The organism is Microbacterium oleivorans, from assembly GCF_001644225.1.
Taxonomy (GTDB): Bacteria; Actinomycetota; Actinomycetes; order Actinomycetales; family Microbacteriaceae; genus Microbacterium; species Microbacterium gawkjiense.
On the sequence record NZ_LSTV01000002.1, the window covers coordinates 170688 to 224706 of the forward strand.

The following is a 54019-nucleotide window of genomic DNA, read 5'->3' on the forward strand; positions in this document are numbered from 1 at the left end:
TCGCTCGGTCCGGGTCGTCGACCGGCACGCCGCGAAGCTCGGCCATGCACAGCGCGAACAGCGCGGTGGTCTCGTAGAAGAAGATGAGGTCGCCGACTCCGAGCCCGATGGCGATAGGAACACCCACGGCGGGGATGGAGGCCGAAGCGCCGATCGCTGCACTCGCGGCCGTCGTGGTCGCGACGTACTGCGACTCGATCGTCTTCATAACCTCGGCGGGTGTCGCGCTCGGCTTCTTGCGCCGAATCTCCTTGATGTACGCCGTCGCTGCCGGCCGCTGCACAGCGATCGCCTTGAACACGCGATCCTGGAAGTCGTCGGGCAGGGCGATGGCCGGTGCGGCGGTGATCACCGCGTCCTTCTTGGGGCTCATGTGGTGTCTCCCGGGGTCACTCGGTGAACTGGAACTCGACGGTGATCGCGGGGTCGATGGCCTGCACGATCTTGGAATAGAACAGCTTCGCCTGCTCCATGAGGACGGGCCGGAACCCGTCGATGTGCTGCTCCACCACCTGGGCCGACAGCAGCTCCTCGAACACCTCGGTCGTGTCGATCTCGGGGGTGGTCCAGCTCAGGAGCCCGTTCTCCTCGTCCGCGATGCTCAGGTCAGGGTTGGCGTAGCCGAGGTAGATGAACTTCGGGATCGTGATGAGGTACGCGTTGTCCCCCATCTGGCTGATCTCGACGTCCTTGCCTTCGATGCCGAACTTCGCGTCGTACTCATAACGCACCAGCACGGAGCGATCACTGCCGGGAAGGGTGAAGAGGTCCCAGTCACCGATCGCGAAGTTCAGACCATCCTCACGCTTCTCCTCCACGTCGGTCATGCCGGCCGTGACGAGGATCACCTGCTCCTCGCCCTTGATCGACCGGATCACCTGGGTGTCACGAGACTCGTTCGCACCGAAGATCTTGCCGACGTTGAAGCTCACGAGCGCGGCCGCGACGATCACCGCGAGAATGACGAAGACGAGCAGGATTTTCGCCCAGATGGGCGTCTTCCTGACCGGCTTCGGTGGGATCGCCGTGGGAGGCGTGGCGGTAGCGGTCATGCGGTGGATCTCCCCAGATGGATGCGGCGGTGCATTCGTACTTCGAACCTAAAGGCTGTGCAGGCGTGCTCGTTCACACGCCCGCCTGAACAATCAGATCCTCTGCGTCGCGGACGCGGAGCTTGCCCGACATGAGCTGAGGTAGAAGCGCGTCGCGCGTCGCGGCGAGGATGCGATTCTCGGCAATTGCAGCCACGGTCGATTCGCGGACAGCATCAAGTCGATCAGTGAGACGTTCGACCTCGATTGCATCCGGCCACCAGATCTCGACGGCAGCAAGGTCCTTCCAACTCGTGCGCGGCATCCGGGTGCCCTCGCTCGCCGAAACCACCTGTTCGATGACGGCGTCGCTGGTCAAGGCCGCGAGCAGCACACTTGCGAGCTGAGGATCCTTGGAACGGACGACCAAAATGTCGGTGGAACAGATTCCGCTTCCCGGGGCCCAGACCACCTTATGGAAGTAGGGGCGGAGCTTGCCGAAGAGGACGTCCCCGGCCTCGAATCTGGACTTCGTGCTGGTCACCTCAGCAGCTTCGCCGCCGTCCGTCAGCCACATGTGCCGTCGCCCGATGTGCTCGAGTCCAACGTAGAGATCGTGGGGTGCCACACGAGAAGGATCCACTCCTGAACGAGGTGAGCTAGCGACCTCCGAGACCCGAACGCGACGGCGGCCCAATGACGCGTATTCAGCGCGTATCAGCGCATCGGCGGTGGCGGCGAGGGCGGTGTTGGCGGCGATCTTGTCGTCGAGGGCGCCCAGCACCTCGGCGATCGCCTGCTGCTCGACCCGCGGGGGAACCGGGACGCGATGACGAAGAATTTGGTCCCGCGACAGGTTAGGGAAAACGGAGCCAGAAACGCCAGCGAGAAGGTCCGGCAGAGAGGCGTCCAGCGCGTATTTGACGATCCGGCTGTCGACACCATCGCGCGCACGGAGGGCCGCGATTCCGCGGCCAATTGCGTAGTCCTGATCCGCACGATTCATTCGTCCCGTAGTTGACCCACGGACGCAGAAGAGGACATCGCCAGCACGCGCAAACCGGACACCGGCATCCGTCCACTGCGCCGGGACCGGATGTTGCTGGCCGAACTCTGTCGGACCGTTCAAGAGCGGTAGCCCCGTAGGAGTGCGGCGCACCGTATCGCCTTTCGGCGACTGACCCATCTCAATGCTCGCGAGGTCCTCAATGGTTCCGATCGAGTACCTCATGAGAGCCTCGCCAACTGCTCACGAACCACCTCGGTCAGCTTTGCAGATACGGTGAACTGCGCCTCAAGCTCCGACCGCAGTCGAGCAAGCTTGTCGTCGAGCGGCTCGCCGTCATCCTCCGCTTCAGCGGCACCGACGTACCGCCCGGGTGTGAGCGCGTAGTCCGCGGCCTTGATCTCAGCGAGTGGCGCGGAGTAGCAGAATCCCGGAATGTCCGTGTATTCAGCTGGAGAGGCATCTTGCTCAACGCCACGCCATGCGTGGAACGTACCGGCGATGCGGGCGATGTCCTCATCCGAGAGCGCACGTTCGGCGCGATCGACCATGTGGCCGAGGCTCCGGGCGTCGATGAAGAGCACCTCGCCCGCACGCGCACCCTTGTCCTTCGCGAAGAACCAGACACACACGGGGATCGGCGTCGAACGGAACAACTGGGTCGGCAGCGCGACCATGCACGAGACGAGGTCGGCTTCAACGATCTCAGCGCGGATCTGGCCCTCGCCGCCGGAGTTCGATGACATCGACCCGTTTGCCATGACGACGCCGGCCTGTCCGCCGGGAGCGAGCTTGGAGAGGATGTGCTGGATCCACGCGTAGTTCGCGTTTCCCGCCGGGGGCACGCCGAATCGCCAGCGCGGGTCGGACTCGTTGCGCGCCCAGTCCTTGATGTTGAACGGCGGGTTCGCCATGACGAAGTCGGCCTGCAGCTCGGGGTGCAGGTCGCGGGCGAACGTGTCGCCCCAGCGCGGCCCGAGGTTGCCGGTGAGCCCGTGAATGGCGAGGTTCATCTTCGCCATACGCCACGTGCGCTCGTTGAGCTCCTGTCCGTAGACGGAGATGTCGGAGCCTTCGCCGTGGTGGGCGTCGATGAACTTCTCGGCCTGTACGAACATGCCGCCCGATCCGCACGCCGGGTCGTAGACGCGCCCGTGCGTAGGTTGGAGCATCTCGACGAGCACGCGCACGACACCGGCGGGCGTGTAGAACTCGCCGCCCCGCTTGCCCTCGGCGGCGGCGAACTTCTCGAGGAAGTATTCGTACACCTCGCCGAGCAGGTCGCGCGCGCGGCGCCCGTCCGAGCCGCCCTGCCCCTGCGTCGCGAACCGCGCCGAGTTGAACAGGTCGATCAGCTCGCCGAGGCGCCGCTGGTCGACGTTGTCGCGGTTGAAGATGCGCGGCAGCGTGCCCGACAGCTGCGGGTTCGCCTGCATCACGGCATCCATCGCCTCATCGATGAGCAGGCCGATCGACTTGTCGACGCCGTCGACCGATCCGCCCTTCGCGTGCTCGGCGAGGAAGCCCCATCGCGCGTTCGCGGGGACCCAGAAGACTCCGCGGCCGGTGTACTCGTCGGTGTCGTCGATGAGCTCGTCGATCTGGTCGTCGTCGTACCCGTCGGCGGCGAGTTCGGTACGGATGCCGGCGCGACGCTCGTCGAACGCGTCGGAGACGTACTTGAGGAACACGAGGCCGAGGATGACGTCCTTGTACTGGGAGGCATCCATCGAGCCGCGGAGCTTGTCGGCCGCCTTCCAGAGCGTGTCCTTCAGCTCTTTCATGGTCGACGGCGCCGCGGGTGCGGCTTTTGGTGTGCGGGGCATGGGTGTTCCTTACTGCGTCTCTGCCGCGTCCGCGGCGTGGTCCAGGTCGATCATGGTCACCGCACCTGATGTCGCACCGGCGACCATCAAGTTGGCATAGTCAGTGAGGCGCGCGGCACGGGCCTCGAGGCCTCGGCGGGCGGCCGCGATGTCGGCGATTGCCTGTCGGAGCGGCGCCATCGTGCGCGTGGCGACGCGACGCAGCGTCCATCGCTTCCACGCACCAGGCCCGGCAGGCGCACCTGTGATGTCTGCGGCGATGATCTCGGGCACGAGACCGCCGGGATCAGCGGCCGTAATGCGCAGCACGCGGGCCGGGTAGGCGACGACTTTCGAGCCGTCGGGGTCGACCCAGGCGGCTGCGGTGGGGCTGGTGCGGAAGATCACGTCGCCGGGGCGTGTCAGCTGTGCGGACGGATGCTGGGTCGCGAACGCGAACTGGTCGACGCGCGTACGGCCGATCGACGCGGGCTCGTCGAGGTCGGATGCGGTCACGACGACGAGTCCTTCCGAGCCCAGCAGGTCAGGATGGAGGCGGGTGCCCTGGATCCTCCTCACGTGTCCGTCCCTGATCAACTCCGCTACGGAAGCAGCGCGCGGGACATCGTGCGGCTCCGGGGCGATCTCGATCGGGGCGAGGTCGGCACGGACTGCCTCGGCCGCGATGTCGAGGAGGGCGGGAAGTTCTGCCGCCTCCTCGGTCGTGGCCGCGGGTTTCCGCGTCACCGATGCCACCAGTGATCCGCTCCGTGCCTGGAGCGAGGCCGTACGCACGAATGCCGCGAACCGGAACTGGTGGGCACGCAGATCGTGAGCGGTTCCCATGCCCGCCATCAGGTCCGAGATCAGGTCGGCGCGCGTCGCGGGAGTGAGCTGCACGCCGGTGAGATCTGCGACGGCGGTGATTCGCTGCGCGGGTGCGACCTCGAATGTCGGCTCGCCGAGAATCCAGAGCGCGAGCGATTCGCGGACCGCGCTGTCGACGAGACCGGTGGACAGGCGCGCGATTCCTCTGACGCGGCCGGAGCGAAGGATGTCAGTGCGCGCCCGCTCGTCAGTGGGGGTCAGCGGGTCTACGAGTGCCCGCGCGGGGCCGATCACGACCCCCGCGTCCGAATCCCGTAGCGACAGGGAGACCTCGTCGAGTGCTCGCAGGATCCCGGCGACATCTGCGCCCGCAACGGACGGGACACGGGCGACAACGACCGAGCCTGTCGCCGGGTCCGCTGCTTCGTCGATCCAATGCCCCTCGACGAGCAGATGCCGGCGGACCCGGCGGGAGTCTGCGCCGGCGGGCAGAACGATGTTCACACTGGCGCCGAGTCTGCTCGCGACTGTCGAGGACAACGCGGCGTCGCCGGCATCCAGCGTCACCGTGGCGTCGCCGCCGGCGAGGGCGACCGCAGCGTCGACGACCAGGTCGATCGCGTCGGCAACGAGAGGTCCAGCAGAGCCCGCGGCGCGGTTCGACGCTGCGTGGCGGCGGGCGATGAGCGCCAGCGCCGCCGCCGGCGAGTATGCGGCGTCGACCAGGCAGGTCGCGTAGGTGACCCACCGCGCACCGCGGTCCAGGTGTGCAGCGATCTCGCGCCGGAGCACCAGATCGAGCGGGTCGACGTTAGCGGCCGCCTCTTCGATCTGTGAAGGCGTGAGTTCGTCGAGGTCCTCGACCTGCGCGTGCAGGGCAACGAGCGCCTGCAGTTCGGCGACCGCGCCCGCGTCGGAGAACGAGAAGTCCGAGGGAGCTGCAGCCGCGGCAGCATCCCCACGTGCCTCCGGGTTGTTCCCGTGCCCGGTGCGTACGAGCCAGTCGGCGACCTGCTCCGCCTCGAAGCGCGGCCGACCGCTCCCATCGGCGACGGGTGCCGGGAACGGATCCACCGTCGACGCGAACCTCGAACGCCACATCGATGCCACGGGTCGCCGCACGCCGGCCAGCCGGGCGACGCCGGTCAGGTCGAGGAGGAGCGCGGGCGTTGTGGACATGAGGCAAACGTACTCGGAACGATCGACGTTCGACCGCTGTAGCTGATAAGGCGTCTTATCAGCCAACTGTGCCTAAAGCAACGCGAGTTCGTCCACGATCTGTTCGGCGGCATCACGTCGCTGTCGCAGGCGGGGCGTTGCTGGGGGCCGCCCCGCCTGCGGGATCCGCTCCCCGCCCCTTCGGAGAAACCCATGACCCACATCACACCTAGCACCGCTGCGAACGAGATCAAGTGCCCGCACTGCGGCACCCTCTTCACCATCGACGAGGCGCAGTACGCCGACATCGTGCAGCAGGTGCGCACCACGGAGTTCGAGCACGAACTTCACGCACGTCTCGCGGAAGCCGAGAAGACCAAGGCCACCGAGATCGCCCTCGCTGTCGCCAACGCAACACAGCAGGCGCACAAGGTGAGCGCCGCCAAGGACACCGAGATCCAGCAGCTCACCTCCGCGCTCACGTCGGCGGCGACCGAGCAGGAGCTTGCCGTCGCGAAGGCGGTCGCGGCGGCGGAGAAGGACCTCAACGAGGCAAAGAGCAAGCTCAACCTCCAGGCGGCCGAGCAGAAGGTCAAGGACGCTGCGCTCAGGGAGTCGCACACCAAAGAGCTCGCTCTCAAGGATGAGCTCATCGCCCGCTACAAGGACATGAAGGCGAAGCTCTCGGTGAAGCTCCTCGGCGAGACCCTCGAACAGCACTGCGAGATCGAGTTCAACCGCATGCGGTCCCTCGCCTTCCCCGACGCCACGTTCGGGAAGGACAACGACACATCCGCCGGCACGAAGGGGGACTACGTCTTCCGGGATTTCAGCGACGACAACGTGGAGTACGTCTCGATCATGTTCGAGATGAAGAACGAGTCGGACGTCACCGCCACGAAAAAGAAGAACAGCGACTTCTTCGCCAAGCTCGACAAGGACCGCAACGACAAGGGCTGCGAGTACGCAGTGCTCGTCTCGATGCTCGAAGAGGACTCCGAGCTCTACGCCGGCATCACCGACGTCTCGCACGAGTACCCGAAGATGTTCGTCGTCCGGCCGCAGTTCTTCCTGGCGATCATCGCCCTGCTGCGCAACGCGGCACAGGACACCATCGTGGTCAAGGCCGAGCTCGAACAGATCAAGAAGCAGAACATCGACATCACCGACTTCGAGTCGGAGCTCGAGGGCTTCAAGTCGGCGTTCGGTCGCAACTATCAGCTTGCCAAGGGCAAGTTCGATACCGCGATCAAGGAGATCGACAACGCGATCGATCGACTCCAGAAGGTCAAGGACAACCTCCTCGGATCCGAGAACAACCTCCGCCTCGCGAACGACAAGGCGACGGCACTCACGGTCAAGAAGCTGACCCGCGGGAACCCGACCATGGCGGCCAAGTTCGCCGAGCTGGAAACGACCGACGAACAGGACGCTGCGTAGCACTTCGCGGGGGGAGCTCTCCGTCCATGAGGGCTCTCCGCCGCGGCGTCGCCCACCGGCGGCTCAGTAACGATCGATTCGAAGGAGGGAAGCTGATGACACGGCTGAGAACACGTACCTGGAGGAAGGTCCGCTTCCGCGATCACCGCGAAGCAGTCACCGCGCTACATACCGTCGTGATGCTCCGACAGCGAGCAGAAGAGGCGGCACTGCCCACACGGAGGCGCGAGGTGCGCAGCTACCAATGCGAGGCCTGTCGCGGATTCCATCTCACGAGCCTGGTGGCGTAGCTGACAAGGTCGGCGCGTCGCCGTGCATGTGTAGGACATGGGACGCACCAAGACACCCGCTGAACGATTCGCGACGATGCCCGCCGACAAGCACGGCGTGCGCAGCGGCTACACCTATTGGGGTTGCCGGTGCGATGCGTGCACCCGAGCCGACCTCGCGTACCGGCGCCCCACTACCGACCGAGGGCCGATCCCGGACACGGCGCACGCAACGGCCGCGGGCTAACGATACTGGGGATGCCGCTGCGACGCTTGTGCCTTCGCCAACCGGACAGTGGCACGCCAACGACGCGACGCGCGACGCGGCCCGGCACCCGAAGGACCCACGGTCACGCGCCGCTACCAGTACAGGATCGACGCGACGCCCGCGGTGCGCACCGCACTCATGCGGGTTTTCGGCGGGTGCCGCTTCATCCACAACGCGTACATCGCGATGGCCCGCGACGCATTCACCAACGGCGATGCCCACCCCACCCTCGGTGAGGCCACGAAGACCCTCATCACCCAGGGCCGAGCCAACCCCGACACTCCTTGGCTCAAAGCGCTGCCCACCATCGCCCTGCGCGGAGCGCTGAAAGACGCAGTCCAGGCGTACGAGAACTTCTTCTCGAGCGTGACCGGAACCCGACAGGGCGCTCGGTCGGACGTCCCGTCTTCCAGCGCCGTCGCGCGCGCCAAACCGCACGCTTCTACGAAGCCGGATTCCGCATTCGTGGCGGATGGCAGAACACGAAGCGCGGCGGCGGCCGCCTCTACCTCTCCAAAGTCGGGACCGTCTCGGTCAACTGGCACCGACCTCTGCCCAGCCATCCCTCCAGCGTCACCATCATCAAAGCCGCTGACGGAACGTGGTGGGCCTCGTTCGTCGTCACCGTGCCTGTGCCCGCACCCATCGCACCGACCCACCCCGACCGGGTTGCAGGGATCGATCTCGGACTCACCGACCTCGCGACCATCGCCTACAGCGACGGCACACGCGAGAAGATAGCGGCCCCCAAGCACTACCGCGCCGCCGAGCGGAAGCTCGCGCGCGCTCAGAAGAAGCTTTCTCGCGCCCAGCGCGGGAGTAAGAACCGGGAGAAACTGCGCGTCGAGGTGGCGCGCATCCACGCCCGCACCGCCAACCTGCGACGCGACCACGCCCGCCAACTTATCTCCAGACTGATCCGTGAGAACCAAACGATCAGTCTCGAGACGTTGAGGGTCAGCGCCATGGTTCGGGGCAGGTACGGCAAGTCCATCACCGACGCCGGGTGGAGTCAGTTCGTCACGGAACTCGAAGCCAAAGCCGCAACCCACGGTCGCACCGTCGTCCGAGCAGACAGGTTCTTCCCGTCGACTCGACTGTGCGCCATCTGCAACACCAAGTCCGGCCCGAGCAGCACCGACGTGCGCCAATGGACCTGCACCTGCGGAATCCACCTCGACCGCGACTACAACGCCGCGACGAACCTCTTGGTTCTCGCCCTCGCCCCAGGAAAGGTGGAGAGGCTAAACGCCTGTGGACGAGACATCAGACTCCGGCTCGCCGGAGCAGTCTCGAACGAAGCAGGAACCCGCCGGAACGAGGTCACGTCGTGAACGGACCCGTAGACGGAACGCCCGCAACCGCGGGCGTGGATAGTGTTCGTCGCGCCTCAGAGGGTCCGAGAGGATTTTCTCGAGGATGCGAGAGGATCGGGTCTTTTCGGGGCCTCGAAGAACCGCGGAAATACGCGGGTTCTCGCACTAAAGCGAACACCCCTCCACTCATTCCTCCTCTCCGGCTCGGCCGGAACCTCGATCGAGGTGCCCTTCTCAGCGACGCCAGCCGCTCGCCCGCGCATGGCATGATGCGGCTGTGGAACGAGAACAGGGGACCCGGGTCCCCGCGCGAACGAAGCGCCTCCTCGAATGATGGGTGGCGGAGTTCATGACCGAGAACGCCGCCGATCTCGTGCACGTCAAGGTGGCCGTCCAGGACGGGTCCGACGGTCGTGACACCGGCCTCGTCGTCGTGAACCTCGGTAACGCAGGCGCGGAGATCTATATGCAACCGACCGCGCTCGACAGCACGAGGTGGGAGACCACCCTCACCGCGCGGCCCGAGGATATGACGATCTCTCCGTACAAGCTCGCCGCTCTCGCCGCCGAGGTCACCCTCGCGAGCAGCCTCTGCACCTTCCTGCAGTTCAAGTCCCTCGAATGGGACCGGATGAGCGGTATGCACGACGGGCAGTGACCCGTCATCCGATGACCGTCAGGTCGTCGTCGAAGCGGATCGACGACTCTGACGTCAAGCCCCTCCTGCAGCCCCGCACTCGCCGGTGACCCTGCGGAGGTGGGACGCATAACGATCGGCAAGGCCTCCGTGAAACTCGACGATCGGTCGATCGCTCACCTCGAGCTGGTGATCGTCGCGAAACTGCGCCGGCGCGAGTCGTTCGTGTTCACGTGGCGGCACGATGTGAGCCTGGGCGGCGGTCGCGAATCGAAGTGGGTGTCCCCGGAGTCCGACATCGACTTCCGGTTCGACAGTCGCGCACGGACGATGATCAACCCCGCCTGGGTCGAGGCGCTGATGTCGTCGGCGAACTCGCCGGCGGGACTGTGGATCGTGCCCGAGCCCGACCCCGCGACCGAGCTCGACCCGATCGCCGCCGCGATGTGGCCGACATCCTCGATCTGACGTCCCCTCCCGCCGACTACCCGCCCTCCGCCGCCCGCCGGCGGGGAGCCGCCGCGGCGGCCCGGCGCACCAGGCCGTCGAGTAAGTCGTCGCATGACGTCCCGGCGGCGGCGACGAGCCGCGGGAAGTGCGACTCGCGCCGGACCGGTTCATCCCGGTCTCGACCTCGATCTCACCTCGGCGACGGCGCCCACCCGCGCCGCCGCCCTCTGAATGAGGCGCAGATGCCGCAGCGAGGACGGGACCAGACGCACCCCCACGCGATCGCCTCGTCGAGCGGGGCGTCGGCGTGCAGCATCAACGCGAGGACGGGCACCTCGATGCCCGCCCGGCGCAGCTCGATCGCCTCGTCGCACGTGGCGACCCCCAGTTCGTCCGCGCCGCCGGCGAGGGCGGCGCGAGCAGCGCGCTCCGCGCCGAGCCCGAATCCCCCCGCCTTGACGACGGCCATGACCGGGATGCCGGGCCGCTGCATCCACTCGGGGAGGTATCCGCGTCACCCGCGCGGATGATCCCGCGAGGTGGCGGCCTCAGCCGGTGGGGGCGGCCTCGTTGTGCGCGACCGAGCGCACCTCGAGGTAGCCGCAGAGTTCGGCGGCGGTTGCCAGCTCGGCGACGAGGGCAGCCGTCTCCTCTGCGGTGAGGGCGACCTCGTCGAGCTGCGGCTCGAACACCACGCGCCAGCGTGGATCCTCGCCCATCGGCGGACGCACGTAGACGGTCGTCGACGCGTTCCGCAAGGGCACGACGACCAGCCCACCGTCGTCCCCCCACGAGTCGTGCTGGATGACGACCTTGATCAGGTCGCCGTCCTCGCGCGCGGACACGAAATCCTCGAGCCACTGCTGCAGGGTGGCGTGACTGCGGTACGGCATGTCTCCGTCTCTCCGTGGGCGACGGTACCGGTAGACCCGGCGGGGGAGGTCGCGCACTAGCGCGAGAGTAACACCCTCAGGTGACCAGATCCCGCCGGGTTTTCAGACTCAGTCCTTCAACGTCTCGATGTCGATGACGAAGCGGTAGCGGACGTCCGATCGCAGCACCCGCTCGTACGCCTCATTGACCCCGTCGACGCCGATCAGTTCGGTCTCGGGGACGATGCCGTGGGCGGCGCAGAACTCGAGCATCTCCTGTGTCTCGCCGATGGATCCGATGCTGGACCCGGCGAACGTACGCCGGTTGCCGAACAGCGTGAACACCCGCAGCGGCAGCGGCTCGGGCGGGGCGCCGACGTTGACCATGGTGCCGTCCAGGCGCAGCATCCGCAGGTAGGAGTCGAGCTTCAGGGGCGCGCTCACCGTGTTGAGGATGAGGTCGAACGTGTTGGCGAGGGTCCGGAAGGTGGCGTCGTCGCTCGTCGCGAAGTAGCGCGACGCACCGAAGCGCAGGCCGTCCTCCTGCTTCGCCAGGGTCTGCGACAGCACGGTCACCTCGGCACCCATCGCGGCCGCGATCTTGACCGCGAGGTGCCCGAGCCCGCCCATGCCGACGACGGCGACCTTCGAGCCGGGGCCGACCTTCCAGTGCGCGAGCGGGGAGTACGTCGTGATGCCGGCGCACAGCAGGGGTGCGACCGACTCGTACGGGAGCGCCTCGGGGATGCGGAGCACGAAGTCCTGGTCGACGACGACGTGGGTCGAGTAGCCGCCCTGCGTGATCGTGCCGTCGCGGTCGACCGACGCGTACGTCTGCGTGTTGCCCTTCAGGCAGTAGTTCTCCATGCCGGCGCGGCAGTTCTCGCACTCGCGGCACGAGTTCACCATGCAGCCGACGCCCACGCGGTCGCCGACCGCGAAGCCGGCCACCTCGGACCCGACCTCGACGACCTCGCCGGCGATCTCGTGCCCCACGACCTGCGGGTAGGTCACCGGGCCCCAGTCGCCCCGGACGGTGTGGATGTCGGAGTGGCAGATCCCCGCGTACCGGATGGCGATGAGCACATCGCGCGGTCCCGTCTCGCGACGCTCGATCGTCGTACGGATGAGGGGGTCGGTTGCCGAAGGGGCTGCGTACGCGGCGACGGTGGGCATGGGTTCTCCTTGCTGATCGATCGACGGATGCCGCGGGTCGGGGCATCCGTCGGTTCACACGCTACGCGCGTCGCGGCGCGGAATGTTCATGCGCGCACATGGTTGTAGCCACAGGCGCACCTCTCGCCGCGAAGGTCACGGTGACGCGCGCGAAGGAGGAGACCATGGCTCGGTTCGATGGGAAGACGGCTCTCGTCACGGGAGCAGGCAGCGGCATCGGCGCGGAGATCGCTCGGGAGCTCGCGGCCGAGGGCGCGTCGGTTGTCGTGACGGACATCAAGCAGGAGGCCGCCGAGGCTGTCGTGCAGCAGATCACGGATGCCGGGGGCACCGCATCCGCCTTCGTGCAGAACACCGCGAAGTGGCAGGACGCCGAGGCGGCCGTGCGCTTCGCCCAGGAGACCTACGGTGGTCTCCACCTCGCCGTGAACAACGCCGGCATCGGCGCCCCGCCGCAGAACATCGGCGACTACGACGTCGAGGCCTGGGATCGCGTGCGAGCGGTGGATCTCGATGGCGTCTTCTACGGGCTGAAGTTCCAGCTGCCCGCCATCGTCGCTGCCGGCGGCGGGGCCGTCGTCAACATGGCGTCGGTCCTCGGCTCGGTCGGCATCGCCCAGAACGCGGCCTACGTGGCCAGCAAACACGCCCTCGTCGGGCTGACCAAGGTCGCCGCGCTCGAGTACACCGCGGAGGGCGTCCGCACGAACGCGGTCGGTCCCGGCTTCGTCGACACGCCCCTCGTGCGCGCGAGCCTCTCCGGAGATGCCCTCGCGGCGCTGGAGAAGGAGCACGCGGCGGGACGCCTGGGAACGGATGCCGAGGTGGCGGCGCTCACGCTCTTCCTGCTGAGCGACGCGGCATCCTTCATCTCCGGCAGCTACCACCTCGTCGACGGCGGCTACTCCGCGCACTGACGCGACGCCGGGAGGCCCCGATGGAGACCCTGTCCCCCACACCTGTCATCCTCGGCGCCTCGCGCCTGGGTGAGCGGCCCGGCGCCGACGACCTGGCGGATGCCCTGATCAGCTCTCGGCTCGGCTATGTCGACACGAGCAACAACTAAGCCGGCGGGCGCAGCGAGCAGGCTCTCGGCGACGCCGTCCGCCGCGCCGGCGGGCTGCCCGGCCACACGCGGATCTACTCGAAGGCCGACAGCGACCCGGAGACCGGGGAGTTCGACGGCGAGCGGGTGAAGCGTTCGCTCGACGAGTCGCTGAGTCGGCTCGGACTCGACAGCCTTCCGCTCTATCAACTGCACGACCCCTACGGTCTGACCGTCGCCGAGGCCATGGGTCCGGGCGGCGCCGTTCCGGCCCTGATCGACCTGCGCGACCAGGGTGTCATCGGCGCGATCGGCATCGCCTCGGGCACCCTTGCGCAAGTCCGCGAGTACGTCGACACCGGCGCCTTCGACGTCGTCCTGTCCCACAACCGCTACACGCTCGCGACCCGCACCGCCGGACCCCTCTTCGAGGCCGCTCATGCGCTGGGCATGACCGTGCTCAACGCGGCGCCGTTCGGGGGCGGCACGCTCGCCAACGGCGACGGCTCGTTCGGCTATCGGCCGATGCCCGCCGACTTCGCCGCCCACGTCGAGAGGGTCCGCGGCCTCGCCGACCTGCACGGTGTCGACCTCGCCGCCGCCGCGCTCCACTTCTCGCTGCGCAGCCCGCTCGTCGATGCGACCGTCGTGGGCATCACCTCGACCGCGCGGCTCGACGCCCTCGGTCCCCTCATCGACGCTGACGTCCCCGACGCGTTCTTCGACGCGGTCGAGTCGCTGGGCACACCACCGCCGGGCGTCGAGGACTGAACGCTCGCGTCAGGCGCGGCCGAATCCGTCGAGATCGGGGTCCCAGTAGGCCTCCGGCCCCTCGTCGTACACGCCGTCCCCCGAGCCGGCGTCGTCGCGGGGGAAATGCGGGTGTCGGCGCAGCTGCGCGGCGGCGAACGAGAAGTCGGGCTCGGGACGGTCCCAGTCGGTCGCGACCGAGAGCACGTCGTTGCCGACACCGATGACGAGGGATGCTTCGCCGATCTCACCGTTCTTCTCGAACACGATCGGGATCGTGACGGCGTCGGCCCGGCCCAGTTCGGCGACGGCAGCCGTCAACGTGACGAGAGCCTCCGCGACGTCATCGGTCGTGACCACGGTCTCGCCGGCGTACGTGATGCATCTCATACGCCCACTATGGGCGTCGGAACGGAATCACGGGAACGGTTGCTTTCCCGCTCCACGCCGGGTACAGCGGATGCCGCGGTCAGGCCTCTGCGGCCACCGGCTCGACACCGTCGACGGCATCGGTCATCTGTTGCAGGAAGGCGACGACGTGCTCCTGCTCCTCGGGGCTCATCTTGACGGCCACGTCGTACATGAGCCCGTGCATGCGACCGAGGGTCTCGCGGACCTCTTCGTTCGCGTGCGGCGTCGCTCGCACGAAGATGCTGCGTCGATCGGTCGGGTTCGCGATCCGCTCGACGCGGCCGGTCTTCTCGAGCCGGTCGAGCATCGTCGTGATCGAGGCCGACGTGACCCCGAGGTATTTGACGAGCTCGGCGGGACGGGCGGAGTGGTCGGGCTGACGCAGGAGGTAGCGAAGCGCGAGAAGCTCGTTCTCACCCATCGCCATCGAGTCCCGGGTGCGGCGACGCATGGCGGCCTCGGCGGCACGATAGGTGCGCAGGGCCTCCAGGACACGACGCGCACGATCCCGCTCGCCGGGGGCTTCGTCATACCAGTAGCCGGCCTTGTCCTCGCCGTCCGCCACATCCACTCCCTACCGGTCGCGCCGAAATGCGACGACTTCGTCGAGAATAGGTGATGGGAGCGGGCGGACAGCCGCCAGTAGCCACGTGTCCCCGGATCCGCTACTCTCCCGCAACCGCGAGAGGGGAAGCCCATGCCGTTCCGAAGCAAAGAGACCCTCGAACGCTGGGTCGACGAGTTCCACGAGGCCCGCGGCGCCGGCGAGCGCATCAAGGTCATCGTGCAGGACGGCACCGACGGCGCCGACACCGGCCTTGTGGTCGTCCCCCTCGAGAACGCGACCGTCACGATCTTCATGCAACCGGCCGAGGTCGGGGCAGCGTCGTGGCGCGTGACCATCGAGCCGCAGCCCGACACGACGATCCTCAACAGCCACCAATTACACGCGATGGCCGTCGAGCTGTCCGTCGCCGCGGAACTCTGCGCCTACCTCGAAGCCCGCTCCGTCGGCCACGAGGAGACTGCCGTCGACTGACCTCCGGCAGCGGTCTTCAGCCGGCCCGTGTGCCCGCCTCCGGCTCGCTGAGCGCCGGATGCAGGTGAGGCGACGCGAGGGCGACCGCAGCCTGTCGCGCGCCGGCCTCGAGGCTCGCCTCGACGTCCGAACCCGCACCATGCGCAGCGAGGAATCCCGCGAAGAAGGCATCGCCGGCCCCGTTGCTGTCGACGACGTCGACGTCCGCTGCGGCGACCGCGTACCGACGACGGGCGGCGTCCATCGCGATCGCCCCTGACGCTCCGCGCGTGCACACCGCGAGACGGGGCCCGCGCTCCAGGCACGACTCCAGAAGTTGCCACGGGTCATCGACGGCATCGTCGTTCATGAACACGACGTCCGCGGCGCGCAGGAACGACTCATGGAATGCGGCCTTCCCGTCGTAGTCGTGGAGGTCCGTCCAGACCGGGGCGTCGATGCCGCGCGCCACGAGCTCGGCCCCGAGCGCGCTGAGGTCCACGACCGCGACAGCGGCGGAGTCCAGATCATCACCGATCTCCGCGACGACCGCCGGATCCGCCGCCGAGGGCGTCGCGACGTACAGGGAGACCCGCTCGCCCGCCCGAGTCATCAGATTGACATGCTGCTCCGTGGCGTCGGACGCGTGGCGCACCAGACGAACGCCCGCACGCGCGAGCCCGCTCGCGACGGCGGCACCCTCGGCATCCGCTCCGAGGAGCGCGTGCAATCTCACGTCCAGGCCGAGCTCCGCAAGGTGGACCGCTTTGCCCGACGATGTGCCGCCGACCGTCCGCACCGATCCGTTGGCGAACTGCATGTGGGGTGCCGGCTCGGGGAGCCGATCGAGTTCGATCAGGTGGTTCCAGGTGGCGGGCCCGCACACGACGACGGTCATGCGCTCAGTCAACCATCGGTCTCTGCTCCGGAGGCCGACGACCGGACGCATCCGATCTCACATCGCGCCTCCCTCCGAAGAGAGGAAGAGGTAACCAAAGCGGTCGACCCCGGTGCGGTCGGGGGAAACACCCGCCCTTTAGCGTCGAGCCTCACACCCGGCTCCACGACTGAAAGGGATCTGCGATGACGTACGTCAAGCCCACCGAGCTCGTCCAGACCGTGATCGACGCCGGCGCGTCGAAGGTCATGCTCTCCACCCGTGACACCCTCGTCCGCTCCATCATGGGCGGCGCGCTGCTCACGCTCGCGGCGGCGTTCGCCGTCACGGTCAGCGTCACCACCGGCATGCCGCTGCTGGGCGCCGTGCTCTTCCCCATCGGGTTCGTGATGCTCTACCTGCTCGGCTACGACCTGCTCACCGGCGTGTTCGTGCTCGCACCGCTCGCGTGGCTGGACAAGCGCCCGGGCGTCACGCTCGGCGGCATCCTGCGCAACTGGGGACTCGTCTTCCTCGGCAACTTCATCGGCGCGTTCTCGATCGCGCTGCTCATGGCGATCGTCTTCACGAACGGCTTCTCGACCCCGCCGAACGAGGTCGGTCAAGCGATCGGCCACATCGGCGAGGGCCGCACGGTCGGCTACGCCGAACACGGTGGCAACGGGATGCTGACCCTCTTCGTCCGCGCCGTGCTCTGCAACGCCATGGTCGCCACCGGAGTCGTCCTCGCGATGGTGTCGAAGGACGTCATCGGCAAGATCGTCGCGATGTGGATGCCGATCATGCTGTTCTTCTTCATGGGTTTCGAGCACTCCATCGTGAACATGTTCCTGTTCCCGTCGGGGCTGCTCCTGGGCGGCGACTTCACGATCGGCGACTACCTCATCTGGAACGAGATCCCGACGGTGCTCGGCAACCTCGTGGGCGGACTGCTCTTCGTCGGCCTGCCGCTGTACGTGACCTACGGGCGCCCCGCCGCCCCCCGCCGCGTGCGCCCGTCGCGTCGCGAAGCCGCCGCTGCCCGCGCCGTCGCCGCGGACTCGGCCGTTCCCACCCGGTGACCGACGTGGCCGGCATCGTAAAGAGACCGCAACACGACGTGACCACGCAGGCAACCTCGCCCGCATACCGTCACGACATGAGCTCCACCGGCCCCACCCCGTCCCACGTGGTCGTGGTCGGTGCCGGGATGGTCGCACACCGCTTCGTCGAGAGCCTGCTCAGCCGCACCGACGAGCCGTGGCGGATCACCGTGATCGGCGAGGAGCAGCGGCATCCCTACGATCGGGTCGGCCTCACGTCCTTCTTCGCCGGGGCGTCGGCCGACGACCTCGCCCTCGACGGGGGTCCGCTCTCGGACGAGCGGGTGCGGTTCCTGCGCGGCGTCGCCGTCACGCGGATCGAGCGCGACCGCGCCGAGGTCGTCACCGACCGCGGCGAGCGCATCGCCTACGACCGGCTGGTCCTCGCGACCGGTTCGTACGCCGCCCGGCTCGCGGTCGACGGGTACGACCACGACGGCTGCTTCGTCTACCGCACGCTCGACGACGTGGAGGCGCTCGAGCGGTTCGTGCAGCGCCGGTCGGCCGAGCTCGGCCGCCGGCTGGTCGGCACGGTCATCGGGGGCGGGCTGCTCGGCCTCGAGGCGGCCGGCGCGCTGCAGGGCCTCGACGTCGACTGCACCGTCGTGCAGTCCTCCGACCGGCTCATGTCGGCGCAGCTCGACCTGCCCGCCGGCGACGCCCTGCGCCGGCTCATCGAGCAGCGCGGGATCGGCGTGCGCACGTCGGCGATCACGACGCGCCTCGACGCCGACCGCAGCGGGCAGGTCGTGGGACTGGAGTTCCGCGACGGGTCGTGGGAGCGCACCGACGTCGTCGTCTTCACCGTCGGCGTCCGCCCGCGCGACGAACTCGCCCGCGCGGCCGGACTCGTCGTCGACCCGCGCGGCGGTGTCGTCATCGATGCCGGCTGCGACACGTCCGACCCGGCGATCCTCGCGATCGGCGAAGTCGCCAGCTTCGAGGGCCAGTGCGTCGGTCTCGTCGCCCCCGGCTACGCCATGGCCGAAGTGGCCGCGGCGCGCCTGCTGGGGCTCGAGGCCTCGTTCGCGGGCTTCGACGTGTCGACGAAGCTCAAGCTCTCGGGCGTCGACGTCGCGAGCTTCGGCGACGCGTTCGCCGAGACGCCCGGCGCCCTCGACGTCGTCTACGCCGACCCGATCGCGGGGGTCTACAAGAAGCTCGTCGTCTCGGACGACGCGAAGACGCTGCTCGGCGGCATCCTCGTCGGCGACGCGTCGGCCTACGGGTCGCTCCGCCCCCTCGTCGGCGGCGCCCTCGGCGGCGACCCCGTCGCCTACCTCCTGCCCTCGGACGGTGTCGCCGCCCCGACGGGCGACCTGCCCGATGAGGCGCTCGTGTGCTCCTGCAACAGCGTCACGGCCGGCGGCATCCGCTCGGCCGTCCACGACGAGGGCTGCACCGACGTGAAGGGCATCAAAGCCTGCACGAAGGCGGGAGCCGCGTGCGGGTCGTGCGTCGGCATGATCACGAAGCTCCTCGGCAGCGAGCTGGCGAAGACCGGCGCCGCCCTCAGCACCGCGCTGTGCGAGCACTTCGCGATGTCGCGGCGGCAGCTCTTCGACGCGGTCCGCGTGTCGGGGCTGTCGACCTTCAGCGCGGTCATCGACCGGTTCGGCACCGGCCGAGGCTGCGACATCTGCAAGCCGGTGCTGGCCAGCATCCTGTCGACCCTCACCGGACGGCACGTGCTCGACGGCGAGAACGCGACCCTGCAGGACACCAACGACCACGTCATGGCCAACATGCAGAAGGACGGCAGCTACTCGGTCGTCCCGCGCATCCCGGGCGGCGAGATCACCCCCGAGGGACTGGTCGTCCTCGGGCAGGTCGCGCAGGACTTCGGGCTGTACACGAAGATCACCGGCGGCCAGCGCATCGACATGTTCGGCGCGAGGCTCGAGCAGCTGCCCGAGATCTGGAAGCGACTGGTCGACGCGGGCTTCGAGTCGGGCCACGCCTACGGCAAGTCGCTCCGCACGGTGAAGTCGTGCGTCGGGTCGACGTGGTGCCGCTACGGCGTGCAGGACTCGGTCGGCATGGCGGTGCAGCTCGAGCTGCGCTACCGCGGGCTGCGCTCGCCGCACAAGATCAAGCTCGGCGTCTCGGGCTGCGCCCGCGAGTGCGCCGAGGCCCGCGGCAAGGACGTCGGCGTCATCGCGACCGAGGCGGGCTGGAACATGTACGTCGGCGGCAACGGCGGCTTCACGCCCCGCCATGCGGTGCTCCTGGCCGAGGGACTCGACGACGCCGGGCTGCTGCAGGCGATCGACCGGTTCCTCATGTACTACGTGTTCACGGCCGACCGCCTGCAGCGCACCGCCCCCTGGTTCGAGGACCTCGAGGGCGGCATCGACGAGCTGCGCCGCGTGATCTTCGACGACTCGCTCGGGATCTGCGCGGATCTGGATGCCGCCATGGCCCGCCACCTCGACAACTACGAGGACGAGTGGAAGGCGACCCTCGACGATCCCGAGAAGCTCCGCCGCTTCGCCTCGTTCGTCAACGCCCCGACCACACCCGACCCCTCGCTCGCCTACACGGTCGAGCGCGGGCAGGCGCGTCCGGCGACGCCCGAGGAGCGCGAGGGCGGCCGCATCCTCATCGCGGGGACGACCCTGGAGGTGCGGCGATGACGATGATGGTGCACGAAACGGATGCCGCGGTGCCGGCCGGCTGGACCGCGGTCTGCGCTCTCGCCGACCTCGAGGTCGAGCGCGGCCGCGCCGCCCTGCTCGGCGACGAGCAGATCGCCCTCTTCCTCACGCACGGCGGCCGCGTCCACGCGGTGCAGAACCTCGACCCGTACAGCGGTGCCAACGTGATCTCGCGCGGCATCGTCGGCACCCGGGGCGAGGTCCCGACGGTGGCGTCGCCGATGTACAAGCAGGTCTTCGACCTGCGCACCGGGGTCTGCCTTGAGACGCAGGGCAAGGACGCGAAGACGCTGCGGGTGTGGCCCGCCGCCGTCGAGGGCGGGATCGTCTACGTCCGGGAGGAGCAGCGATGACCACCCTCTTGGGTCTCTCTCTGACGGGACGACGCGTCGTGTTCGTCGGCGGCGGCGCCGTCGCCGGGCGGCGCGTCGGCCGCTTCCTCGATGAGGGAGCGCTCGTGACCGTGGTCGCTCCGGCGCTCGGCGACGCCCTGCGCGCGCACGTCGCCGCCGGCCGCGTGACGTGGGTCCCGCGCCCCGCCCGTCAGGACGACGTGACGGATGCCTGGCTCGTCCACACCGCGACGGGCGACGCATCCGTCGACACCGCCGTCGCGGCGTGGTGCGACGCCGTCCGTGTGTTCTGCGTCAACGCGTCGGACGGCGCCCACGGGTCGGCCCGCCTGAGTGCCGAGACCCGATCGGGCGACGTCATCGTCGCCGTCGCGTCCGACGCCGGCGTCGACCCGCGCCGCTCCGCGCGGCTGCGCGACGGGATCGCGGCGGCGCTGCGCGACGGGATGCTGCCCCTGCGACGCCGTCGCACCGCCGCCGGCCGTGTCGACCTCGTCGGCGGCGGCCCCGGCCCCGCCGACCTCATGACCGTCCGCGGTCGCCGGCTGCTCGCCGAGGCCGACGTCGTCGTCGCCGACCGGCTCGGGCCGACCGACGTCCTCGCCGAGCTCGACCCCGACGTCGAGGTGATCGATGTCGGCAAGGCACCCGGACACCACCCCGTGCCGCAGGACGAGATCAACGCGCTCCTCGTCGCTCACGCCCGCGCCGGCAAGCGCGTCGTCCGCCTGAAGGGCGGCGACCCCTTCGTCTACGGCCGCGGCGGCGAGGAGGTCGCCGCGTGCCTCGCGGCGGGTGTTCCCGTCGAGGTGGTGCCCGGGCTGACGAGTGTCGTGTCGGTGCCCCAGGCCGCCGGCATCCCGGTCACCCATCGCGGCACCGCCGCGGGACTGCACGTGACGATGGGCCAGGGCCCGGTGTCGGCGGCGACGCGCGCCGCGCTGGCCGACGACACCGTGACGACCGTCGTGCTCATGGGCGTCGCCGCCCTGCCGAAGCTCGTCGCCGCCGCGCTCGCGGCCGGGGCGCCCGCGCACCGGCCCGTCGCGATCGTCGAACGGGGTCACACCCCGACGCAGCGGACGACGCGCACGACCCTGTCGGCCGCGGTGACGGATGCCGCGGCCTCCGGTGTGAGCAATCCCGCCGTCATCGTGGTGGGCGAGGTCGCCGCCGCGGGCCTGCTCCTGCCCGACGTGGCCGCGGTCTCGGCGGGAGGAGGGGATCCCGACCGGTGACGACGCCCCGCCCCGCCCTCTCGGCCGCGCTCGGCGGCTGCACGATCGTCATCGCCGTCGATCGTCGGTCCGCCGAGCTCGCGTCGGCGTTGGAGCGGCATGGGGCGACCGTCCGCCACGCTCCGGCGCTCACGATCGTGTCGCACATCGACGACGAGGCGCTCATCGGGGCGACGCAGCAGCTCATCGACACCCCGCCCGACATCGTCGTGGCCACGACGGGGGTCGGGTTCCGCGGGTGGATGGAGGCCGCCGACGAGGCGGGCCTGCAGGGCGCCCTGCACGAGGCGCTCGCGGGGGCGCAGATCGTCGCACGCGGCCCCAAGGCGCGCGGCGCGATCCAGCAGGCCGGGTTGACGGCGGACTGGGTCGCCGAGTCCGAGACCTCTGAGGAGCTCGGCGCCTTCCTGCTCGCCGAGGGTCTCGAGGGGCGCCGCGTCGCGGTGCAGCACCACGGCTCGGGCGCGGACGGCCTCGACGAACTGTTCACCCAGGCAGGCGCCGACGTCGTGAGCCTGACGGTCTACCGCTGGGGGCCGCCGCCCGATGGCGCCGCGGTCGCGCGCTCGGTGGTCCAGACCGCGCAGGGCGAGGTCGACGCCGTGCTGTTCACCTCCGCGCCGGGGGCCGCGGAGTGGATCGAGACCGCGCGACGCGAGGGCGTGCTCGAGGACGTCGTGCAGCGCTCCGCCGACGGCACCCTCCTGCTCGCGGCCGTCGGCCCGATCACCGCAGGTCCTCTCGTCGCGGTGGGGGCTGCGCCGCTCATCGCCGAGCGCGGCCGGCTCGGCTCGCTCGTTCGCGCCGTCGTCACCCACTTCGGTGGCGGGGGCGCGCCGTCGCTCGCCACGCCCGCCGGGCGCCTCGAGCTGCGCAGCGGCGCCGCCGTCCTCGACGGTGCCGTGTTGCCCCTGTCGCGCACGTCGGCGTCGATCCTCGCGATGCTCTTCGCCGCCCGCGGCGGCGTCGTCGGGCGGGCCGAACTCGCCGCCGCCCTGCCCCGCTCGGGTGCCGACAGCGCCCACGCCGTCGACGTGGCGATCGCGCGCACGCGCGAAGCCCTCGGCATCCCGACCCTCATCCGCACCGTCGTCAAGCGCGGGTACCGCCTCGACGTCCTCGCCCCGGAAGGATCACCGTGACGCCCGTCCTCATCGCCTGCTCGCACGGGACCAGTTCGGTCGCCGGCCGTACCGCCATCTCGGCCCTCGTCGAGAAGGTACGGCTGCTCCTTCCGCACGTCGCCGTCGAGGAGGCGTTCGTCGACGTGCAGCAGCCCGAGATCGACGACGTCGTGCGTGCGACCGCGCCGCGCGCCGCGGTCGTGGTCCCGCTCCTCCTGTCGACGGGGTTCCACACGAAGGTCGACATCGCTCGCGCGGTGACGGATGCCGGGGGCCGCGCCTCCGCCACGGCACCGCTCGGGCCGCATCCGCTGCTCGCCGACCTGCTCGCGACGCGACTGCGCGAGGCGGGGACGGCTCCCGGCGACGCGGTGGTGCTCGCGGCGGCGGGATCGACCGACCCCGCGGCATCCGTCGACGTCGTCGCGATGGCCGACCTGCTGCGCGAGCGCATCGACGGCCCGGTGTCGGTCGGCTTCGCCGCGGGCGCGGGAACCCGCATCGGGGCCGCCGTCGCTGCGGCGCGGGATGCCGGTGCCCCCCGCGTCGTGGCCGCGAGCTACGTCCTCGCCCCCGGCTACTTCGCCGACGTCATCGCCCGCTCCGGCGCCGACCTCGTCACCGCGGCGCTGGCGCCCGACGACCTCGTCGCACGGGTCGTCGTCGAGCGCTACCTCGCCGCCGCCGCCCCGCTCACCCGCGCCGCCTGACCCACCCCGCGCGCCGCATCCGCTCCGTGCCGCCCGCGAAAGCGCTCCTCCGTGCCGAAAGCGCCTGCACAGCACCGACATCAACCGGCGCGCTCGGCAGCAACGCACGCTTTCGCGGCGCACGCCGTGCCCGGCGCGCGAACCCCCGGCGCGTCAGCCGACGGGCTCGGCGACGTCGCGTGCGCGGCATCCGCTCCGTGCCGCCCGCGAAAGCGCTCCTCCGTGCCGAAAGCGCCTGCACAGCACGCTCACCAACCGGCGCGCTCGGCAGCGACCCACGCTCTGGCGGCGCACGCCGCGCCCGGCGCGGGAACCCCCGGGCGCGTCAGCCGACGGGCTCCGCGACGTCGCGCGCTCGGCGGCCCGCCGCACGGACGGCGCCGATCGACGCGACGATCACCAGCGCGATGCCCGCGACCTCGAGCAGGCTCAGGTGCTGGCCGAGCAGCAGGAACCCGGCGAGCGACGCCGTCGCGGGGGCCAGTGCCATGAGGATCGAGAACGCCGCCGCGGGCAGGCGACGCAGCGCGATGAGCTCGAGCGCGTAGGGGATGGTCGACGACAGCATCGCGACGGCGGCGCCGAGCGCGACCAGATCGAGGCGGAGCAGCGACGCACCGGCATCCACGACCCCGAAGGGCAGCGACAGGACGGCACCGACCGCCATCGCGAGCGCCAGGCCGTCGAGCTTGGGGATGGCGGCGCCCACCTTCGCCGAGGCGAGGATGTAGAACGCCCAGCTGACGGCCGCGCCCAGGGCGAAGACGACCCCGAGGGGATCGAGCCGGTCGAAGCCGCCGCCGCCGAGCGCGACGACGCCGACGAGCGCCAGCCCTGCCCACAGCCACGCCGACGCGCGCCGGCTCGCGATGATCGAGAGAGCCAGCGGTCCGAGGATCTCGATCGTGACCGTCACGCCGAGCGCGAGCCGTTCGAGCGCGAGATAGAAGAAGCCGTTCATGACGGCGAGCGCGACGCCGAGCTGCACGACGGCGGTCCACGCGGCGCGGCTATGCCCGCGCAGCGACGGACGGGCGATGAGCCACAGGATGAGCGCCGAGAACACGAGGCGCAGCATCACCATCCCGAGCGGGCCGACCTGCGGGAACAGCAGGACGGCGAGCGAGGCACCGACCTCCTGGCAGCAGAGGCCGACGACCACCAGGACGACCGCGGTCGTCGGGGCGGTGCGTGTGGTCACTCGCCGCAGATGGCGTAGCCGGCGAGCTCCTCGCCGAGGCTCTCGACCGTCCACGGCAGGCCCAGCTCGGGAGCCGTGCGACCGTCGGCGGCAGGAGCCTTCGATGCGAGGGCGGCGAGCTGCCAGGCGAGCAGGCGCGCGACGTTCGACGACGCCCGCGAGTCGTTGAGCACGACGACGACCGACATCCCGGTCTCGCGGTCGGCGAAGGCCGCGACCATGTAGCCCGGGAGGGAGCCGTACTGCCCGACGAGGCTGTCGCCCTGATACGTGCCGCCCTTGGCCGTGAACCAGGTGGGCTGCGAGTCGGCGACGGGACGGGCGTCCGCGAGGCGCTGCTCCACGTCGTAGGGGCGGGCGCCGACGGCCAGGGCGCGGACGTAGGTCGAGAGGTCCGCGACGCTCGACACGGCGCCGGCCGCCGCTGCGCCGACGCTCGAAGTGAGGTCCGTCATGTCCGTCGGGGCGCTGCAGTCGGCCTTGCCGTCCTCACCGGACGCGAGGTACGAGCCCTTCAGCCGGTCGCCCCCGCCGACCCCGGCGGGGAGGGAGCTGGAGGTCATCCCGAGCGGCTGGAAGACGTACTCGTCGAAGAGCTCGTTCAGCGGCGTGTTCGCGGCACGCTCGAGCACGATGCCGAGCAGCACGTACCCGGTGTCGGACTCCGCGAAGCGTGCGCCGGGCTCGAAGGCGCGCGGCTGACCGAGGCCGTAGGCGACGAGCTCGCGCGGGTTCCAGGTGCGCTCGGGCGTCGCGAGGACGCGTTTGAAGATCGCGCCGAGATATCCGTGCAGTCCGCTCGTGCTGTCGCAGAGCTCGCCGAGGGTGATGTCGCTCTCGGCCGGATAGGAGTCGACGTACTCCGCGATGCTGTCGTCGAGGGCGACGGTGCCCTTCTCGACGAGGGCGTACAGGACGTCGCAGGTCATCGCGCGGGTGACGTTGACGGCTTTGAAGGTCATCGCGGGGTCGACCTTCGGGCCGCCCTCGCCCGACGTGCCGACACCGGCGACCCACTGCCCCGACCAGGGCACCGACACCGAGACGATCGCCCCGCTCGCGCCGACGGCGGTCATCGCCGTCTCGGTCAGGGTCTGCATCTGGTCGGTCAGATCCGACGGGAGGGCCCCGTCGACCTGGTCGACGCCGATGTCGATCCGCGCGGGTTCGGGTGAGCACGCTCCGAGACCGATCGCGAGACCGAGCGCCGTCACTGCTGCGACCACTCGTCTCGACACTCGTCCTGCCACGCGCAGATCACCCCCGTTCTTCCCGTCCCATGATTACAGCACACCCGTCGGCCGCCTCCCGTTCGCCCGACCGCGCCCTCCTAGGCTGTGCGCATGATCGCCGTCTTCGACGACTCCGTGCAGCGCGCCGTGCTCCACCACATGAACGCCGACCACACCGACGACAACGTGCTCATCGCGCGCGCGTTCTCGCCGCTCCCCGACGTCATCGCGGCGACGATGACGACCTTCGACGGCGCCGCGGGCGAGTGGCACGTGATCACCGCGGACGGGGCCGAGGACGTCATCCGCATCCCCTGGCCCGGCGGCGCGATCACCGAGCGCGCCGAAGTCCGGCGAGAGATCGTCGCGCTCTACGACGCGGCCAGCGCCCGGCTCGGCGTGGAGCCCCGCCCGCATTCCTAGACGATCCGACCTTCAGGTCAACCGTCTTCGACGACATCGCCGACCCCGCCGCGTTCAAGGACGTCGCGGTGCCGTGGGATGCCGCCGAGCCCGAGCGCGTGAGCGACGAAGTCCTCCTCGCCTACCGCTTCAACACCGAGCTGTGCGCCGACCTCGCGGCGGCGAAACGCACCTCTGCCGCCTGACCCGACGAGCGGATGCCGCGGCTCACCCCGCGTTCTGCGCCGCCCGCACCCCGGCCATGAAGCGCCGCACGTCGCGGTCGACGAGGATGTCGGCGGGGCGCAACGGGCGCGACAGGTAGAGCCCCTCGAGCGAGGTCAGCCGTGAGAGCGCGACGTAGGTCTGCCCCGGCGCGAACGCCCCGTTGCCGAGGTCGACGATCGCGCGGTCGTAGGTCTTGCCCTGCGACTTGTGGATCGTGACCGCCCACGCGAGACGCAGCGGGAACTGCGTGTACTCGGCGACGATCTCGCGGGTCAGCTTGCGGGTGCCGGGGTCGTAGGCGTAACGGAACTTCTCCCACACCGTCGGTTCGACGTCGTGCTCCTCGCCGTCGAGCTCGACGCGGACGGTGCCGCCCGCGATCCGCGTGACGGTGCCGATCGACCCGTTGACCCACCGCGGACCGTCGCCGCCGAACCCGCCGATGTCGTTGCGCAGGAACATGACCTGCGCCCCGACCTTCAGCTGCAGCTCCTGGTCGGCGGGGTAGGCGTCGCCGCGCCCGAAGTCGCCGCTGATCTCGGCACGGGCCGTCTGGGCGGGGCCGGGCAGCGCGTCGAGGTGGCGCTGGTTGATGCGCGACACGATGTCGTTGCGCGTCGCGAGGGTGATGATCGGCACCTCGCCGGCGGCGGGTTCCGGCGGCTTGCGGGCCCCGGCGGCATTCAGCGCGCCGGCGATGTCGGCCGTCACGATCCCGTGGCGCACGGCGTTGAGCATCGCCTTGAACGCGTCGTCGGACTGGCGGTGGATGTCGCGCAGCTCGGCGATGTGCAGCGGAGCGCCGACCCGGCCGAGGTCGAGCAGCCCGTCGGAGCGGATCGCCCCGGCATCCGCTCGGGGCCCTGCCCACACCTGCGCGTCGAAGAACCAGAACGAGCGGTAGTGGTCCTGGATGTAGCGCAACTCGTCGCCGCGGGGCGGCACCGGGGAGAGCTGGTACGGGTCGCCGAACATGACGACCTGCACCCCGCCGAACGCCTCGGCGCGTCGGCGGCGGGCCTGGCGCAGCGACCGGTCGATCGCGTCCATGACGTCGGCGTTGACCATCGACACCTCGTCGATGATGAGCGTGTCGATGGCGTTGAGGATCTTGCGCGTCGCGTCGGTCTGCTCGATCTCGCTGTCGGCGATGAGGCCGATCGGCAGCTTGAACAGCGAGTGGATCGTCTGACCCTCGACGTTGAGCGCGGCGACGCCGGTGGGTGCGCAGACGGCGATCTGCTTGTTCGTGTTCCACGCGAGGTGCTGCAGCAGCGTCGACTTGCCGGTGCCGGCACGACCCGTGACGAACACGTGTTCGCGGGTGTCCTCGATGAGACGGAAGAGCGCGTCCTGTTCGGGAGACAGGGGCGGCGTGCTCACCGGAACAATGCTAGCTACCAGCCGGGCTTTCCTAGACTGAGCGTGTGGAACGCGAGGGGGAAGAGGCGGTGGCGGATGCCGCCGCGTCCGACGCTCCCGCACCCCGCACCCGCACGGCCACCGTCGCCGGACCCCGTCGGCGCCGCAAGCTCGCGTTCGACCTGACGGTGCTGGGGGTGGTCGGCATCCTCTTCATCGGCGCCGTCGGCGCGACGTCGGCCGTCCTGTACCGCCAGCTCTACAGCCCGACCGCGTTCGTGCTCGACTACCTGCACCTTCTCGCCGACGGGCGCGCGACCGACGCCCTGCTCGTGCCCGGCGTCTCGGCCACGTCGAAGGACCTCGCCGCCGCGGGTCTGCCGGCCGATGCCAGCGCGGCGCTGCTGCGCGGCAGCACGCTGACGCCGCTGTCCGACGTCGAGCCGGTGTCGGAGGAGACGGATGCCGACGGCACGACGGCCGTCACCGTCACCTACCGCGTAGGCGGTCACGCCGGCGAGACGACGTTCGAGGTCGAGCGCGACGACGACGAGGGCGGCATCCTCCCCCGATGGCGGTTCGCGCAGAGCCCTCTCGCGGTGATCGAGCTCGGGGTCCGCGGGTCGATGCAGTTCGAGGTGAACGGCTTCGAGATCGACAAGCGTCAGGTCTCGCCCGAGGCCGAGGAAGCCGACCCGCTCGAGCCGATCCCGATGCTCGCCTTCTCGCCGGGGCTCTACTCGATCACCGTCGACACCGCGGCGACGACGAGCCCCGGGGTCGCCGTGCTGTCGGACACCCCGCTCGCCGAGATCCCGGTGTCGTTCCAGGCGGAGCCGACCGACGAGTTCGTCGGCGTGGTCCAGCGCGAGGTCGACGCGTTCCTCGCGGAGTGCGCGACGCAGAAGGTGCTGCAGCCGACGGGATGCCCCTTCGGGTACTACGTGCGCAACCGCATCGTCGAGCCGCCCACCTGGTCGATCGAGGAGAACCCGGTCGTCACCCTCGAGCCCGACGGCGCCGGATGGGCGATCACGCGCACGCAGGCGGTCGCCAAGATCGACGTGCAGATCCAGTCGATCTTCGACGGCTCGATCTACGACGTGACCGAACTCGTCCCGTTCTTCCTGACGGGCAAGATCACGATCCTCCCCGACGGCACCGCGTCGATCGCGGTGTCGGCCGCGGACTGACCGGGCTCAGCGCGCGGCTTCGCGCCGGGCATCCCGTTCGGCGATCGCGGCGAGCCGGGCGTTGTACGCCTCGAGCTCCGCATCGCCGCTGCGGTCGGCCTGCCGGTCGTCGCGTCGCTGGCGTCGCTCGTCCGACCGGCTCCACTGCACGGCGACGACGATCGCGAGGATGAGCGTCGGGATCTCGCCGATCGACCACGCGATGCCGCCGCCCATGTACTGGTCGGCGAGCGGGTCGAGACCCCACGTCCGCCCCATCGAGCCGAACCACTCGGCGACGAACAGTCCCGACGACATCATGATCGCGATGCCGAAGAACGCGTGCATCGCCATGACGCCGATGAGGGTCAACAGGCGGCCGGCGTGCGGCAGCCGGTAGGGCACGGGGTCGATGCCGACGAGCGAGAGGACGAAGAGGTAGCCGACCGTGAGGAAGTGCAGCACCATCCACTCGTGACCGAGGTGGTCGTACAGCGTCCAGCGGAAGATGTCGGTGTAGTAGAACGCCCAGAGCGACACGATGAACAGGGCCGCCGCCACGAGCGGATGCGTGATGATCTTCGCGTAGGGGCTGTGCACGGCCCAGAGGATCCACTCGCGGCCGCCGCGCGTGCCGTCGTCGCGCTTGCGGATGGCGCGGGACGCGAGGGTCACGGGCGCACCGAAGACGAGGCACATCGGGATCGCCATCGACAGCAGCATGTGTCCGACCATGTGCATGCTGAAGAGGTAGTCCTGGTACGCGTTGACCGGTCCGCACGTCACGTACAGCAGGAGCAGGAGCCCGGTCACCCACAGGACGGTGCGGCCGATCGGCCAGCGGTCGCCGCGGCGGGCGAGCCGGCGCACCCCCGCGAGGTAGAAGAATAGGCCGAACCCGACGGCGAAGGCCCAGATGAGGTCGACGTCCCACATCGTCACGAAGCGCAGCGGGGTGAGCTCGGGCGGCAGGGGCGATCCGGTGAGCACCTCCGCGGGGGTCGCGTCGGTGGGAATCGTGGTGTCGACCGGCGGTGGGGTGAGCGAGAGGGCGACCGCCGCGCCCGAGGCGATGCCCATGAAGAGCACCTCGACGGCGACGAGGGTCCAGAAGCGGGCGGCGACGGCGGTGTCGCGGATGCCGGCGATCAGCCGCCGGCGGTAGATCGCTCCGAGCACACCCAGCGCGAGCAGGGCCCCGACCTTGACCATGACGAGCGCGCCGTACGGCGAGAAGACATTCGCGGGGCTGACGAGCCCGATGAGGGCGCGGGCGACACCCGAGAGGGTGACCACGATGAAGGCGGCGAGCGCGATGCTCGAGTAGCGCTGCAGGACGACGACCAGCTTGTCGCGCGACAGCACGGGTCGCAGCAGCACGATCAGCAGCAGACCGCCGAGCCACGCCGCCGCCGCGATGATGTGGAGCGAGAGCGAGGTGACGGCCGAGTTGTGGTTGGCCTCGCTGCCGGTGTGGCCGGCGGTCGCCATGGGCACCATCGCGGCGATCGCGAGGATCGTCACCAGCAGGGTCGCCAGCCAGCCGCGGACGGCGAAGGCAAGCACGGTCAGCGCAGCTGCAGCCACGGTGGTCATGAGCCAGGCGCGACCCGGGTCGGTGTCGACGAGGAACCTGCCGAGCTGCTCGCCGAACGCCGCGTCGGCGCTCGGCCGCGCCGGGATCACCTTGAGGAAGGTGAGGTAGGCCGTCGAGCCCGCCGAGACGGTGAGGATCGCGGCGCCGGCGGAGGCGGCATCCAATGCCAGGTCGAACTCCTTCGACCCCGACGCGAACGCGAACACCGCGAGCACCAGCGAGCCGACGAGGAGCGCGGCCGAGAGGTTGACGACGAGCTCCGCCACGGGGAGACCCCAGCGCACGACCGGACCGGGGTCGCCGATCACCAGCGGTGCGGCGCCGCCGCCGTAGGCCAGGCCCAGCAGGAGCGCGACGAGACCCGCGCCCGCGAGGATCACCGGGCCGGCGAAGCGGAGAGCACGCGGGTTCACCCGTCAAGCCTACGCGCGGGCGGGTGGGGGAACGCCGAAGGGGGATGCCTCTCGGCATCCCCCTTCGTACGTCTGCAGCGTCTTACTTGACGGCAGCCTTCAGCTTCGAGCCGGCGCTGACCTTGACGCGCTTGCCGGCGGGGATGTTGATCTCGGCACCCGTCTGCGGGTTGCGGCCGGTGCGAGCCGAGGTCTCGACCTGCTCGAACGCGATCCAGCCCGGGATCGAGACCTTCTCGCCCTTGGCGACGGCCTCGGAGACGGACGAGAACAGGCCGTCGACGACGCGCGAGACGGTGGCCTGGCTCTCGCCGGTGGCGCTGGCGATGCTGGCGACGAGTTCGGTCTTGGTGATGGCCATGGTGCTCCTCCAGACGGCGGGTCGCCGTCTTCAGTTACTCGGACCGACGGGATTCCGCCGGTTGGTCGTTGCGACCGGTCCCGAATATACCCACGAACCCCGGAATTCCGCGGATCTTCGCTCATCTCGCCCGTAATCGACCGGCGTGTCGTGTGTCAGACGTGGTTTTTGGGGCTGATGTTGCCGATTCGGGCGGATTCCGCGGATTTCCGCGGGAGGGGTTGCTTTTGCGCGCGGTTGTGCCGTCGGCATCCGTCGTCTGTCGTCGGATTCGGAGAATGGCGCGGGATTCGGATGCGGCGGGCGGCGGGCGAGCGGCAGCAACCGCGGAGATTCGGCGCAATCCGGGCGCCTGGGCGGGGTGACGGCCGGATGCGGGCCGAAACTCCGCGGTCGGTGTCGCGGCATCCGCGTCAGATGCGGCGCAGGGCGGCGACGACGTCGTCCTCCCAGCGGCGAGCGGCTGGCAGCGCGCCGACATACAGAGGGGTGTCGTGCGTGACGCCGAGGTAGCGCGTCGCGCTCGCATCGACGCCCGCGTCGCGGAGCTTCGCGGCGTACGTCGCGCCGTCGCGGCGAAGCGGGTCGTACTCCGCGGTGAGCACGACGGCGGGCGGCAGACCCGCGTGCGACGCCGCGCGCATCGGCGAGGCGTACTGTTCTCGCGCGCGGGACCGGTCGCCGAGGTAGGTGCGGGCGACCGAGCGCAGCTCGCGCAGGGCGATGAACGCCGGCACCCCGAGCGCGTACGTCGCACGCAGGTCGATCCAGCGGCCGGTGAGGTCGGTGACGGGGACTTCGAGGATCTGCAGCGTCGCCTGTCGCGTCCCGCGGTCGCGGTTCATCAGAGTGAGGGATGCCGCGAGGCATCCCCCCGCCGAGGCACCGTTCAGGCCGATCCGGTCCGGATCGAGGCCGAGCTCGGCGGCGTGCGCGTGCAGCCACACCCACGCGGCGTGGACCTGCTCGACCTGCGTCGGGTAGCGGTGTTCGGGCGCGAGCGAGTAGCCGACCGCGACGAGCACGACGCCGGAACGGTCGGCGCGGCGGCGACACGAGGCATCCGCCGTCGGGTAATCGATGCCGCCGATGCGGAACGCGCCGCCGCCGATCACGAGGCACGTCGGTGCCGGGGTCGGGGCCGACGCGGGGCGGTAGACGCGGATGCGGACGTCGGGGTACCCATCGACCGGCACGGTGTGCTCGGTCGTCTCCATGTCGGGACCCGGGATGCCGGCGGTGCGCAGTTCCATGCGGTCCCAGTTGAGGGCGGCGCGGCGGTGCCGCTCGCGCGGCGTGAGCGGCTTCGCCTTCGTGGCTGACGCGGATGCCGCGGGTGCGGGCTTCGCCGGACGGAACCGCGCGGTCAGCTCGGTCCACGCCTTCTTCGCGAGGTAGCGGCGGTGCGTGCGCAGTCGCTCGCGGAAGAACGGATCCAGCGGCATGGGGCTCCCTCCGACCGTTCGAGCGTAGCCCCGGGTCGTCGGGCGCGGACTCGGACGCGGTGAGGGATACCGCCGAGATCGTCTCCGTGAGGTCTCAGTGCACGAAGGTTTCGGGCGGGGGTTCGGTTCGTCGAAAGCCTCCTAAACTTTCCCTTCCGAGATAAGTGAAAAGGGAACAGCGGTGTACGAGAACGAGAACGCGAGCGGGAATCGACGCGCCCTCATCGTCACCGTGATCGTCGTCATAGCTTTGATCGCCACCGTGTGGCTTGTCGTCATGACTGGCGCGCTGGCTCTGATGCTGGATCCCGAGGTCGAAGGGCTGCGGGCGATCGGGCGCTGCGACTCTTCCGGGCCGTAGGGAATCTGCCGCCGGGATCCACCAGCCCAGCGCGATAAGAATGGCACGTCGGTTTCGGTCGGGAGTGTCGGCGGGTGGATGGCTATTCGCTGGGGTGAACTCCGCCCGTCCACGTCGACGATCGGCTGTTCTGGGGGGTGCGGCCGTGGCGCTCCTCGCGTTGACCGCGGCCGCCGTTCTCGGCGTGTTGACCTGGACACCGCGCGCGGGGTGACTGAGCCTTCATAGGCTTCAGCGCGTGGATCGTGTGACGATGCGACTGGCGAGCAAACTGAGCCTGTTCAGCGCAGCGCACCCCTGGTCGCACAACGAGGCCTATGCGCCGTGGATCCTCCGACATGCACGCGCGATGCACAGACAGGGCGGCGAACGTGCCCTCGACGTCGGTTGCGGAACAGGCCGCCTCCTGCAGCGACTGGCCGACGTGATGCCACATGTCGTGGGAGTGGAGCCCGACGAGCCAACCGCTGCCCGAGCGCGTGCCGGGCTTGTGGGCGTGGATAACGCCACAGTGATCGAGGCGTCCTTCGATCCAGCTGCATTCGACCCGGAGTCTTTCGACCTCGTGACGTTCGTTGCGGTGCTGCACCATCTCCCGCTCGGTCCGACGCTGGAGGCGATGCGAACGCTCATCAGACCGGGCGGGCGCCTGATCATCGTCGGGCTCGCTCGTGAGGTCCCCGCCGACCTCCCGTTGTCCGTCGCATCGGTGATTCTCAACCCCGTGATCGGGCTGATTCGTCACCCGCGTCGCGCTCGCGAGGTACCGGACAGCATGACCGCGCCGACGTCCGAGCCGAACGAAACATTTGCCGAGGTCGCCGCTATCGCACGCGCGGCTCTACCCGGGGTGAGGATGCGCCGTGGCCTGTTCTGGCGTTACACGGCCGTCTGGAGCAAGCGTTGACGACCGCTCCACAAATGACTCGGCGGGATAGCCTCATCACATGTTCAAGGTCTACGTCGCCCTGCTCCTGATCGTCGGTCTCTTCATGACGATCTTCGGCACCCTCCTGCCGCTGGGCGGCGGTCTCACGATCGCGGCGATCGGTGTCGCTGCGATCGGCGCCGGACTGACGCTCGTCGGGGTCGCCATCCGGTCACCGAAGTAGTCCCGCTCACCGTCCTCAGCGACGTCGGCGCCGTCGGACTGTCTCAGTCCTCAAGTCCCTCCAGCTCAGCGAGCGCCTGCTTCGCTCGGTGCAGCCGCTCGTCCTCCGGCTCTTCCCACCAGTAGGGTCCTCGCTCGCCGAGCCCGTGCTTCGCCAGGTCGACGCGCCTGCGGGCGGCTGCCGTGGCATCCGGATCACCCTGAGCGCGGCGCACCCCTGATCTACCGCGCCCGAGATGGGAGGTCAGCGCCGCCACGAGGTCTGCGGGCAGCGACGGGTCGGTGCGCCGCCATCGACGACCGTTGATGACGAGCCATCGCTCGTCGCCAGAAGCTGCATCATCCGCCATCGACAATCCGCCAAAGGGTCCGGGGCCGTTCAGCCCAGCCGGCGTTCGATGAGGATCGTGTCGCGCCAGGTGTCCGCCCAGGGGCCGTAGGTCATGTACGCGACGCGTTCGCGGTGGCCGATGCGGCGGAAGCCAGCCCGCTCGTGCAGGGTCAGGCTGGCGGTGTTCTCGGGGAAGATGCTGGCTTGCACCGTCCAGATGCCGGCAGGTGCGGCCTCGCTCAGGAACGCGGCGAGGAGATCTCTCCCGACCCCGCGCCCGCGGGCGTCATGCGCGACGTACACGGAGTGTTCGACGACGCCTCGATAGACCTCTCGCGCCGAGACCCGGGACGCGGCGATCCAGCCGAGCAGGGCGCCATCGGAGTCTGTCGCGACGAGCCTGCCGACAGGGAGCTTTCCTCGATCGAAGTCGCTCCACGACGGGGGCTCGCTCTCGAACGTGGCGTTTCCCGCGGCGATGCCTTCGCGGTAGATCGACTCCACCTGTGGCCAATCGTTCGCAGTCATGGCACGGATGGTCGCGTGGGTCATGGGCGAAGAGCCTGGGATGCCGCGTCGAGGGCGTCGGTGACGACGCGGTAGTAGGCCCAACGGCCGCGCTGCTCGCGGGTGGCCAGTCCCGCGTCGACGAGCTGCTTCATGTGATGCGAGACGGTCGGCTGGGACAGACCCACCGGTTCGGTGAGGTCGCAGATGCAGGCTTCCCCGTCGTCGGATGCGGCGATGAGCGAGAGCAGTCGTACGCGGGTCGGGTCTCCGAGGGCTTTGAAGACCCGCGCGGTGCGCTCCGCGTCCGCGACCGAGATCACACTCCCCGTGACCGTACCGCAGCACACGGCCCCGTCCGTGGGTGCGAGGAGCGGGAGATGCGTGGGCATGAGGCCATCCTCTCACGTCGTATTGACATCTGTCGATGCGTTGGGGCATTCTCAATCCATCGAGGTTCGTCGATGTGTATCGGAAGGTTCAGATGGAGAACGCATTGCCCGTGGTCGTCATCGGCGCAGGCCCGCAGGGGCTGGCGGCGGCCGCACACCTGGTCGAGCGGCGCATGCCCGTCATCGTGCTCGAAGCCGGCGCTTCCCCTGCCGCGGCTGTCGCCGAGTGGGGGCACGTCCGGTTGTTCTCGGAATGGCCCGAACTCATCGACGCGGCCGCAGCGCGCCTCCTGAGCACCACCGGATGGCAGGCACCGGCCGCGGGGTACCCCACCGGGGAGCAGTGGATCGAGACGTACCTCGCCCCCCTCGCAGCGGCCCTGGGCGATCGCATCCGCCTCGGCGCCCGCGTCACGGGCGTGTCGCGTCTCGGCCGGGATCGGCTCGTCGACGCGGGACGCGGGGATCAGCCGTTCACGGTTCACGTCGCTCCCACGGAGGGGGAGGAGTATCGGCTGCAGGCTCGTGCCGTCATCGACGCATCGGGCACGTGGGCCACCCCGAACCCCGCCGGCGCTGACGGGCTCCCGGCGCTGGGAGAGAGTGCCGCAGCGGATCTGCTCTCGTACCGCATCCCGGACTTCCGAGATCGAGCCGGGTTCGCCGGCACGCACACCGTCGTGATCGGTTCCGGCCACTCCGCTGTCACCGCTGTCCTCGCCCTTGCGCGCATGGCGCGGCGCGATCCGTCGACCACCGTGACGTGGGCGCTGCGACGAGCGACGGCCGGCAACACCTTCGGCGGGGGCGACGCCGACGAGCTGCCCGCTCGCGGGGCGCTCGGGAAGACGGCGAAGGAGTACGTCGACGCCGGTCTCGTCTCGCTCGTCACCGGGTTCCGCGTCGAGCGTGTCACTCGCGCGGGCGAAAGCGCCGTCCTGATCGCTGAGGACGGCCGCACCCTCACTGCGGACCGGGTGGTCGTGCTGACCGGGTTCCGTCCCGACCTGTCATTCCTCTCCGAGCTGCGGCTGGAGCTGGACCCGACGTTGCAGGCACCCGTCCGGATAGCGGCCGAGATCGACCCCAACGTGCACTCCTGCGGGTCCGTCGCCGCGACCGGTGCCGCGGACCTCGCGCAGCCCGAACCCGACTTCTACCTCGTGGGAGCGAAGTCGTACGGGCGCGCGCCGACGTTCCTCGCACTGACCGGCTACGAGCAGGTACGGAGCGTCGTGGCGGAGCTCGCCGGCGACCGCCAGGCCGCTCGCCGTGTCGAGCTGTCCCTGCCGGACACCGGTGTGTGCGGGGGTGCGGGACTGTTCGACGCAGCCGGATCCTCGCTCGATGGTGGATGCTGCGCCCCGCCCGCCGCGCTGCTGCAGGTCGGCCGGTCCCCGGCATCCGTCTGATCATGGATGCCGAACCGCGCCCGCCGTCATCGGTGCGACCGCCGCTGATGCGCCGCCTGGGCGCCGAGTTCCTCGGGACCGGGATGCTGGTCACGGTCGTCGTCGGATCGGGGATCGCCGCGCAGCGACTGTCTCCGAACGATGTCGGCCTGCAACTGCTCGAGAACAGCCTCGTCACCGCCCTCGGCCTCGCCGTGCTGATCCTCCTGGTCGGCCCCGTGTCGGGAGCCCACCTCAACCCCGCCGTCTCCCTCGTCGACTGGGTGCTGTCGCGCCGTCGTGCCGGCGGCCTGTCGTCGACCGACCTCGGCGCGTACGTCGCCGCTCAGATCACGGGCGGTGTCGCCGGCACCCTGCTGGCGAGCGTCATGTTCGACGTCGCCCCGACGCTCTCGACCACTGTTCGCGCGAGCGCAGGGCAGCTGGTCGGGGAGGTGGTCGCCACTGCGGGACTGGTGCTGCTGGTGTTCGCCCTCGCGCGCACGACCACGGCCGCTGTGACTGCCGCGGCGGTCGGGGCCTACATCGGCGCTGCCTACTGGTTCACCAGCTCGACCTCGTTCGCGAACCCCGCCGTCACCGTCGCCCGGATCTTCACCGACACGTTCACCGGGATCGCCCCCGCCTCCGCGATGCCGTTCATCCTGGCGCAACTCGTCGGCGCCGCCGTCGGAGTCGCGCTCCTTCTCGTCCTCTACCCGACGGCCGATCGCACCGCCGCCCGCGCCGTCGTCCCCATCCGACCCGACAGCACACCGCAGGAGCACTCATGACCGACACCACCAAGCCCGCCGTCCTCTTCGTCTGCGTCCACAACGCCGGCCGATCGCAGATGGCCGCCGGCTACCTCCGCGCGATCGCGGGCGACCGCATCGATGTGTTCTCCGCCGGCAGCGAGCCCGGCAACGCCGTCAACCCGAACGCGGTCGCCGTCATGGCGGAGGAGGGCATCGACCTCACCGGCGCCGTGCCTCAGATCCTCACGACCGATGCCGTCCGCCAGGCCGATGTCGTGATCACCATGGGATGCGGCGATGCCTGCCCGATCTTCCCCGGCAAGCGCTACGAGGACTGGCAGCTCACCGACCCCGCCGGCCAGCCCATCGACGTGGTCCGCGAGGTCCGAGACGACATCCGAGGACGAGTCGAAGAGCTCGTCGCGAGTCTCGTCTGACCGCGACGCGGCGAGCGGATCCACCCCCGGCAAACGACGAAGCCCCCGTCCGAGGACGGGGGCTTCGTGCGGATGCTGTTGCTTACCAGCTCGACTTGGTGACACCGGGCAGCTCGCCACGGTGCGCCATCTCGCGGAAGCGGACACGCGAGATGCCGAACTTCGACAGGTGGCCGCGGGGGCGACCGTCGATGGCGTCGCGGTTGCGCAGGCGCACGGGCGACGCGTTGCGGGGAAGCTTCTGCAGGCCGACGCGGGCGGCCTCGCGGGCCTCGTCGGTCGCGTTCGGGTCGACGAGGGTCTTCTTCAGCTCGGCACGCTTCTCGGCGTAGCGAGCGACGACGACCTCACGCTGCTTGTTGCGCGCGATCTTGCTCTTCTTGGCCATGAGATCAGCGCTCCTCTCGGAATTCGACGTGCTTGCGGATCACCGGGTCGTACTTCTTCAGCACGATGCGGTCGGGGTTGTTGCGGCGGTTCTTGCGCGTCACGTAGGTGTACCCCGTGCCGGCGGTCGAGCGCAGCTTGATGATCGGACGGACGTCCTGAGCCTTCTTCGCCATTAGAGCTTCACACCCTTCGCGAGGAGGTCCTTCACGACCGACTCGATGCCGCGGGCGTCGATGACCTTGATGCCCTTAGCCGAGACGTTCAGCGTGATCTTGCGACCAAGCGAAGGAACGAAATAGGTCTTCTTCTGCACGTTCGGGTCGAAGCGGCGCTTCGTCCGGCGGTGCGAGTGCGAGATGTTGTGACCGAAGCCGGGAACTGCTCCAGTCACCTGGCACACTGCTGCCATGGTGATGTCTCCTTAGTACCGTGAAGCCGGACGGCCCCACCCAAGATCCCTTGTCTGCACCCCACATCCGGACACGGCTCAAGAGCCGTCTTCTGGAGGTGGGATGCGAACTGCGTGCTGGAGTGCGCGCAGACGAAGAGTCAGTCTAGCACGGCCGGGCGTGTCGCCTTGACTCAGGCCGATTCCGCCACCGCGACGACCGCCTCGGCGTACGTCACCTCGGGGTCGTCCATCAGCCGGGCGGTCACCGCGGCGTGCGCCCGCGTGTACGGACCACCGGTCGCCAGCGCCCAGTCCACCTGAGGCCGCGCCGGTTCGCCGATCGTCGCGAACGCCTCACTGAGGCTCCGTCGGGTGTCGTCCTCGCCGCGCGCGAACTGCGTGGCCAGCACGTCGGCGAGAGCGGATGCCTCGGCTGCCGGCACGTGCCGCGCCGCGGTCCGCCATGCGGTGCGCGCGACCGTGTCGTCGGCATCCTTCAGCAGCTCGGTCGTGACGGCCGGCCACACCCGCGGTCCCCCGATCTTCGACATCGTGTGCAGCGCCTGCGCGCGCACCTGCGCGCCGCGCGAGCGCAGCTCGCCGATCAGCAGGTCGAGCACCTCGTCGGCGTCGTGACGGGTCAGCGCCCACGTCAGCATCTCGCGGACGAGGAACTGCGGCTCGATGCGGCACTGCGCCACCAGCACCGGGATGTACTCCGACCGCGGGTGCGTGCCCGCCGTCATCGCGGCCTGCACGCGCGCCGACGGGTCCAGCGACGCGAGGGCGGCCTCGAGCCGGGCGGCGGCGTCGATCGGAGCGTCGGTCATGGGGGTCACCTCACGGAGTCGGGCGGGATGCGGCATCCCACCCTGTCCCGAACACCCGGGCACCCGCGCGTGTTCCCGCGTCGCTTCGCCAGGGGATGGAGGCTCCCGAGGGCCGAACCGCGGCATCCGCTCCTCGATAACCGTCATCTCCTCGCGAAGCCGACACCGAAGCCGACGCCGCGTCAGCGGGCGCTCTCGCGCAGGACGACGGCGCCGGCCCAGACGGTGAGGGCCAGGACGAGCGCGACGAACGTCAGGAACACCGGGACCAGCGGAACGACCAGCAGCGCCGCACCGACGGCGAGCGGCGGGACCGTCATGCCCGCGAAGGCCAGCAGGAAGATGCCCGAGGTGATCTCGCTGCGCGTGCGCGCATCGGCGAGCGCACCCGCGATCGCCAGCGCGCCGCGGAACAGCAGCCCCACGCCGGCACCGGCGACCACCCCGCCGGCGACGAACAGCGCACCCGACCCGACCAGGTCGGCCGCGCCGAGGAACACGAGTCCCGCCACCATCGCGCCGATGCCGACGCGCAGCTGGTCGCGCATCGCGAGACGCGCGAACACGACCTGCGCGAGCGCCGCCGCCCCGAAGACCGAGAAGGTGACCGCGCCCGCAGCGAGGCGATCGGTCTGCCCCAGGATGCGGGCGAGGAACGTCGGCGCGACCGAGCCGAACAGTCCCGTCACCGCGAAGGCGGCGAACGCGGCGACGCCGGCCGCCCAGTACGCGCGGCGACCCTCGGCGGGGATCCGCACCTTCTGCGGGCGGTAGCGGAAGGGCTCAGCCGGCCGCTCGACCGTCTCGGGAACCAGCACGTAGGCGAGTCCGAGGCCGAGGAACGCGAGGAGGAACACGACGTACGGCAGCGCGAGCGGCGCGGGCGCGAACTCCGCGAACGCGCCGCCGACGAGCGGTCCGATCGCCAGACCGCCCATGTTGGCGATGCCCGCGACCGTCGCGGCGAACGCCGTGCTGTCGGGCCGGTGAGCGCGGCGCAGGTCGGCGAGGTGGGCCGTCGCCGAGGCGGTGAGGATGCCGATGCCGAGACCCGCGACGAGGCGGGAGGCGATGATGCCGGCGGCGTCCTGCCAGAGCACGAACATGATCGCCGCGACGATCTCGATCCCGGTGGCGGCGAGGATCAGCGGGCGCCGCCCCACCCGGTCGCTGAGGTGACCGGCGAGCCAGAGCGAGACCATCACGCCGACCGAGTACGCCGCGAACATCACGGTGATGAGGAACGTCGGGAACCCGTCGCGCTCCTGGTAGACGGCGTAGAGCGGTGTGGGCACCGTATTGAAGGCCATGAGCGCGAAGAAGGTCGCGGCCGTCACCCAGAACCCCGCGCGATGCGACAGGCGCCGCGGCCGCCGGACCGCGAAGGTCGGCGCGGCGAGGGAGCGGATGTCGATCGTGCTGGTCATGCGTCGATGATGCGGCGGCACCACGCATCGAGTCCAACGAATCTGTTCGAACGCAGTCATCGACGCGCTCTATGATCGTGGCATGGAGACCCGGCTGCTCGAGTACTTCGTGACCGTCGCCGACGAGCGGAGTGTGACCGCGGCATCCGCTCGTCTGTTCGCGGCGCAGTCCACGGTCTCGGCCGGTCTGCAGAGCCTCGAGCGCGATCTCGGGGTGCGACTGCTCGAGCGGACCACGAAGGCGGTGCAGCTGACGCCCGCGGGTGAGACGCTGCTGCCCCTCGCCCGCGCCGTGCTCGACGACGTCGCCGCCGTGCGCCAGGTCGCCGGCGAATCCGGGACGGGGCTGCGCGGCCGCATCCGCATCGGGACGTTCGCGGGGCTGCGGATCATCGACCTGCCGGGGTTCCTCGGCGACTTCCGCCGGTCGCATCCGCTCGTCGACATCCGGCTGAGCGTGTCGCCGACGGGCTCGGTCGGTCTGCTCGACGACCTGCAGCGCGACCGGCTCGACCTCGCGCTCACCGCGGTCACTCCCCCGGCCGGCATGAGCGCCTGGGAACTCGGCGCCTACCCCTACGTCGCACTGCTGCCGCCCGGGCACGCGCGCGCCGCGGACCGCGCGATCGCCCTCGCCGACCTGGCCGGCGACGACTGGGTCGACGTGCTGCCCGGCTACGGCAACCGCGTGCAGCTCGAGACCGAGCTGGCGCGGCGCGGTATCAGCCGCCGCGTCTCGGCCGAGCTCGGCGAGTTGCCCGACGTGCCGCGCTACGTCGCCGCCGGCCTCGGGGTCGCCGTCGTGCCCGACGTCGTCGACACCGCGGGCTGCGTCACCGCGCCGCTGTCCGACCCCGTCCCGCCCTGGACGGTGTCGCTCACCGCCGGGCGCAGCGCCACGCGCCGACCGCACGTGCGCGCGCTGCTCGACGCGATCCTCGCGACCCGCGCCGCCTAGCCGTCGCTTCGCGAGGAGATGGAGGCTCCCGAGGGCCGAACCGCGGCATCCGCTCCTCGATAACTGTCATCTCCTCGGCAACCGGCACCGGTTCACCCGCCGGCGGCCTCGCGCGCACCGCGCCCCCAGCGGAACGCCGACACCGTCGGGTCGCCCGGGATCCAGAAGCGCCACGGGAACGCGTCCGTCCCGGCGACGCCCGCGACCCCGACGCGCGGTCCGGTCGCGATCTCGCCGAGCGGCTCCGCGCGCACGAAGAGCCGCGCACGCGCGCCGGCCCGCTCCGCGCCGGTGACGGCGTCGATGCCGTCGTGGATCGGATGCCGCAGCCCCACCGCGTCGCCGAGCCGACCCGGTCCGCGGGCCAGGTCGCGCGCGAGGCGCGCGGCGGGACGGCGGGCGTGCGCGGCATCCTGCCCCTCGACGACCTCGCCCGCGCGCAGCAGGATTCCGCCGGCGACACCCTCGGGGCCGCACACGACGTTGACGCACGAATGGATGCCGTGGCTCAGGTACACGTACAGGTGGCCGGGCTCGCCCCACATCGTCGCGTTGCGGGCGGTCGGACCCATGCGCGCGTGCGACCCCGGGTCGACGAGGTCGCCGGTGCCGCGCCCGTGGTACGCCTCGACCTCGGTGATCCGCAGCGCGACGAGCCCGCTCGCCGTCGTCACCCGCAGCTCACCGCCGAGCAGCGTCGGCGCGACGTCGGCCGGGAGACCCGCCAGGGCCTCACGCGTCGCGGGGACGAGGGCGCTCACAGCGCCGGGGCCTTGCGGCACCAGGAGATGTCGAACCCGCGCAGCGCCACGACCTGGGTGCCGTCGAGCGCGTAGATCCGGGTCTCGAGCTTCGTCGGCAGCGGCAGCAGGTACCCGTCGTACGTGTCGGCGACGATGTCGGGCGCGACGACGAGGGCGGCGTACCGGCCGCTCGGCGACACGCACGTCTGCAGCAGCGCGTCGGTCGGCGCGACCTCGGCCACGGGGGTGGCGGCACCGTCGGCATCCACTCGTGTGACCGTCGTCGCGAGCGGCGTCATGCCGTCGAAGGGCGTGAGGGCGCGGAGGGTGGAGCCGTCGGCGAGCGCGGTGACCGACCCGGTCTGCCCGAGGTCGGAAGGCGTCGGCGGCAACGGCTTCTCGTCCGCGGTCGTCAGGTCCACCACGGCGGGACCGTCGACGCGCTCGATGAAGGCGGTCGTTCCGGCGAGGTCGTCGATGCCGATCGCGTTGCCGAGCTCGACAGGCGCCCCGCCGGAGGGCGAGACGAGGCTGAGCGCACCGTCGAAGGTGAGCATGAGGATGCTGTCGGTGCCGGGCACGAACCGCCAGTCCTCGACGCGCGGGTCGGCGCCCGACACCGCTATCTCGGCGGGCTTCGCGGTCGGGTCGGCCGTCGACCCCGTGAAGAGCAGACTCTCGCGTCCGCCGGATGCCGAGAGGTCGGCATCCGTGAACGTGTACCCGATCGTGTTGCCTCGCTCGGCGCTCTGCAGGTTGGTGACGATCCCGGTACCGGGCAGGGTCAGCTCCTGCGGGTGCGATCCGTCGGCGCGGGTGACGACGAGGTGCGAGGCGCCGTCCTCGAGGGTCGAGACGACGAGGTGCCCCGCGGTCGAGCGGAAGTCCTCGATGTGGTCGGCCTCGAACACCGGGGTCGCGTCGCCGGCGAGGTCGACGCGGTAGATCTTGTCGCCGCCGTCGCTGCGCTGCAGGACGAAGGCGTTCAGCTTCGGGGTCGTGAACGACTCCTCGATGGTCGAGGTCGGTCCGCCGCCGACACCCGCGAGCCCGTCGACCCGGATCGTGTAGGTCGTCTCGTCCCACAGCGGGTCGGTGAAGCGGATGCCGACGCTGCGCCCCGAGGTGTCGACGGAGAAGGATGCCGCCGGCGTCACGGTGACCTGGGCGGCCTCCACCTCCTGCAGCGACTGCGTCGTCTCGAAGATGAACCGCGACCCCGCCGAGGAGACCGCGGCGGTCGCATCGGACTGCACCGAGGTCACCCGCGGCCCCTGCAGCGTCGTCACGACCCCGGCGGCGACGGCGACGACGCCGAGGACGATCACGACCGCGACGACGCGCAGCGAGAACCCGCGGGCCAGACGACGACGGCGCTGGGCCCGGCGGCCGTCAGAACTCATACGGGTCCTCGGGCTCGTCGACGGGGGTGACGGATGCCGCATCCACCCGCAACTGGCCGTCCACGTCTCGGATCGTCCCCGTCACGGTGACCCACTGGCCATTGCTCGGGATGTCGTCCGCCGCGACCGGCAGGCTCGCCGGCTGGGCGTCGATGACGCAGTGCGTGATGATCAGGCGCGTCAGGTCGAAGCCGTCGTCGCCGGGCGCGGCGAAACCGGTGAGCGAGATCTCGGTGCCGTCGAACACCTCGGGATCGGTCGCGGTCGCGAACACGCTCGCCCAGTCGCCGATGCCGAACGACGCGGTGTCGCCGGTGATCGCGAGCGCGACGGTGTCGGCACCCTGGAACAGCGGAGCAGCGCCGGTGTCGCGCGACGCGGCGAGCTCGGCCGAGAGCGTCGCCGGCGGGACGACCAGCATCGTGCCCGCGAAGCCGAGCGCGAGCACCCCGCCCGCGGCGGTCGCCACGGTGCCCGCGAGCCGGCGGGGCGAGCGGGCGTGCTGGTCGTGGTCGTGGTCGTGCGACGGTTCGTCGCCGTGGTCGTGGCCGTGATCCTCGGCGGCGCCGAGCGGCAGCAGGAAGCTGAGCACGACGCCCACGAGCACGAGCACCGCCATCGACACGGCGAACCACGACGACTCGGGGTTGATGTAGAGCCCGAGCCGGCCGGTGACCGCGAGGGCGATCGTCAGGGCGGCGACGGATGCCACGGCGCCGACGCCCAGCATCCGGAACCAGACCGTGTCACGCAAGGAGGTTCACCACCCCTCCGATCGCGGCGGCCGCGAGGACGACGGCGACCACCAGCACGCCGAGGACGCGGGTGCGGAAGGTCGTGCGCAGGAGGGCGAGCATCTTGACGTCGACGAGGGGCCCGACGAGCAGGAACGCGACGATCGCGCCCGGGGTGAACGTCGAGGCGAACGACAGCGCGAAGAACGAGTCGACGTTCGAGCAGATCGACACGATCATCGCGAGCAGGATCATCGCCGCGATCGACAGCGCGGGGTTCGATCCGATCGACAGCAGCACGTCGCGCGGCACGACGACCTGCACGGCTCCGGCGACCGCCGACCCGATGATGAGCGCCGGCATGACCGCGCGCAGCTCGACGACGAACTGGGCGAGGCTGCGCCGCCCGCGGTCGCCCGTCACGCCCTGCTCGGCGAGGCACGCGTCGCGGAAGCGGTCGGTGACGAGGGCGTCCTGATCGGGATGCCGGCTGTACAGCCACCCGATGACGTTCGCGATGAGGTAGCCGCCGAGCAGACGGGCGACGAGGATGCCGTCGTCGAACCCGAAGGCCTGGTGGGTCGTGATGATCACGATCGGGTTGACGATCGGCGCCGCGACCAGGAAGGTCAGCGTCTCGGCGACCGAGAAGCCGCGCATCATGAGCCCGCGCGCGAAGGGCACGTTGCCGCACTCGCACACCGGGATGAGCATGCCGAGCAGGGAGAGGACGGCGCGACGGCCCCAGGGGTTGCGCGGCATCCACCGTTCGATGACGCCCGGCGGCACCCACACCTGCACGACGATCGACAGGATCACGCCGAGGACGACGAACGGCAGCGACTCGATGAGCACGCTGAGGGCGAGCGTCAGCCCGTCCTGCGCGCGGGTCGGGAGCTCGGGCGACGGGCTCCACAGCGCCACCCCGATCAGCGTGAGGACGGCGAGGAACCCGACCCCCAGCCAGAGCGCGCCGCGACCGGCCGACCCCGCGGGGGAGGTCGGCGTCGAACGCGGCTCCGCGGGGCGGGCCTCAGTCCGCACGGGCCCCGGATGCCGCTGTGCGGGCGCAGTCCGCGCACGTGCCGAAGATGTCGACGACGTGCTCGGCGTCGGTGAACCCGTTCGCCGCGGCGATGCGCTTGGCCCACGTCTCGACCTCGTCGGCCTGGATCTCGACGGCCTTGCCGCAGACACGGCAGATGAGGTGGTGGTGGTGTCCCGTGCTGGCGCACGCGCGGTAGATCGCCTCGCCGTCGGGCGACTGCAGCTGGTCGGCTTCGCCGCTCGCGGCGAGGGTGGCGAGGGCGCGGTAGACGGTCGCGAGCCCGATGCCGGTGTTCTCGTCGCGCAGGGCGGCGTGCAGGTCCTGGGCGCTCACGAATCCGGGGGCGTCGGACAGCGCCGAACGCACGCGCTCGCGCTGCCAGGTGTTGCGCTGGGCCATGGCCGGATTCTACGCCCGCGTGCTGGCGACGGCCTGGGCGCCGTGGGCGGCATCCGTCCGCTGCACCCGCCCCCGACGGTCGCCGACGACGCGGCAGACGAGGTAGATGACGAACGAGATCGTCGTGATGTAGGGGCTGACGGGGAGGGTGCCCGCGACAGCGAGCAGGATGCCGCCGACCGCCGAGACGATGCCGAAAAGGGCGGCCAGCAGCGGCACGGCGACCGGACCGTGCGCGATGCGGGCGGCGGCCGCGGCGGGCGTCACGAGCAGGGCGAGGACGAGCAGCGCGCCGATGATGTGCACGGCGACGGCAACGGCGAGACCGAGCAGCAGCATGAAGGCGAGCGAGATCAGCCCCGTCGGGACGCCGCGGGCGGCCGCCGACTGCGGGTCGAGCGAATCGAAGCGCAGCGGTCGCCAGATCAGCAGCAGCGCGATGAGCACGACGGCGGAGATGACGATGAGCCACGTGAGCTGGTCGGACTGCACCGAGACGATCTGCCCGGTCAGCAGACTGAACCGGTTGGCGCTGCGCCCGTTGTAGAGGGCGAGGAAGAGGATGCCGAGGCCCAGGCCGAACGGCATGAGCACCCCGATGATCGAGTTGCGGTCGCGGGCGCGCGCGCCGAGCCAGCCGATGAGGGCGGCGGCGACCATCGACCCGACGATCGACCCGGTGACGACGTCTGCTCCGATCAGCAGTGCCGCGGCGGCCCCCGCGAACGAGAGCTCGCTGATGCCGTGCACGGCGAACGCCATGTCGCGCTGCAGCACGAACACGCCGATGAGGCCGCCGACGAGGCCGAGGATCGCCCCGGCCCACACCGAGTTCTGCACGAGCGCGAGGATCTCGCCGTACACCGGTACGCCGCCGAACATGGCGTTCGCGATGTCGTCCCAGTTCATGCGTGGTCCTCGTGATGGTGGTGGGATGCCTCGGCGTCGGGCGCGCCGACCACGACCAGACGGTCGCCGGCGCGCAGTACGAAGACCGGGGCGCCGTAGAGGTCGGTGAGCACCGGCGAGGTGAGGACGTCCTTCGGCTTCCCGAGCGTGAAGCGGCCGTTCGCGATGTAGAGGATGCGGTCGACCTTGCCGAGCAGCGGGTTGATGTCGTGGGTGACGAGCAGGACCGCGGCCCCGCTGCGGCGGTGCCGGTCGATGAGCCCGACGACGGCCTGCTGGTTGGCGAGGTCGAGGCTCGTCAGCGGTTCGTCGCACAGGAGCAGCCGCGGGTCGTCGGCGAGGGCCTGCCCGACCCGCAGGCGCTGCTGTTCACCGCCGGAGAGGATGCCGACGGGCCGGTCGGCGAACTCCGTCGCGCCGACGGCGGCGATCAGTTCGTCGACCCGCTCGCGGTCCTTGCGGCGCGGGATCGGCGGACCGAAGCGGTGCCCGTTGACCCCGAGCGCGACGAGGTCGCGCCCGCGCAGCGCCGTGTCGCGCGGCAACGGCCGGGTCTGCGGCAGGTACCCGATGCCCCGGTTGCCGGCGCGGTGGACGCGCGTGCCGCCCACCTCGACCGTGCCTTCGCTCAGGTCCTCGAGGCCGAGGATCGCGCGGAGCAGAGTCGTCTTGCCCGAGCCGCTGGGGCCGAGCACGGCGATCAGCTCGCCCGGCTGCACGTCGAGGTCGAGGCCGCTCCAGAGCTCCCGCCCGCCGCGGCGGAGCGCGGCGCCCCGGATGCGGAGGGGGATGTCGTCGGGGCGGGTCACCGAGTCAGGCTACCGGCCAGCTCGTCGATGTTCTGCTGCATCCACTCGAGGTAGGTCAGCCCGTCGGGCAGGAGCTCGGTGAACTTCAGCACCGGGATGTCGGCCTTCGTCGCGAGGCCCTCCACCTCGGTCGTCTCGGCGCCGCCGGTCTGGGCGTTGACGATGACGGTGCGGACCTCGCCCGAGCCGAGGATCTTCGTCGCCTCGAGCATGGTCGCGGGCGGGACGTCCTGGCCCTCCTCGACGGCTTCGCTGAACGCTTCGGGAGTCGCGTTCTCGAGCCCGGCCGCGGCCGTCAGGTACAGCGGGACCGGCTCGGTCACGAAGATCTTCTCGCCCGCGTGGTCGGCCTTGATCTTCTCGAGAGAGGTCTCGAGACCGGCGATGCCGTCGATGAGCTTCTTCGCGTTCGCCTCGAAGGTGTCGGCCTTGGCGGCATCCAGGTCACCCAGTTCGTGGGCGATGTCCTCGACGACGTGCTCCATCGTGTGCGGGTCGTACCAGACGTGCTCGTTGAAGCCCTCGATGTGGTCGTGGCCCGCGTGGTCGTCACCCTCGGCGTGCGCGTCCTCCTCGGCGTGGGCGTCGCCCTCGGCGTGGGCGTCGCCCTCGGCGTGGGCGTCGTCGGAGTGGCCCTCGTTGCCGGGGTAGTCGTGCGAGTACTCGACGGCGGTGATGACGGGGGCCGTCGTGCCGCTCGCGTCGATCAGCGCGTCGACGAACGCGTCGTAGCCGCCGCCGTTCTCGATGACGAGGTCGGCCTGCGACACGGTGAGCTGGTCCCGCGCCGACGCCTCGTACGAGTGCGGGTCCTGCGAGAGCGAATCGATGATCGAGGTGACCTCGACATCGTCCCCGCCGACGGCCTGGGCCAGCGAGCCGTAGACGTTCGTCGACGCGACGACTTTCAGCCGCTCGTCACCGCCGCCCGCCGCAGGGCTCGTCACGGTGGCGCAGCCCGCGAGCACGAGGACCGATCCGACGGAGAGGGCGAGCAGTGCGGGCACACGAGAGGTCATGCCGCGAGTCTACGCGGTGTTGATAATCGTTCTCAAATCGTCGAGCTGCTTCCCAGGCTCCTACTTGAGGGGGTCGTGACCCCAGTTCATCAGCGAGAAGCGCCAGTCCGTGTCCTCGACATCACCCTTCGGGCGCTGCTTCGAGTGGCGGGCGACGTACCCGTGCACCTTCTTCATGTGCGCGTAGTCGGAGTCGGTCAGGTCGGCCTTCTTCTTCCGCAGGATCGTCACGATCCTCCGCCCCGAGGCGTGCCCGGTCGACTCGCCGCCACCCGACTTCTGACCGACGCTCTTCGATTCGTCGGTGTCGAGCCATTTCTCGATCTCGGCCGCCGTCATGTTGACCGCCTCATCGAAGTCCGTCGTGATCTGCTGACGTTCGTCCTCGCTCATCCCGCAAGTCTTCCGCGGGCCCATGGCGCATGACCACGGGCTTGCGCAAGAGCCCCGAGCCGGTTTTCGCCGCCTGTTACTGTCATCGGACCGGGGGCACCCGCATCCTCCGGCGCGCCACCACTCCGGGGAGTTCGAGCATGACCGAGCAGCTGACCTTCATCGTCTACGCGAGCCGTGCGGTCGAGCCCTTCGATCACGACGGCCTCGTCGATCTGCTGAGCCAGAGCCGCGTGAACAACTCCCGTGACGGCATCACGGGGATGCTGGTCTACCGCGACCTCGACTTCATCCAGATCCTCGAAGGACCGGATGCCGCGGTCCGTGCGCTCCTCGAGCGCATCGGGCGCGATCCCCGCCACACCGACGTCCGTGTGCTGCTCGAGGAGCAGACGACCGAGCGCAAGTACGCGGCATGGTCCATGGGCTACGTGCCGACGGCACCCGGTGACGGATCGGACGGCGCGGTCGACGCCCTCCGGACCGCCGACGACGATGCGACGACCCGCGAGTCGGCGGACGCCCTCGGCGGATGGTTCCACGGCAGGGCGAGCGGCTCGACCGACTGACCGGCTCCGCTCACCGGCGGGTGAGCGACACGTACGCCAGGCCCGACAGGTTGACGAGGACGTCCGTCGGTGTCCGCACGACGACCGCGAGCACCCCGCCGCACGTCTCGCATCGCGCGACGGCCCCCATCTCCGTCACGTAGGCGTGCGCCCTGGCGAGGACGGCGCGATGTCGGCACCCGGCGCACTGTCCGATCGCGTCGGTGAACTCGATGCCGAAGACGTCGGCGAAGGTGCCGGCGAGGGCGTTGCCGTCGAGGTGCGTCATCCACTGCCTCCGAAGCGTTCGGTGCGTATCCGCGACGGGTCGTGGCCGAGCTGCGAGAGCCAGCCGGCGACCGTCTCGACGAACGGCGTGGGCCCGCACACGTAGATCCGCGGCATGGCCGTGGCCGGGAAGATGGATGCGGCGAGGGATTCCCCGGTCAGCCGACCAGGGGGCCTCGCCGACCCGGCGGGGGCGCGACGTGTGTGGACGACGTCGATGCTCGTCGCCGTCAGCGCGGCGAGCTCGTCGGTGAAGAAGACGTCGTCCGGCGTCCGAACCGAGTACAGGAGTCGAAAGTCGGGCCCTCGCGCCTCGCGCTCCCGCGCGGCGGCCATGGCGTAGAGCGGCACCACTCCCGAACCGCCGGCGATGAGTTGCACCGGCGCGGGGTCGGGATCGTCCGGCGTCCAGACGAAGTAGCGACCCAGCGGTCCGTGCACTTCCAGCTCGTCGCCCTCGACGAGGTCGTGGACCAGGTAGGGCGAGACCTCGCCCGAGGGCACCTCGTCGACCGCGAGGACGACCCGCGTCGCCGGTCCCGACGACGCGATGGAGTACGACCGCGACGCCTGATAGCCGTCGGGTGCGGTGAGGCGGATGTCGAGATGCGAACCCGCATGGTTCCCCGGCCACGTCGGGACCTCGATCTCGAGACGGACTGCGGAGGCGGTCTCGGGGCGACGCGAGACGACACGGCCCACGTGCCACCCGGCGCGGAACCGCTCCGTCACCAGTAGCGTTCCTCGCGCCACGGGTCGCCGCGGAGGTGGTAGCCGTTCTGCTCCCAGAACCCGGGCTCATCGGTGGGCATCATCTGCATCTCGGCGACCCACTTGGCGCTCTTCCAGAAGTACAGATGCGGCACGAGCAACCGCGCGGGCCCGCCGTGCTCCGCCGTGAGGGGCTCACCGTCCGCCTCGGTCGCGATCCACGCCTGCCCCTCGAGCAGATCGTCCAGGGGGAGGTTCGTCGTGTAGCCGTCGTGGGTGCGCACCATGACGAAGTCGTAGGAGGTCTCGACGTCCTCGAACAGCCGGTCCACCGAGACGCCGCGCCATGCCATCCCCAGGCGCGACCAGTGGGTGACGCAGTGGATGTCGGTGCGGATGTCCTCGACGCCCACCTCGTGCAGGGTGCCCCAGTCCCAGCGGTGCTGCGCGCCCGTCTCCGTCGTGATCGAGAAGGACCACTCCTCCGGCGAGATGTCGGGCGTCGGGCCGGCCGTCAGGACGGGCCAGTCGTCGACGAGCGTCTGCCCCGGAGGCAGCCGAGGATCGCCCGTACCGCGCCGACCGCCGAACCCGCGATTGATGACCGCCATGGGAGATGCCTACCGCGTCCGCCGGGGTGCCGTCAACGAGGCGGCGGGCGCGTCAGTCGAGCAGCAGCGCCGGCTCCTCGAGCACCGAGGCGACGTCGGCGATGAAGCGGCTGATGCCGTCGCCGTCGATGACGCGGTGGTCGAACGAACCCGACACCGTCGTCACGAACCGCGGACGCACCTCGCCGTCCACCACCCATGGCTTCTGCCGGATCGTGCCCATGGCGATGATGCCGGACTCCCCCGGATTGATGATCGGGGTCCCGGCATCCATCCCGAAGACACCGATGTTCGTGATCGTGAACGTGCCGCCCTGCTGATCGGTCGGCGTCGTCTTGCCGTCGCGCGCCGTCACGGTGAGCTTCTCGAGCGCCCTCGCGAGGCCGCGCATGTTGAGGTCCTGCGCGTCCTTGATGTTGGGGACGAGCAGGCCGCGGGGCGTCGCCGCCGCGATGCCGAGGTTCACGTAGTGGCGCACGCGGATCTCGGCGCCGTTCTCGGTCTCGACCCACGCGGCGTTGATCATCGGCGTGCGGCGCAGTGCCCAGATGACGGCGCGCGAGAAGATCAGCAGCGGCGAGATCTTCACGTCGGCGAAGTCGGGCGAGGCCTTCAGCCGCTTGACGAGCTCCATCGTGCGGGTCGCGTCGACGTCGGTCCAGACCGACACGTGCGGCGCCGTGTACGCGCTCGAGGTCATCGCGTTGGCGGTGGCCTTGCGCACGCCCTTGACGGTGATGGCCTCTTCGCGGGCGTCCGCCGGTGGCGCCGACGGGGCGGGGACGGATGCCGCGGGTGCCGCGACGGGGATCGACAGCTCGCGCTCCTCGGGCAGCTCCGGCGTCGCGATGTTGCGGAAGACCGACGCCTGCTCGGCGTGACGGACGACGTCCTCGCGGGTCACCTCGCCGGCGGCGCCGCTCGGCGTCACGTCCGACAGGTCGACACCCAGATCGCGCGCGAGCTTGCGGATCGGGGGCTTCGCGACGACGCCGACCGCCTTCGTCACCGGCTTCTCGGCCGGCTTGCGGCGGCGCGACTTCACCTCACCCCCGGTGCCGTAGCCGACGAGCACCGAGCCACCGGGCTCCTCGGCGGGCTTCTCGCCGTGCTCGGAGCGGCCGATGTCGGCATCCGGCTGTCCCTGGCCCCCGGCGATCGTGATGATCGCGGCGCCGACCTCGACCGTCGCGCCCTCGGCGGCGAGGATGTCGCCCACCGTGCCGCTGAACGGCGACGGCAGCTCGACGAGCGACTTCGCCGTCTCGATCTCGACGAGGACGTCGTTGACGTCGACGCTGTCGCCGGGCGCGACGCGCCACTGCACGATCTCGGCCTCGGTGAGGCCTTCGCCGACGTCCGGCAGGTGGAAGGTCTGCGTGCTCATGTCATCTCCATCTCCGCGAGACTGCAGACGCGCGCCGAGACAGCGGGGTGACGCCGCAGTCTCGACGCACACGTGCAGTCTCGCGGATGTGTGGGGGTCGCGGGTAGGGAGGCATCGTCGGCGGAGTCAGTAGGCGAGGGCGCGGTCGACGGCCTCGAGGATGCGGTCCGCGTCGGGGAGGTACTGCCCCTCGAGCTTCGCGGGCGGGAACGGGACGTCGAAGCCCGAGACCCGGAGCACGGGCGCCTCGAGCGCGTAGAACGCGCGCTCCATGACGGTCGCGGCCACCTCGGAGCCGACCGACACGTTGCCGGGCGCCTCCTGCGCGTAGACCATGCGCCCCGTGCGGCGCACCGACTCGAGGATCGGCTCGTAGTCGATCGGCGACAGCGAGCGCACGTCGATGACCTCGCACGAGGTGCCCTCGCCCTCGGCGAGGGCGGCGGCCTGCAGGAGGGTCGTCACCATCGCACCGTGACCGACGAGCGTGACATCGGTGCCGCGGCGGACGACGCGGGAGGCGTGCAGCGGGAGCGCCCGCTCCGCGACATCCACCTCGCCCTTCATCCAGTACTTCGCCTTCGGCTCGAGGAAGATCACCGGGTCGGGCGAGGCGATCGCGTCCTGGATCATCCAGTAGGCGTCGTTCGGCGTCGAGGGCGACACGACCCGCAGACCCGGGGTGTGCGCGAAGTACGCCTCGGGGCTCTCCTGGTGGTGCTCGACGGCACCGATGTGCCCGCCGTAGGGGATGCGGATGACGAGGGGGAAGTTCGCG

62 protein-coding genes and 2 pseudogenes (2 of these 64 only partly in view) are annotated in these 54019 nt (G+C 70.3%); 25 read left to right on the forward strand and 39 right to left on the reverse strand.

Annotated features, from left to right (window positions below):
• From AYL44_RS07370 to AYL44_RS07390, 5 genes are all read right to left on the reverse strand, one after another.
• On the reverse strand, nt 1–373 hold the start of the coding sequence (locus tag AYL44_RS07370; RefSeq protein WP_064002641.1) for a hypothetical protein. The gene continues 794 nt to the left of window position 1, outside the view; 373 of the gene's 1167 nt are visible here — the first part of the coding sequence; the start codon lies at nt 371–373; its stop codon lies off the left edge, out of view.
• A 16-nt stretch (nt 374–389) separates the two neighbouring features.
• A complete protein-coding gene (locus tag AYL44_RS07375; RefSeq protein WP_064002642.1) occupies nt 390–1052 on the reverse strand; it encodes a hypothetical protein in 663 nt (220 codons plus the stop codon).
• A 73-nt stretch (nt 1053–1125) separates the two neighbouring features.
• Nucleotides 1126–2262 (reverse strand): restriction endonuclease subunit S, encoded by a 1137-nt coding sequence (locus AYL44_RS07380; protein WP_082886143.1) that lies wholly within the window; start codon nt 2260–2262, stop codon nt 1126–1128.
• Complete coding sequence (locus AYL44_RS07385; protein ID WP_064002644.1) at nt 2259–3863, reverse strand: type I restriction-modification system subunit M; 1605 nt, start codon at nt 3861–3863, stop codon at nt 2259–2261. Before AYL44_RS07385 ends, AYL44_RS07380 begins: the two co-directional genes overlap by 4 nt.
• 9 nt (nt 3864–3872) lie before the next feature.
• On the reverse strand, nt 3873–5849 hold the full coding sequence (locus AYL44_RS07390; protein ID WP_064002645.1) for a hypothetical protein: 1977 nt from the start codon (nt 5847–5849) through the stop codon (nt 3873–3875).
• A 192-nt stretch (nt 5850–6041) separates the two neighbouring features.
• Here AYL44_RS07390 and AYL44_RS07395 point away from each other — a divergent pair, with 192 nt between their 5' ends.
• The 5 genes and pseudogenes from AYL44_RS07395 to AYL44_RS07415 all read left to right on the forward strand — a co-directional run bounded on the left by AYL44_RS07395 (nt 6042) and on the right by AYL44_RS07415 (nt 10226).
• Nucleotides 6042–7268, forward strand: a complete 1227-nt coding sequence (locus tag AYL44_RS07395) for a DUF2130 domain-containing protein (protein WP_064002646.1) — start codon at nt 6042–6044, stop codon at nt 7266–7268.
• Between the two features lie 564 nt (nt 7269–7832).
• Nucleotides 7833–8003: pseudogene (locus tag AYL44_RS14890) on the forward strand (helix-turn-helix domain-containing protein); the annotation flags it as partial.
• A gap of 86 nt (nt 8004–8089) precedes the next feature.
• A complete protein-coding gene (locus AYL44_RS07405; RefSeq protein WP_082886144.1) occupies nt 8090–9139 on the forward strand; it encodes an RNA-guided endonuclease InsQ/TnpB family protein in 1050 nt (349 codons plus the stop codon).
• 331 nt (nt 9140–9470) lie between these two features.
• The gene (locus AYL44_RS07410; RefSeq protein ID WP_157532586.1) at nt 9471–9779 is read left to right on the forward strand and encodes a hypothetical protein; all 309 of its coding nucleotides are present in this window, start codon (nt 9471–9473) and stop codon (nt 9777–9779) included.
• A gap of 99 nt (nt 9780–9878) precedes the next feature.
• Entirely contained in the window at nt 9879–10226 is a 348-nt protein-coding gene (locus AYL44_RS07415) for a hypothetical protein (RefSeq protein ID WP_064002650.1), read from the forward strand.
• 172 nt (nt 10227–10398) lie between these two features.
• Here the strand turns inward: AYL44_RS07415 and AYL44_RS07420 are convergent, their stop codons facing one another.
• The 3 genes from AYL44_RS07420 to AYL44_RS07430 all read right to left on the reverse strand — a co-directional run bounded on the left by AYL44_RS07420 (nt 10399) and on the right by AYL44_RS07430 (nt 12256).
• Complete coding sequence (locus AYL44_RS07420) at nt 10399–10677, reverse strand: alanine racemase (protein ID WP_231872751.1); 279 nt, start codon at nt 10675–10677, stop codon at nt 10399–10401.
• Nucleotides 10678–10756: 79 nt separating this feature from the next.
• Entirely contained in the window at nt 10757–11101 is a 345-nt protein-coding gene (locus AYL44_RS07425; RefSeq protein WP_064002652.1) for a hypothetical protein, read from the reverse strand.
• 108 nt (nt 11102–11209) lie between these two features.
• Complete coding sequence (locus AYL44_RS07430; RefSeq protein WP_064002653.1) at nt 11210–12256, reverse strand: NAD(P)-dependent alcohol dehydrogenase; 1047 nt, start codon at nt 12254–12256, stop codon at nt 11210–11212.
• A 164-nt stretch (nt 12257–12420) separates the two neighbouring features.
• Here AYL44_RS07430 and AYL44_RS07435 point away from each other — a divergent pair, with 164 nt between their 5' ends.
• The 3 genes and pseudogenes from AYL44_RS07435 to AYL44_RS07440 all read left to right on the forward strand — a co-directional run.
• The gene (locus AYL44_RS07435; RefSeq protein ID WP_064002654.1) at nt 12421–13173 is read left to right on the forward strand and encodes an SDR family NAD(P)-dependent oxidoreductase; all 753 of its coding nucleotides are present in this window, start codon (nt 12421–12423) and stop codon (nt 13171–13173) included.
• A gap of 20 nt (nt 13174–13193) precedes the next feature.
• On the forward strand, nt 13194–13322 hold the full coding sequence (locus AYL44_RS14845; RefSeq protein WP_269454690.1) for a hypothetical protein: 129 nt from the start codon (nt 13194–13196) through the stop codon (nt 13320–13322).
• 18 nt (nt 13323–13340) lie between these two features.
• Nucleotides 13341–14072, forward strand: a pseudogene (locus AYL44_RS07440) (aldo/keto reductase); the annotation flags it as partial.
• Nucleotides 14073–14081: 9 nt separating this feature from the next.
• On the opposite strand, the gene AYL44_RS07445 reads toward AYL44_RS07440, so the two are convergent.
• Together AYL44_RS07445 and AYL44_RS07450 are read right to left on the reverse strand one after the other, a co-directional pair.
• Nucleotides 14082–14441, reverse strand: coding sequence for a hypothetical protein (locus AYL44_RS07445; RefSeq protein WP_064002655.1), 360 nt, complete (start codon nt 14439–14441; stop codon nt 14082–14084).
• A 79-nt stretch (nt 14442–14520) separates the two neighbouring features.
• Nucleotides 14521–15027 (reverse strand): MarR family winged helix-turn-helix transcriptional regulator, encoded by a 507-nt coding sequence (locus tag AYL44_RS07450; protein ID WP_064002898.1) that lies wholly within the window; start codon nt 15025–15027, stop codon nt 14521–14523.
• A 132-nt stretch (nt 15028–15159) separates the two neighbouring features.
• Here AYL44_RS07450 and AYL44_RS07455 point away from each other — a divergent pair, with 132 nt between their 5' ends.
• Complete coding sequence (locus tag AYL44_RS07455) at nt 15160–15501, forward strand: hypothetical protein (RefSeq protein WP_064002656.1); 342 nt, start codon at nt 15160–15162, stop codon at nt 15499–15501.
• A gap of 16 nt (nt 15502–15517) precedes the next feature.
• Here the strand turns inward: AYL44_RS07455 and AYL44_RS07460 are convergent, their stop codons facing one another.
• A complete protein-coding gene (locus AYL44_RS07460; RefSeq protein ID WP_064002657.1) occupies nt 15518–16378 on the reverse strand; it encodes a carbohydrate kinase family protein in 861 nt (286 codons plus the stop codon).
• A gap of 185 nt (nt 16379–16563) precedes the next feature.
• On the opposite strand from AYL44_RS07460, the gene AYL44_RS07465 reads away from it, so the two are divergent.
• The 6 genes from AYL44_RS07465 (at nt 16564) to AYL44_RS07490 (ending at nt 23542) form a co-directional block, all read left to right on the forward strand.
• A complete protein-coding gene (locus AYL44_RS07465; protein ID WP_064002658.1) occupies nt 16564–17439 on the forward strand; it encodes a formate/nitrite transporter family protein in 876 nt (291 codons plus the stop codon).
• 77 nt (nt 17440–17516) lie between these two features.
• Nucleotides 17517–20096 (forward strand): nitrite reductase large subunit NirB, encoded by a 2580-nt coding sequence (gene nirB / locus AYL44_RS07470; RefSeq protein ID WP_197471612.1) that lies wholly within the window; start codon nt 17517–17519, stop codon nt 20094–20096.
• The gene (gene nirD, locus AYL44_RS07475) at nt 20093–20470 is read left to right on the forward strand and encodes a nitrite reductase small subunit NirD (protein WP_064002660.1); all 378 of its coding nucleotides are present in this window, start codon (nt 20093–20095) and stop codon (nt 20468–20470) included. The genes nirB and nirD overlap by 4 nt, the downstream gene beginning before the upstream one ends.
• A complete protein-coding gene (cobA, locus tag AYL44_RS07480) occupies nt 20467–21708 on the forward strand; it encodes a uroporphyrinogen-III C-methyltransferase (protein WP_064002661.1) in 1242 nt (413 codons plus the stop codon). Before nirD ends, cobA begins: the two co-directional genes overlap by 4 nt.
• Entirely contained in the window at nt 21705–22850 is a 1146-nt protein-coding gene (locus tag AYL44_RS07485) for a uroporphyrinogen-III synthase (protein ID WP_064002662.1), read from the forward strand. The genes cobA and AYL44_RS07485 overlap by 4 nt, the downstream gene beginning before the upstream one ends.
• Entirely contained in the window at nt 22847–23542 is a 696-nt protein-coding gene (locus AYL44_RS07490; RefSeq protein ID WP_064002663.1) for a sirohydrochlorin chelatase, read from the forward strand. The genes AYL44_RS07485 and AYL44_RS07490 overlap by 4 nt, the downstream gene beginning before the upstream one ends.
• A 325-nt stretch (nt 23543–23867) precedes the next feature.
• On the opposite strand, the gene AYL44_RS07495 is transcribed toward AYL44_RS07490, so the two are convergent.
• Together AYL44_RS07495 and AYL44_RS07500 are read right to left on the reverse strand one after the other, a co-directional pair.
• Nucleotides 23868–24743 carry an EamA family transporter gene (locus AYL44_RS07495; protein WP_064002664.1) on the reverse strand — a complete coding sequence of 292 codons (876 nt, stop codon included), beginning with the start codon at nt 24741–24743 and terminating at the stop codon, nt 23868–23870.
• The gene (locus AYL44_RS07500; RefSeq protein ID WP_064002665.1) at nt 24740–25969 is read right to left on the reverse strand and encodes a serine hydrolase domain-containing protein; all 1230 of its coding nucleotides are present in this window, start codon (nt 25967–25969) and stop codon (nt 24740–24742) included. The genes AYL44_RS07495 and AYL44_RS07500 overlap by 4 nt, the downstream gene beginning before the upstream one ends.
• 117 nt (nt 25970–26086) lie before the next feature.
• Between AYL44_RS07500 and AYL44_RS07505 the strand changes: the two genes are divergently transcribed.
• Entirely contained in the window at nt 26087–26398 is a 312-nt protein-coding gene (locus AYL44_RS07505; RefSeq protein ID WP_064002666.1) for a DUF2470 domain-containing protein, read from the forward strand.
• Nucleotides 26399–26605: 207 nt separating this feature from the next.
• Here the strand turns inward: AYL44_RS07505 and AYL44_RS07510 are convergent, their stop codons facing one another.
• Entirely contained in the window at nt 26606–27988 is a 1383-nt protein-coding gene (locus AYL44_RS07510; protein ID WP_197471613.1) for an ATP-dependent DNA helicase, read from the reverse strand.
• Between the two features lie 44 nt (nt 27989–28032).
• Between AYL44_RS07510 and AYL44_RS07515 the strand changes: the two genes are divergently transcribed.
• Nucleotides 28033–29160, forward strand: coding sequence for a hypothetical protein (locus AYL44_RS07515; RefSeq protein ID WP_064002667.1), 1128 nt, complete (start codon nt 28033–28035; stop codon nt 29158–29160).
• 6 nt (nt 29161–29166) lie between these two features.
• Here the strand turns inward: AYL44_RS07515 and AYL44_RS07520 are convergent, their stop codons facing one another.
• From AYL44_RS07520 to AYL44_RS07530, 3 genes are all read right to left on the reverse strand, one after another.
• On the reverse strand, nt 29167–31149 hold the full coding sequence (locus AYL44_RS07520; protein WP_064002668.1) for a cytochrome c oxidase assembly protein: 1983 nt from the start codon (nt 31147–31149) through the stop codon (nt 29167–29169).
• Nucleotides 31150–31231: 82 nt separating this feature from the next.
• Nucleotides 31232–31510 carry an HU family DNA-binding protein gene (locus AYL44_RS07525; RefSeq protein ID WP_064002669.1) on the reverse strand — a complete coding sequence of 93 codons (279 nt, stop codon included), beginning with the start codon at nt 31508–31510 and terminating at the stop codon, nt 31232–31234.
• A 413-nt stretch (nt 31511–31923) separates the two neighbouring features.
• A complete protein-coding gene (locus tag AYL44_RS07530; RefSeq protein WP_064002670.1) occupies nt 31924–32955 on the reverse strand; it encodes an alpha/beta hydrolase in 1032 nt (343 codons plus the stop codon).
• 181 nt (nt 32956–33136) lie between these two features.
• Between AYL44_RS07530 and AYL44_RS07535 the strand changes: the two genes are divergently transcribed.
• The 3 genes from AYL44_RS07535 to AYL44_RS14690 all read left to right on the forward strand — a co-directional run bounded on the left by AYL44_RS07535 (nt 33137) and on the right by AYL44_RS14690 (nt 34428).
• Nucleotides 33137–33316, forward strand: a complete 180-nt coding sequence (locus tag AYL44_RS07535; RefSeq protein ID WP_064002671.1) for a hypothetical protein — start codon at nt 33137–33139, stop codon at nt 33314–33316.
• 238 nt (nt 33317–33554) lie between these two features.
• The gene (locus AYL44_RS07540) at nt 33555–34223 is read left to right on the forward strand and encodes a class I SAM-dependent methyltransferase (protein ID WP_197471614.1); all 669 of its coding nucleotides are present in this window, start codon (nt 33555–33557) and stop codon (nt 34221–34223) included.
• 40 nt (nt 34224–34263) lie between these two features.
• Nucleotides 34264–34428 carry a hypothetical protein gene (locus AYL44_RS14690; RefSeq protein WP_197471615.1) on the forward strand — a complete coding sequence of 55 codons (165 nt, stop codon included), beginning with the start codon at nt 34264–34266 and terminating at the stop codon, nt 34426–34428.
• A gap of 43 nt (nt 34429–34471) precedes the next feature.
• Here AYL44_RS14690 and AYL44_RS07545 read toward each other — a convergent pair whose 3' ends face one another.
• Genes AYL44_RS07545 through AYL44_RS07555 form a run of 3 tightly spaced genes read right to left on the reverse strand, consistent with a single transcriptional unit; the run spans nt 34472 to nt 35657 of the window.
• Nucleotides 34472–34777 (reverse strand): hypothetical protein, encoded by a 306-nt coding sequence (locus AYL44_RS07545; protein WP_064002672.1) that lies wholly within the window; start codon nt 34775–34777, stop codon nt 34472–34474.
• A gap of 29 nt (nt 34778–34806) precedes the next feature.
• Nucleotides 34807–35310, reverse strand: coding sequence for a GNAT family N-acetyltransferase (locus tag AYL44_RS07550; RefSeq protein WP_064002673.1), 504 nt, complete (start codon nt 35308–35310; stop codon nt 34807–34809).
• Complete coding sequence (locus AYL44_RS07555; protein WP_231872752.1) at nt 35307–35657, reverse strand: ArsR/SmtB family transcription factor; 351 nt, start codon at nt 35655–35657, stop codon at nt 35307–35309. The genes AYL44_RS07550 and AYL44_RS07555 overlap by 4 nt, the downstream gene beginning before the upstream one ends.
• A 92-nt stretch (nt 35658–35749) precedes the next feature.
• Between AYL44_RS07555 and AYL44_RS07560 the strand changes: the two genes are divergently transcribed.
• Genes AYL44_RS07560 through AYL44_RS07570 form a run of 3 tightly spaced genes read left to right on the forward strand, consistent with a single transcriptional unit; the run spans nt 35750 to nt 38243 of the window.
• Nucleotides 35750–37069, forward strand: coding sequence for an NAD(P)-binding domain-containing protein (locus AYL44_RS07560; RefSeq protein ID WP_064002674.1), 1320 nt, complete (start codon nt 35750–35752; stop codon nt 37067–37069).
• A 47-nt stretch (nt 37070–37116) separates the two neighbouring features.
• Nucleotides 37117–37842: an aquaporin gene (locus AYL44_RS07565; RefSeq protein WP_197471627.1), complete on the forward strand. Its 726-nt coding sequence runs from the start codon at nt 37117–37119 to the stop codon at nt 37840–37842.
• Complete coding sequence (locus AYL44_RS07570) at nt 37839–38243, forward strand: arsenate reductase ArsC (RefSeq protein WP_064002675.1); 405 nt, start codon at nt 37839–37841, stop codon at nt 38241–38243. The genes AYL44_RS07565 and AYL44_RS07570 overlap by 4 nt, the downstream gene beginning before the upstream one ends.
• A gap of 82 nt (nt 38244–38325) precedes the next feature.
• Here AYL44_RS07570 and rpsN read toward each other — a convergent pair whose 3' ends face one another.
• From rpsN to AYL44_RS07595, 5 genes are all read right to left on the reverse strand, one after another.
• On the reverse strand, nt 38326–38631 hold the full coding sequence (rpsN, locus tag AYL44_RS07575; RefSeq protein ID WP_064002676.1) for a 30S ribosomal protein S14: 306 nt from the start codon (nt 38629–38631) through the stop codon (nt 38326–38328).
• Nucleotides 38632–38635: 4 nt separating this feature from the next.
• Nucleotides 38636–38806, reverse strand: coding sequence for a 50S ribosomal protein L33 (rpmG, locus tag AYL44_RS07580; RefSeq protein WP_005051772.1), 171 nt, complete (start codon nt 38804–38806; stop codon nt 38636–38638).
• Nucleotides 38806–39042 carry a 50S ribosomal protein L28 gene (rpmB, locus tag AYL44_RS07585; RefSeq protein WP_018187658.1) on the reverse strand — a complete coding sequence of 79 codons (237 nt, stop codon included), beginning with the start codon at nt 39040–39042 and terminating at the stop codon, nt 38806–38808. Before rpmB ends, rpmG begins: the two co-directional genes overlap by 1 nt.
• Before the next feature lie 173 nt (nt 39043–39215).
• Nucleotides 39216–39854, reverse strand: a complete 639-nt coding sequence (locus AYL44_RS07590; RefSeq protein WP_064002677.1) for a HEAT repeat domain-containing protein — start codon at nt 39852–39854, stop codon at nt 39216–39218.
• Between the two features lie 182 nt (nt 39855–40036).
• Nucleotides 40037–41281, reverse strand: coding sequence for an MFS transporter (locus AYL44_RS07595; RefSeq protein ID WP_064002678.1), 1245 nt, complete (start codon nt 41279–41281; stop codon nt 40037–40039).
• Nucleotides 41282–41363: 82 nt separating this feature from the next.
• Between AYL44_RS07595 and AYL44_RS07600 the strand changes: the two genes are divergently transcribed.
• On the forward strand, nt 41364–42239 hold the full coding sequence (locus tag AYL44_RS07600) for a LysR family transcriptional regulator (protein WP_064002679.1): 876 nt from the start codon (nt 41364–41366) through the stop codon (nt 42237–42239).
• Between the two features lie 92 nt (nt 42240–42331).
• On the opposite strand, the gene AYL44_RS07605 is transcribed toward AYL44_RS07600, so the two are convergent.
• Genes AYL44_RS07605 through AYL44_RS07645 form a run of 9 tightly spaced genes read right to left on the reverse strand, consistent with a single transcriptional unit; the run spans nt 42332 to nt 49696 of the window.
• The gene (locus AYL44_RS07605; RefSeq protein ID WP_064002680.1) at nt 42332–43000 is read right to left on the reverse strand and encodes a DNA-3-methyladenine glycosylase; all 669 of its coding nucleotides are present in this window, start codon (nt 42998–43000) and stop codon (nt 42332–42334) included.
• Nucleotides 42997–44385: a hypothetical protein gene (locus AYL44_RS07610; RefSeq protein ID WP_231872753.1), complete on the reverse strand. Its 1389-nt coding sequence runs from the start codon at nt 44383–44385 to the stop codon at nt 42997–42999. Before AYL44_RS07610 ends, AYL44_RS07605 begins: the two co-directional genes overlap by 4 nt.
• On the reverse strand, nt 44375–45115 hold the full coding sequence (locus AYL44_RS07615) for a TIGR03943 family putative permease subunit (RefSeq protein ID WP_064002904.1): 741 nt from the start codon (nt 45113–45115) through the stop codon (nt 44375–44377). The genes AYL44_RS07610 and AYL44_RS07615 overlap by 11 nt, the downstream gene beginning before the upstream one ends.
• Nucleotides 45116–45131: 16 nt before the next feature.
• Entirely contained in the window at nt 45132–46163 is a 1032-nt protein-coding gene (locus AYL44_RS07620) for a permease (protein WP_064002681.1), read from the reverse strand.
• Nucleotides 46153–46566, reverse strand: coding sequence for a Fur family transcriptional regulator (locus tag AYL44_RS07625; RefSeq protein WP_064002682.1), 414 nt, complete (start codon nt 46564–46566; stop codon nt 46153–46155). Before AYL44_RS07625 ends, AYL44_RS07620 begins: the two co-directional genes overlap by 11 nt.
• Before the next feature lie 9 nt (nt 46567–46575).
• Nucleotides 46576–47475 carry a metal ABC transporter permease gene (locus AYL44_RS07630; protein WP_064002683.1) on the reverse strand — a complete coding sequence of 300 codons (900 nt, stop codon included), beginning with the start codon at nt 47473–47475 and terminating at the stop codon, nt 46576–46578.
• Complete coding sequence (locus AYL44_RS07635) at nt 47472–48284, reverse strand: metal ABC transporter ATP-binding protein (protein ID WP_064002684.1); 813 nt, start codon at nt 48282–48284, stop codon at nt 47472–47474. Before AYL44_RS07635 ends, AYL44_RS07630 begins: the two co-directional genes overlap by 4 nt.
• Nucleotides 48281–49303 carry a metal ABC transporter solute-binding protein, Zn/Mn family gene (locus AYL44_RS07640; RefSeq protein ID WP_197471616.1) on the reverse strand — a complete coding sequence of 341 codons (1023 nt, stop codon included), beginning with the start codon at nt 49301–49303 and terminating at the stop codon, nt 48281–48283. Before AYL44_RS07640 ends, AYL44_RS07635 begins: the two co-directional genes overlap by 4 nt.
• A 60-nt stretch (nt 49304–49363) precedes the next feature.
• Nucleotides 49364–49696 (reverse strand): DUF3140 domain-containing protein, encoded by a 333-nt coding sequence (locus AYL44_RS07645; RefSeq protein WP_064002685.1) that lies wholly within the window; start codon nt 49694–49696, stop codon nt 49364–49366.
• Between the two features lie 140 nt (nt 49697–49836).
• Here AYL44_RS07645 and AYL44_RS07650 point away from each other — a divergent pair, with 140 nt between their 5' ends.
• Complete coding sequence (locus AYL44_RS07650) at nt 49837–50265, forward strand: BLUF domain-containing protein (RefSeq protein WP_064002686.1); 429 nt, start codon at nt 49837–49839, stop codon at nt 50263–50265.
• Nucleotides 50266–50275: 10 nt separating this feature from the next.
• On the opposite strand, the gene AYL44_RS07655 is transcribed toward AYL44_RS07650, so the two are convergent.
• From AYL44_RS07655 to AYL44_RS07675, 5 genes are all read right to left on the reverse strand, one after another.
• Nucleotides 50276–50533: a DUF6510 family protein gene (locus AYL44_RS07655; RefSeq protein WP_064002687.1), complete on the reverse strand. Its 258-nt coding sequence runs from the start codon at nt 50531–50533 to the stop codon at nt 50276–50278.
• Complete coding sequence (locus AYL44_RS07660) at nt 50530–51264, reverse strand: FAD-binding oxidoreductase (protein WP_157532588.1); 735 nt, start codon at nt 51262–51264, stop codon at nt 50530–50532. The genes AYL44_RS07655 and AYL44_RS07660 overlap by 4 nt, the downstream gene beginning before the upstream one ends.
• Nucleotides 51261–51854 carry a molybdopterin-dependent oxidoreductase gene (locus AYL44_RS07665; protein WP_064002688.1) on the reverse strand — a complete coding sequence of 198 codons (594 nt, stop codon included), beginning with the start codon at nt 51852–51854 and terminating at the stop codon, nt 51261–51263. The genes AYL44_RS07660 and AYL44_RS07665 overlap by 4 nt, the downstream gene beginning before the upstream one ends.
• A 52-nt stretch (nt 51855–51906) precedes the next feature.
• Nucleotides 51907–53241: a dihydrolipoamide acetyltransferase family protein gene (locus AYL44_RS07670; protein ID WP_064002689.1), complete on the reverse strand. Its 1335-nt coding sequence runs from the start codon at nt 53239–53241 to the stop codon at nt 51907–51909.
• Between the two features lie 126 nt (nt 53242–53367).
• Nucleotides 53368–54019, reverse strand: partial view of an alpha-ketoacid dehydrogenase subunit beta gene (locus tag AYL44_RS07675; RefSeq protein WP_082886146.1) — the 3' portion only. Its footprint extends 332 nt past the window's final position; the window shows 652 of its 984 coding nt (coding positions 333–984); the start codon falls outside the window, past its right edge — the gene reads right to left on this strand; the stop codon is at nt 53368–53370.

Bases quoted from the DNA above. Each gene is read 5' to 3' on its own strand.
- cobA (WP_064002661.1), top strand. From the start codon at position 20,467: ATGACCACCCTCTTGGGTCTCTCTCTGACGGGACGACGCGTCGTGTTC.
- AYL44_RS14690 (WP_197471615.1), top strand. From the start codon at position 34,264: ATGTTCAAGGTCTACGTCGCCCTGCTCCTGATCGTCGGTCTCTTCATG.
- AYL44_RS07435 (WP_064002654.1), top strand. From the start codon at position 12,421: ATGGCTCGGTTCGATGGGAAGACGGCTCTCGTCACGGGAGCAGGCAGC.
- AYL44_RS14845 (WP_269454690.1), top strand. From the start codon at position 13,194: ATGGAGACCCTGTCCCCCACACCTGTCATCCTCGGCGCCTCGCGCCTG.
- AYL44_RS07650 (WP_064002686.1), top strand. From the start codon at position 49,837: ATGACCGAGCAGCTGACCTTCATCGTCTACGCGAGCCGTGCGGTCGAG.
- AYL44_RS07670 (WP_064002689.1), bottom strand. From the start codon at position 53,241: ATGAGCACGCAGACCTTCCACCTGCCGGACGTCGGCGAAGGCCTCACC.
- AYL44_RS07425 (WP_064002652.1), bottom strand. From the start codon at position 11,101: ATGCCGTACCGCAGTCACGCCACCCTGCAGCAGTGGCTCGAGGATTTC.
- AYL44_RS07465 (WP_064002658.1), top strand. From the start codon at position 16,564: ATGACGTACGTCAAGCCCACCGAGCTCGTCCAGACCGTGATCGACGCC.
- AYL44_RS07615 (WP_064002904.1), bottom strand. From the start codon at position 45,115: ATGCTGGGCGTCGGCGCCGTGGCATCCGTCGCCGCCCTGACGATCGCC.
- AYL44_RS07525 (WP_064002669.1), bottom strand. From the start codon at position 31,510: ATGGCCATCACCAAGACCGAACTCGTCGCCAGCATCGCCAGCGCCACC.
- AYL44_RS07385 (WP_064002644.1), bottom strand. From the start codon at position 3,863: ATGCCCCGCACACCAAAAGCCGCACCCGCGGCGCCGTCGACCATGAAA.
- AYL44_RS07390 (WP_064002645.1), bottom strand. From the start codon at position 5,849: ATGTCCACAACGCCCGCGCTCCTCCTCGACCTGACCGGCGTCGCCCGG.
- AYL44_RS07530 (WP_064002670.1), bottom strand. From the start codon at position 32,955: ATGCCGCTGGATCCGTTCTTCCGCGAGCGACTGCGCACGCACCGCCGC.
- AYL44_RS07595 (WP_064002678.1), bottom strand. From the start codon at position 41,281: ATGACCAGCACGATCGACATCCGCTCCCTCGCCGCGCCGACCTTCGCG.
- AYL44_RS07380 (WP_082886143.1), bottom strand. From the start codon at position 2,262: ATGAGGTACTCGATCGGAACCATTGAGGACCTCGCGAGCATTGAGATG.
- AYL44_RS07610 (WP_231872753.1), bottom strand. From the start codon at position 44,385: ATGAGTTCTGACGGCCGCCGGGCCCAGCGCCGTCGTCGTCTGGCCCGC.
- AYL44_RS07665 (WP_064002688.1), bottom strand. From the start codon at position 51,854: ATGGCGGTCATCAATCGCGGGTTCGGCGGTCGGCGCGGTACGGGCGAT.
- rpmB (WP_018187658.1), bottom strand. From the start codon at position 39,042: ATGGCAGCAGTGTGCCAGGTGACTGGAGCAGTTCCCGGCTTCGGTCAC.
- AYL44_RS07420 (WP_231872751.1), bottom strand. From the start codon at position 10,677: ATGGCCGTCGTCAAGGCGGGGGGATTCGGGCTCGGCGCGGAGCGCGCT.
- AYL44_RS07640 (WP_197471616.1), bottom strand. From the start codon at position 49,303: ATGACCTCTCGTGTGCCCGCACTGCTCGCCCTCTCCGTCGGATCGGTC.
- rpmG (WP_005051772.1), bottom strand. From the start codon at position 38,806: ATGGCGAAGAAGGCTCAGGACGTCCGTCCGATCATCAAGCTGCGCTCG.
- nirD (WP_064002660.1), top strand. From the start codon at position 20,093: ATGACGATGATGGTGCACGAAACGGATGCCGCGGTGCCGGCCGGCTGG.
- nirB (WP_197471612.1), top strand. From the start codon at position 17,517: ATGAGCTCCACCGGCCCCACCCCGTCCCACGTGGTCGTGGTCGGTGCC.
- AYL44_RS07625 (WP_064002682.1), bottom strand. From the start codon at position 46,566: ATGGCCCAGCGCAACACCTGGCAGCGCGAGCGCGTGCGTTCGGCGCTG.
- AYL44_RS07630 (WP_064002683.1), bottom strand. From the start codon at position 47,475: ATGAACTGGGACGACATCGCGAACGCCATGTTCGGCGGCGTACCGGTG.
- AYL44_RS07505 (WP_064002666.1), top strand. From the start codon at position 26,087: ATGATCGCCGTCTTCGACGACTCCGTGCAGCGCGCCGTGCTCCACCAC.
- AYL44_RS07455 (WP_064002656.1), top strand. From the start codon at position 15,160: ATGCCGTTCCGAAGCAAAGAGACCCTCGAACGCTGGGTCGACGAGTTC.
- AYL44_RS07410 (WP_157532586.1), top strand. From the start codon at position 9,471: ATGACCGAGAACGCCGCCGATCTCGTGCACGTCAAGGTGGCCGTCCAG.
- AYL44_RS07460 (WP_064002657.1), bottom strand. From the start codon at position 16,378: ATGACCGTCGTCGTGTGCGGGCCCGCCACCTGGAACCACCTGATCGAA.
- AYL44_RS07655 (WP_064002687.1), bottom strand. From the start codon at position 50,533: ATGACGCACCTCGACGGCAACGCCCTCGCCGGCACCTTCGCCGACGTC.
- AYL44_RS07645 (WP_064002685.1), bottom strand. From the start codon at position 49,696: ATGAGCGAGGACGAACGTCAGCAGATCACGACGGACTTCGATGAGGCG.
- AYL44_RS07545 (WP_064002672.1), bottom strand. From the start codon at position 34,777: ATGGCGGATGATGCAGCTTCTGGCGACGAGCGATGGCTCGTCATCAAC.
- AYL44_RS07555 (WP_231872752.1), bottom strand. From the start codon at position 35,657: ATGCCCACGCATCTCCCGCTCCTCGCACCCACGGACGGGGCCGTGTGC.
- AYL44_RS07395 (WP_064002646.1), top strand. From the start codon at position 6,042: ATGACCCACATCACACCTAGCACCGCTGCGAACGAGATCAAGTGCCCG.
- rpsN (WP_064002676.1), bottom strand. From the start codon at position 38,631: ATGGCCAAGAAGAGCAAGATCGCGCGCAACAAGCAGCGTGAGGTCGTC.
- AYL44_RS07570 (WP_064002675.1), top strand. From the start codon at position 37,839: ATGACCGACACCACCAAGCCCGCCGTCCTCTTCGTCTGCGTCCACAAC.
- AYL44_RS07590 (WP_064002677.1), bottom strand. From the start codon at position 39,854: ATGACCGACGCTCCGATCGACGCCGCCGCCCGGCTCGAGGCCGCCCTC.
- AYL44_RS07600 (WP_064002679.1), top strand. From the start codon at position 41,364: ATGGAGACCCGGCTGCTCGAGTACTTCGTGACCGTCGCCGACGAGCGG.
- AYL44_RS07560 (WP_064002674.1), top strand. From the start codon at position 35,750: ATGGAGAACGCATTGCCCGTGGTCGTCATCGGCGCAGGCCCGCAGGGG.
- AYL44_RS07565 (WP_197471627.1), top strand. From the start codon at position 37,117: ATGCGCCGCCTGGGCGCCGAGTTCCTCGGGACCGGGATGCTGGTCACG.
- AYL44_RS07550 (WP_064002673.1), bottom strand. From the start codon at position 35,310: ATGACCCACGCGACCATCCGTGCCATGACTGCGAACGATTGGCCACAG.
- AYL44_RS07445 (WP_064002655.1), bottom strand. From the start codon at position 14,441: ATGAGATGCATCACGTACGCCGGCGAGACCGTGGTCACGACCGATGAC.
- AYL44_RS07375 (WP_064002642.1), bottom strand. From the start codon at position 1,052: ATGACCGCTACCGCCACGCCTCCCACGGCGATCCCACCGAAGCCGGTC.
- AYL44_RS07430 (WP_064002653.1), bottom strand. From the start codon at position 12,256: ATGCCCACCGTCGCCGCGTACGCAGCCCCTTCGGCAACCGACCCCCTC.